The sequence below is a fragment of the Steroidobacter agaridevorans genome (assembly GCF_009932555.1).
Lineage (GTDB): Bacteria > Pseudomonadota > Gammaproteobacteria > Steroidobacterales > Steroidobacteraceae > Steroidobacter > Steroidobacter agaridevorans.
The window spans coordinates 178575-236245 of sequence record NZ_BLJO01000009.1 but is presented as its reverse complement, the minus strand read 5'-3'; the positions used below and the strand labels follow the sequence as shown (position 1 = coordinate 236245).

General features: G+C 62.3%; 46 protein-coding genes and 1 tRNA gene (1 of these 47 only partly in view). 27 read left to right on the top strand and 20 right to left on the bottom strand.

Translation table 11 applies throughout. The features are described from left to right. Window positions 1–2931, top strand: partial view of a bifunctional proline dehydrogenase/L-glutamate gamma-semialdehyde dehydrogenase PutA gene (putA, locus tag GYH35_RS28905; protein WP_202624822.1) — the 3' portion only. It extends 225 nt beyond the left edge of the window; the window shows 2931 of its 3156 coding nt (coding positions 226–3156); the start codon falls outside the window, past its left edge; it ends in the stop codon at window positions 2929–2931. Between the two features lie 169 nt (window positions 2932–3100). After that, window positions 3101–3457 (top strand): hypothetical protein, encoded by a 357-nt coding sequence (locus GYH35_RS28900; RefSeq protein WP_161816043.1) that lies wholly within the window; start codon window positions 3101–3103, stop codon window positions 3455–3457. Between the two features lie 5 nt (window positions 3458–3462). Here GYH35_RS28900 and GYH35_RS28895 read toward each other — a convergent pair whose 3' ends face one another. From GYH35_RS28895 to GYH35_RS28850, 10 genes are all read right to left on the bottom strand, one after another. After that, the gene (locus GYH35_RS28895) at window positions 3463–4176 is read right to left on the bottom strand and encodes a YkgJ family cysteine cluster protein (protein ID WP_161830245.1); all 714 of its coding nucleotides are present in this window, start codon (window positions 4174–4176) and stop codon (window positions 3463–3465) included. A 39-nt stretch (window positions 4177–4215) separates the two neighbouring features. Next, the gene (locus tag GYH35_RS28890) at window positions 4216–4716 is read right to left on the bottom strand and encodes a SixA phosphatase family protein (protein ID WP_161830244.1); all 501 of its coding nucleotides are present in this window, start codon (window positions 4714–4716) and stop codon (window positions 4216–4218) included. Between the two features lie 8 nt (window positions 4717–4724). Further along, complete coding sequence (locus tag GYH35_RS28885; RefSeq protein WP_161830243.1) at window positions 4725–5036, bottom strand: Rieske (2Fe-2S) protein; 312 nt, start codon at window positions 5034–5036, stop codon at window positions 4725–4727. Continuing rightward, window positions 5036–5587 (bottom strand): putative Fe-S cluster assembly protein SufT, encoded by a 552-nt coding sequence (gene sufT / locus GYH35_RS28880; RefSeq protein ID WP_161816039.1) that lies wholly within the window; start codon window positions 5585–5587, stop codon window positions 5036–5038. Before sufT ends, GYH35_RS28885 begins: the two co-directional genes overlap by 1 nt. A 12-nt stretch (window positions 5588–5599) precedes the next feature. Continuing rightward, window positions 5600–6046 (bottom strand): Fe-S cluster assembly sulfur transfer protein SufU, encoded by a 447-nt coding sequence (sufU, locus tag GYH35_RS28875; RefSeq protein WP_161816038.1) that lies wholly within the window; start codon window positions 6044–6046, stop codon window positions 5600–5602. 15 nt (window positions 6047–6061) lie between these two features. After that, entirely contained in the window at window positions 6062–7315 is a 1254-nt protein-coding gene (locus GYH35_RS28870) for a cysteine desulfurase (protein WP_161830242.1), read from the bottom strand. After that, window positions 7312–8634 (bottom strand): Fe-S cluster assembly protein SufD, encoded by a 1323-nt coding sequence (sufD, locus tag GYH35_RS28865; RefSeq protein WP_161830241.1) that lies wholly within the window; start codon window positions 8632–8634, stop codon window positions 7312–7314. Before sufD ends, GYH35_RS28870 begins: the two co-directional genes overlap by 4 nt. Further along, window positions 8631–9383, bottom strand: a complete 753-nt coding sequence (gene sufC, locus GYH35_RS28860) for a Fe-S cluster assembly ATPase SufC (protein WP_161830240.1) — start codon at window positions 9381–9383, stop codon at window positions 8631–8633. The genes sufD and sufC overlap by 4 nt, the downstream gene beginning before the upstream one ends. Before the next feature lie 125 nt (window positions 9384–9508). After that, window positions 9509–10966, bottom strand: a complete 1458-nt coding sequence (gene sufB, locus GYH35_RS28855) for a Fe-S cluster assembly protein SufB (protein ID WP_161816034.1) — start codon at window positions 10964–10966, stop codon at window positions 9509–9511. A gap of 20 nt (window positions 10967–10986) precedes the next feature. Then, complete coding sequence (locus tag GYH35_RS28850) at window positions 10987–11448, bottom strand: SUF system Fe-S cluster assembly regulator (protein WP_161816033.1); 462 nt, start codon at window positions 11446–11448, stop codon at window positions 10987–10989. A 291-nt stretch (window positions 11449–11739) separates the two neighbouring features. Here GYH35_RS28850 and GYH35_RS28845 point away from each other — a divergent pair, with 291 nt between their 5' ends. The 9 genes from GYH35_RS28845 (at window position 11740) to GYH35_RS28805 (ending at window position 17888) form a co-directional block, all read left to right on the top strand. Then, complete coding sequence (locus GYH35_RS28845) at window positions 11740–12759, top strand: class I fructose-bisphosphate aldolase (RefSeq protein WP_161816032.1); 1020 nt, start codon at window positions 11740–11742, stop codon at window positions 12757–12759. 56 nt (window positions 12760–12815) lie between these two features. After that, window positions 12816–13667: an ABC transporter ATP-binding protein gene (locus GYH35_RS28840; RefSeq protein ID WP_161816031.1), complete on the top strand. Its 852-nt coding sequence runs from the start codon at window positions 12816–12818 to the stop codon at window positions 13665–13667. Beyond that, entirely contained in the window at window positions 13664–14431 is a 768-nt protein-coding gene (gene mlaE, locus GYH35_RS28835; protein WP_161830239.1) for a lipid asymmetry maintenance ABC transporter permease subunit MlaE, read from the top strand. Before GYH35_RS28840 ends, mlaE begins: the two co-directional genes overlap by 4 nt. Before the next feature lie 15 nt (window positions 14432–14446). Beyond that, window positions 14447–14974 carry an outer membrane lipid asymmetry maintenance protein MlaD gene (gene mlaD, locus GYH35_RS28830; protein WP_161816029.1) on the top strand — a complete coding sequence of 176 codons (528 nt, stop codon included), beginning with the start codon at window positions 14447–14449 and terminating at the stop codon, window positions 14972–14974. Then, window positions 14971–15651: an MlaC/ttg2D family ABC transporter substrate-binding protein gene (locus GYH35_RS28825; RefSeq protein WP_161816028.1), complete on the top strand. Its 681-nt coding sequence runs from the start codon at window positions 14971–14973 to the stop codon at window positions 15649–15651. The genes mlaD and GYH35_RS28825 overlap by 4 nt, the downstream gene beginning before the upstream one ends. Beyond that, entirely contained in the window at window positions 15651–15992 is a 342-nt protein-coding gene (locus GYH35_RS28820; RefSeq protein ID WP_161830238.1) for an STAS domain-containing protein, read from the top strand. Before GYH35_RS28825 ends, GYH35_RS28820 begins: the two co-directional genes overlap by 1 nt. Before the next feature lie 54 nt (window positions 15993–16046). After that, a complete protein-coding gene (locus GYH35_RS28815) occupies window positions 16047–17183 on the top strand; it encodes a pyridoxal phosphate-dependent aminotransferase (protein WP_161830237.1) in 1137 nt (378 codons plus the stop codon). Window positions 17184–17277: 94 nt separating this feature from the next. Continuing rightward, on the top strand, window positions 17278–17604 hold the full coding sequence (locus GYH35_RS28810; protein ID WP_161816025.1) for a type II toxin-antitoxin system RelE/ParE family toxin: 327 nt from the start codon (window positions 17278–17280) through the stop codon (window positions 17602–17604). Beyond that, window positions 17601–17888, top strand: a complete 288-nt coding sequence (locus GYH35_RS28805; RefSeq protein ID WP_161816024.1) for a helix-turn-helix domain-containing protein — start codon at window positions 17601–17603, stop codon at window positions 17886–17888. Before GYH35_RS28810 ends, GYH35_RS28805 begins: the two co-directional genes overlap by 4 nt. Before the next feature lie 77 nt (window positions 17889–17965). On the opposite strand, the gene GYH35_RS28800 is transcribed toward GYH35_RS28805, so the two are convergent. Next, window positions 17966–18733, bottom strand: a complete 768-nt coding sequence (locus GYH35_RS28800) for an MlaA family lipoprotein (RefSeq protein ID WP_161830236.1) — start codon at window positions 18731–18733, stop codon at window positions 17966–17968. A 124-nt stretch (window positions 18734–18857) separates the two neighbouring features. Further along, window positions 18858–20369 (bottom strand): M48 family metalloprotease, encoded by a 1512-nt coding sequence (locus GYH35_RS28795; protein ID WP_161830235.1) that lies wholly within the window; start codon window positions 20367–20369, stop codon window positions 18858–18860. Between the two features lie 250 nt (window positions 20370–20619). On the opposite strand from GYH35_RS28795, the gene GYH35_RS28790 reads away from it, so the two are divergent. Together GYH35_RS28790 and GYH35_RS28785 are read left to right on the top strand one after the other, a co-directional pair. Continuing rightward, complete coding sequence (locus GYH35_RS28790; protein WP_161830234.1) at window positions 20620–24993, top strand: S8 family serine peptidase; 4374 nt, start codon at window positions 20620–20622, stop codon at window positions 24991–24993. Between the two features lie 17 nt (window positions 24994–25010). Next, window positions 25011–25103: transfer RNA gene (locus tag GYH35_RS28785), tRNA-Ser, on the top strand. A gap of 3 nt (window positions 25104–25106) precedes the next feature. On the opposite strand, the gene GYH35_RS34705 is transcribed toward GYH35_RS28785, so the two are convergent. The 4 genes from GYH35_RS34705 to GYH35_RS28765 all read right to left on the bottom strand — a co-directional run bounded on the left by GYH35_RS34705 (window position 25107) and on the right by GYH35_RS28765 (window position 28013). Continuing rightward, the gene (locus GYH35_RS34705) at window positions 25107–25775 is read right to left on the bottom strand and encodes a PEP-CTERM sorting domain-containing protein (protein ID WP_202624820.1); all 669 of its coding nucleotides are present in this window, start codon (window positions 25773–25775) and stop codon (window positions 25107–25109) included. A gap of 80 nt (window positions 25776–25855) precedes the next feature. Next, window positions 25856–26197 (bottom strand): FecR/PupR family sigma factor regulator, encoded by a 342-nt coding sequence (locus GYH35_RS28775; protein WP_161816604.1) that lies wholly within the window; start codon window positions 26195–26197, stop codon window positions 25856–25858. 197 nt (window positions 26198–26394) lie between these two features. Further along, window positions 26395–27486: a FecR family protein gene (locus GYH35_RS28770; protein WP_161830233.1), complete on the bottom strand. Its 1092-nt coding sequence runs from the start codon at window positions 27484–27486 to the stop codon at window positions 26395–26397. A gap of 2 nt (window positions 27487–27488) precedes the next feature. Next, entirely contained in the window at window positions 27489–28013 is a 525-nt protein-coding gene (locus GYH35_RS28765) for an RNA polymerase sigma factor (RefSeq protein WP_161811423.1), read from the bottom strand. 229 nt (window positions 28014–28242) lie between these two features. Between GYH35_RS28765 and GYH35_RS28760 the strand changes: the two genes are divergently transcribed. From GYH35_RS28760 to GYH35_RS28745, 4 genes are read left to right on the top strand one after another with little or no spacing between them, the layout of a single operon-like run. Then, window positions 28243–29253, top strand: a complete 1011-nt coding sequence (locus GYH35_RS28760; protein ID WP_161830232.1) for a thiamine pyrophosphate-dependent dehydrogenase E1 component subunit alpha — start codon at window positions 28243–28245, stop codon at window positions 29251–29253. A gap of 13 nt (window positions 29254–29266) precedes the next feature. Beyond that, window positions 29267–30262 (top strand): alpha-ketoacid dehydrogenase subunit beta, encoded by a 996-nt coding sequence (locus GYH35_RS28755; RefSeq protein ID WP_202624818.1) that lies wholly within the window; start codon window positions 29267–29269, stop codon window positions 30260–30262. Window positions 30263–30298: 36 nt separating this feature from the next. Further along, window positions 30299–30544 carry a biotin/lipoyl-containing protein gene (locus GYH35_RS28750; RefSeq protein WP_161811425.1) on the top strand — a complete coding sequence of 82 codons (246 nt, stop codon included), beginning with the start codon at window positions 30299–30301 and terminating at the stop codon, window positions 30542–30544. Next, entirely contained in the window at window positions 30528–31016 is a 489-nt protein-coding gene (locus GYH35_RS28745) for a VOC family protein (RefSeq protein ID WP_161830231.1), read from the top strand. Before GYH35_RS28750 ends, GYH35_RS28745 begins: the two co-directional genes overlap by 17 nt. A gap of 6 nt (window positions 31017–31022) precedes the next feature. Here GYH35_RS28745 and GYH35_RS28740 read toward each other — a convergent pair whose 3' ends face one another. Together GYH35_RS28740 and GYH35_RS28735 are read right to left on the bottom strand one after the other, a co-directional pair. Then, a complete protein-coding gene (locus tag GYH35_RS28740) occupies window positions 31023–31877 on the bottom strand; it encodes an SDR family NAD(P)-dependent oxidoreductase (protein ID WP_161830230.1) in 855 nt (284 codons plus the stop codon). Between the two features lies 1 nt (window position 31878). Continuing rightward, window positions 31879–32664: a glucose 1-dehydrogenase gene (locus GYH35_RS28735; protein WP_161830229.1), complete on the bottom strand. Its 786-nt coding sequence runs from the start codon at window positions 32662–32664 to the stop codon at window positions 31879–31881. A gap of 378 nt (window positions 32665–33042) precedes the next feature. Here GYH35_RS28735 and GYH35_RS28730 point away from each other — a divergent pair, with 378 nt between their 5' ends. From GYH35_RS28730 to GYH35_RS28690, 9 genes are all read left to right on the top strand, one after another. After that, window positions 33043–35577 (top strand): TonB-dependent receptor domain-containing protein, encoded by a 2535-nt coding sequence (locus GYH35_RS28730; RefSeq protein ID WP_161830228.1) that lies wholly within the window; start codon window positions 33043–33045, stop codon window positions 35575–35577. A gap of 13 nt (window positions 35578–35590) precedes the next feature. Beyond that, a complete protein-coding gene (locus tag GYH35_RS28725) occupies window positions 35591–37069 on the top strand; it encodes an aldehyde dehydrogenase family protein (RefSeq protein WP_161811430.1) in 1479 nt (492 codons plus the stop codon). A gap of 32 nt (window positions 37070–37101) precedes the next feature. Further along, window positions 37102–38448, top strand: coding sequence for a spinster family MFS transporter (locus GYH35_RS28720; RefSeq protein ID WP_161811431.1), 1347 nt, complete (start codon window positions 37102–37104; stop codon window positions 38446–38448). Beyond that, entirely contained in the window at window positions 38445–40256 is a 1812-nt protein-coding gene (locus GYH35_RS28715) for a M24 family metallopeptidase (RefSeq protein WP_161811432.1), read from the top strand. Before GYH35_RS28720 ends, GYH35_RS28715 begins: the two co-directional genes overlap by 4 nt. Before the next feature lie 418 nt (window positions 40257–40674). Beyond that, complete coding sequence (locus GYH35_RS28710; protein ID WP_161830227.1) at window positions 40675–43956, top strand: non-ribosomal peptide synthetase; 3282 nt, start codon at window positions 40675–40677, stop codon at window positions 43954–43956. Then, a complete protein-coding gene (locus GYH35_RS28705; protein ID WP_161830226.1) occupies window positions 43950–48485 on the top strand; it encodes a non-ribosomal peptide synthetase in 4536 nt (1511 codons plus the stop codon). Before GYH35_RS28710 ends, GYH35_RS28705 begins: the two co-directional genes overlap by 7 nt. Beyond that, on the top strand, window positions 48482–49471 hold the full coding sequence (locus tag GYH35_RS28700; RefSeq protein WP_161811435.1) for a thiamine pyrophosphate-dependent dehydrogenase E1 component subunit alpha: 990 nt from the start codon (window positions 48482–48484) through the stop codon (window positions 49469–49471). The genes GYH35_RS28705 and GYH35_RS28700 overlap by 4 nt, the downstream gene beginning before the upstream one ends. Window positions 49472–49494: 23 nt before the next feature. Next, window positions 49495–50487, top strand: a complete 993-nt coding sequence (locus GYH35_RS28695; protein ID WP_161811436.1) for an alpha-ketoacid dehydrogenase subunit beta — start codon at window positions 49495–49497, stop codon at window positions 50485–50487. A 25-nt stretch (window positions 50488–50512) separates the two neighbouring features. Beyond that, the gene (locus GYH35_RS28690; RefSeq protein WP_161811437.1) at window positions 50513–51790 is read left to right on the top strand and encodes a spinster family MFS transporter; all 1278 of its coding nucleotides are present in this window, start codon (window positions 50513–50515) and stop codon (window positions 51788–51790) included. On the opposite strand, the gene GYH35_RS28685 is transcribed toward GYH35_RS28690, so the two are convergent. Beyond that, window positions 51787–54324 (bottom strand): serine/threonine protein kinase, encoded by a 2538-nt coding sequence (locus GYH35_RS28685; protein ID WP_161811438.1) that lies wholly within the window; start codon window positions 54322–54324, stop codon window positions 51787–51789. The genes GYH35_RS28690 and GYH35_RS28685 overlap by 4 nt on opposite strands. Next, the gene (locus GYH35_RS28680) at window positions 54321–54956 is read right to left on the bottom strand and encodes an ECF-type sigma factor (protein ID WP_161830225.1); all 636 of its coding nucleotides are present in this window, start codon (window positions 54954–54956) and stop codon (window positions 54321–54323) included. Before GYH35_RS28680 ends, GYH35_RS28685 begins: the two co-directional genes overlap by 4 nt. 196 nt (window positions 54957–55152) lie before the next feature. On the opposite strand from GYH35_RS28680, the gene GYH35_RS28675 reads away from it, so the two are divergent. Then, window positions 55153–57671 (top strand): TonB-dependent receptor plug domain-containing protein (locus GYH35_RS28675; RefSeq protein ID WP_161830224.1); only part of this gene is annotated, 2519 nt, incomplete at its 3' end.

The window sequence follows — 57671 nt, the reverse complement described above, 5'->3', positions numbered from 1 at the left end:
GACTTGTCGTCGCAGGAGGGCGTTATCCTGATGTGCCTCGCCGAAGCACTGCTGCGCATCCCCGACGATGCGACCGCCGATCGTTTGATCGCGGACAAGATCGCGGCGGGCGATTGGGCTTCGCACTTGAGCGACGCCGAATCGCTGTTCGTCAACGCGTCCACCTGGGGCTTGATGCTCACCGGCCGCATCGTGCGGCCGAGCGATGCCGACATGCACGATCCTCGCGGCGTACTTGCGCGTATTGCAGGCCGCATCGGTGAGCCCGTGTTACGAGGCGCGTTCCGCCAGGCCATGCGCATCATGGGGCATCAATTCGTCATGGGACGCACCATCGAAGAGGCGCTGGACCGCTCCGTCAGTGCCGAAAGCAAGCTGTACCGCCATTCGTTCGACATGCTGGGTGAGTCGGCGCTGACCACCTGGGACGCCATGCGCTATCTGAAGGCGTATCACGAGGCGATTCAGCAGATCGGCGCACATTCGAGCAAGGTTGCCGCCATCGAAGCGTCGCCGAGCATTTCGGTGAAATTGTCGGCGCTGTTTCCGCGCTACGAGTTCTCGCAACGAGAGCGGGTGCTCAAGGAGCTCGCGCCCCGGTTGCATGAGCTGGCGGTTGCGGCGAAGGCAGTCAACATTCCGTTGACGGTGGATGCGGAGGAGGCGGAGCGGCTCGAGCTGTCGCTGGAGCTCATCGAGTACGTCGCTCGCTCGAAGGAGCTGCAGGGCTGGGATGGATTCGGGCTGGCCGTGCAGGCGTATCAAAAGCGTGCGATCGACGTGATTCGCTGGCTGAAGGAGTTCGCGCAGTCGAGCGGGCGGCGTTTGAACGTCCGTCTGGTGAAGGGCGCGTATTGGGATAGCGAAGTCAAACGCGCTCAGGAGCGAGGGTTGTCGGGTTACCCGGTGTTCACTCGGAAGATGAATACGGATGTTTCATACATCGCCTGCGCCCGGGAGTTGATTGCGTCGGGGGCGGAGATCTATCCGCAGTTCGCCACCCACAATGCGCAGACGGTCGCGACCATCATCGAGCTGGCGGGGGAGGCGGGGCGGAAGTTCGAGTTCCAGCGTCTGCATGGCATGGGCGAGGAGCTCTACGAGCAGATCGTCGGGGAGCACAAGCTTGGGATTCCCTGTCGAGTGTATGCGCCGGTCGGTTCGCACGAAGACCTGCTGCCGTACCTGGTGCGGCGGCTGCTCGAGAATGGCGCCAACACTTCGTTCGTCAATCGCATCGTCGATGAGGAGCATGAGGTTGCGGATATCGTTCGCGATCCCGTGGTCGACGTGGACGCTTTGAAGCAGATCTCGCATCCGCGGATTCCGCTGCCGCGGATGTTGTATGGCTCGTCGCGATTGAATTCCCTGGGCGTCAATCTGGCCGATCCGGCGGAGCGAGAGCCGCTGCTCGCGAAGATCAAACAAGCGGCTCAGCAGCGCTGGGTCGGTGGGCCGATCGTCAAAGGTGAGTTGCATGAGGCGCGCGGCACTGAGGTGCGGAATCCTTCGAATCGCACCGAAGTCATCGGTACCGTGCGGGAGGCGGACATAGCGCTAGTCGATAAAGCGCTCGCGGCCGCGGTCCCTGCGCAGGTGGAGTGGGATGGGGTATCCGCGAGCGAGCGCGCTGAAATCTTGGAGCATGCTGCGGATCTTTACGAAGAGCGCATGCCGGAGTTGATCGCATATTGCGTGCGAGAAGGCGGGCGCACGATTCCGGACAGTATTTCGGAAGTGCGCGAGGCGGTCGATTTCTTGCGCTACTACGCGGACCGGGCGAGGAATGAATTTGGCGCTGGCGTGCGCTTGCCGGGGCCGACGGGCGAGAGCAATGAGTTGAAGCTGCGCGGGCGCGGCGTGTTCTGTTGTATCAGCCCGTGGAATTTTCCACTCGCGATTTTCACGGGGCAGATCGCGGCTGCGCTCGCGGCCGGGAATTCCGTGCTCGCGAAGCCCGCAGAACAAACGCCGCTGATCGCGACCCGAGCGGTGCAGATATTGTTGGAGGCAGGCGTGCCGCCGGACGTCTTGCATCTGTTGCCGGGCGATGGCGCTACCGTCGGTTCACGCATCGTCGCGGATCCACGTGTGGCCGGCGTGGCCTTTACGGGCTCGACCGAGACGGCGAAGTTGATTGATCGCTCGCTGGCGAATCGAGAGGGCGTGATTCCGGTGCTGATCGCGGAGACCGGCGGTCAGAACGCCATGATCGTCGACAGCTCGGCGCTGCCCGAGCAGGTCGTGTTCGATGTCGTGCAATCCAGCTTCAACAGCGCGGGCCAGCGATGCTCGGCGCTGCGGGCGCTGTATGTGCAGGAGGAGATTGCCGATCGTGTTGCCGAGTTGCTCGCGGGGTACATGGAGGAGCTGACCCTCGGCGATCCGATGCTGCTGACGACGGACGTCGGCCCGGTGATCGATCCCCCATCGTGCGAGATGCTTCGGACTCACACAGAGAAGATCACGCGCAAGGCGCGCTGGAGTCATGCTTATAAGCTGAAGCCCGAGCATGAACAGGGAACGTTCTTTGCCCCGGCGGCGGTGGAGATCGAGGCGCTTTCGCAGCTGACGGGAGAGGTGTTCGGGCCGATCGTTCACTTGATTCGGTATCAGGCGCACAAGCTCGACAAAGTCATCGACGCGGTGAACGCAACGGGCTTCGGATTGACCCTCGGCGTGCATACCCGTGTCGACGCGACGGCTCGCTACATTGCCTCGCGCGTTCGCGCGGGGAATGTTTATGTGAATCGGAACATGATCGGGGCGGTCGTCGGCGTGCAGCCGTTCGGCGGTCGAGGCCTGTCTGGTACGGGCCCGAAGGCGGGCGGCCCGTACTATTTGCATCGGTTTGCGACCGAGCAGACGGTGACGATCAATACCGCCGCGGTCGGTGGGAATGCGAGCTTGTTGACGATGGCGGGCGAGTGAGAGCGTCGGCTATCGCTCGGCACCCGACGGGTTAGGAGAAACCCTGATTTGGCGCGCATCGCGGCATTTTTTATTCACAGTTTCTGTTCTGGAATGTAAGTTATCGCAAGCATTAATGTGCGCCAACGCGAAACGGAATTGGCGTGGTTCTGGGGATTCATAGGAACTTATGAAGAAAAACAAGTCAGGCCTCCTGGTGCTTAGTGCTCTCGCCGCCACCCTCGCGGGACCCGCTGCTCACGCTGCCTATCACGAATTTACAGCGTCGATCTACGCGGTCGGGACTTCGGACGAAACCTTGTGGGGCAAGTTTCGTTATGTCCTCCTGAACGGCGTAACTACCGCGGGCGCTTGTTACGTGGATCCCAACACCAATAAGGTGATAATAAAACTGCCGGACGCCGAGGCGTATGCCGCTGCGCTAGCGGCACACATGGCCGGCCGCCAGGTTCAAATCAGTCTCGATGACACGTTTGTGGACACCGGCGGGAATTGCAAGATGCGATGGATCAGGGTGCTGGACTAAGTGCGCTAGTCAGCCAGGTCTTCAAACTCGCCGGGCACATCGTCGCCGGCGAGTTTCTTGAACGGCGCGCGCTTCTGTTCGAATCGTTTGCGTGCATCCGGCTCAGATAACGCGGTATCGAGCGCGCAGTTCATTTCATACACATTGGTGTCGTAACCGGCTTCCCGCATCGCGCGGGTGAATGCGTCGACGTGCGCGCCGCCGGATTGGTACACCATCGGCGCGAATTCGGGGTCGATGTCCAGGTTGTCCGGGTCTTCATAAGACTGCTGACAGCCAGCCACGTCCGTCGCGTGATAGTTGCGGCACGTTTGGGGGCGGGCTTCGTAGATGGAGCAGCGGCCGGCGCTGAGGAAGGGACATTTGACGTTGCGTCGCATGCGCTCCATGTCGTCCATGCCCTGCAGCGCTACGCTGTTTGCGCGCACTTCGGCGTAAATGCGGGCCTGTTCTTCAGCGGGCAGAGAACGCTCAACGAAATCCAGAATGCTGAAGACCTCAACCGCGCGAACGTCGACGCTGAAGTGACAGCACCACGTACAACCAGCCCGACAAGCGAGCGTGCTCAGATCGGGCGCTGATGCGATCCGGGCGTCGTGGCGCTGGCGAGAGTTTTCATACGCGCGGACGACGCCGGCATCGCGAATTTCATCCTGCGCACGCGAGTGCTCCTCGGCGAGAACGCCAAGTACGAAAGGAACGTCGAGAGAAATCTCCATGAGAGTGATCGTCGAGAGAGGTGGAGGCGAGGCTGCGACCTAGCAGCTACTACAGTTCTTCGGATAGTCCAGCTCGGCATTCACGCCGCTATCCCACTCCAGCTCGCTCCAGTCCTCGATGTCGAACTCCAGCGTATAGATCGCGCACGTCGGCATATTGTCGATCTCCCGCTCGGCCGAAACTCGATCGGCAAACTCCGTCAGCCCCGGATTGTGACCGACGATCATCAGGTGCTGCGCCGTGCCGCCCAGCTCCCGAATGACTTCCTTCAGCACTTTCGGCGAGGCCAGATACAAGCGCTCGTCCTGCTGCATTTTCGAAGGCGCCAGATGCAGCTCGCGCATGAAGATCTGCGCCGTCGTCAGCGCCCGCACGGCGGGGCTGGTAATCACCAGATCGGGCTTGAGTTTGCGCTCACGCAGCCGACGCGCCATCTCCGGCGCATCTTTCTGCCCGCGAGGTTCGAGCATGCGATCCCAATCTTCCTGGCCGGAATGCTGAGCTTCGGTCTTGGCGTGGCGAAGCAGAGTGAGGCGCATGGGATTCCTTAGTCGGTTTCGATCTCGACCACACCGTCGTCATTGACGCGGGTTGGATAGGTCCGCACAGGTTCGTAAGCGGGCGGCGTCAACGCCGCGCCGGTGCGCAAGCAAAAGCGGGCGCCGTGACGCGGGCAGATGACGACGTCGCCGTCGACCGCACCGCCGGCCAGCTCGCCGCCGTCGTGGGTGCAAAGATCGTCGATCGCGTAGAACGTGCCGGCGATATTGAACACGGCGATCAGTTGAGCGTCGATCTCGGTCTGCGCGTAGTCGCCCGGCGCGATCGAGACCGCGGGAGCCACGGGATGCCAGGTCATTACATCATTCCCGTCTGCAGCCGCGCCGCTTCCGACATCATGCTCTGGTTCCAGGGCGGGTCGAACACCAGCTCGACATCGGCGCGCGTCACGGTGGGCACGAGCTCGACTTTGTCTTTGACGTCCTGCACCAGCACTTCGCCCATGCCGCAGCCCGGCGCGGTCAAAGTCATCTTGATGTCGGCCACGCGACCGCCTTCGGGCGTATGCGTGATGTCACAGGTGTACACCAGGCCCAGCTCGACGATGTTGATCGGAATCTCCGGGTCGTAGCAGGTGCGCATCTGATCCCACACCAGCTGCTTCACGTCCTCGTCGGTGGCGTTGGGCGGCAGCTCGGGCGCGAGGCTCGGCTCTTTGCCGAGCGCATCCGCATCCTTGCCGGCGATGCGAAACAGGTTGCCCTCCACGTAAACCGTGAAGCTGCCGCCGAGGGCCTGAGTGATGAAGCCTGTCTTGCCTTCGCGCAGGGTCACCGGGATGCCGGCGGGAACCATGATGGCTTCGACGTCGCGCTGTAGGGTGACAGGTTCGTTGTCGTGGCTGTGCATGAAAAGAAATAACTACTCTGTAGTCACCGGTTCGGCGGCGCGCTCGAGGGCGGCGTTCAACGTGTGCCAGCACAAGCTCGCGCATTTCACGCGAGCCGGAAATTCGCGCACGCCCGAGAGCGCCGCGAGCTTGCCGAGCCTGGCGGGATCGACGGCGGCGTCGTGCTGGGTCAGCAGCGCGTGCACGTCATCGAACAGCTCTTTGACTTCCGACTTGGTCTTGCCTTTGACGGCTTCGGTCAGCAACGAGGCGGATGCGACCGAAATCGCGCAGCCGCTGCCTTCGAACTTCACATCGGTGATGTGCTCGCCCTTGAGGTTGGCATACATCGTGAGGCGATCGCCGCACAGCGGATTGTGACCGTCGGCGTGCACGTCGGCAGGCTGCAGCTTGCCGAAGTTCCGCGGATGGCGGTTGTGATCGACGATGACGTCGCGATAAAGATCTTTCAGGTCCATGTCGTCGTCCGAGGCTCAGCCCAACACCTGACGAGTATGTTCGAGGGCGGTCACCAGCCGGTCGATTTCCTCGCGCGTATTGTAGAACGACATCGATGCGCGTGCCGTCGCCGGGATCTTGAAGAAGTCCATCACCGGCATGGCGCAGTGATGGCCGGTACGGATCGCGACCCCTTCGGTGTCGAGGATGGTGCCGATGTCGTGCGGATGAATGCCGTCGAGCGTGAACGACACGACCGCCGCCTTGTCCGGCGCGGTGCCGACGATGCGCAGGCCCGGCAGAGCACTCAGGCGCTCGGTCGCATATTCGAGCAACTCGTTCTCGTAGGCGGCGATACGGTCCATGCCGATCTTTTCCAGATAATCGATGGCGGTCGCGAGACCGATCGCGCCGGCGATGTGCGGCGTGCCGGCTTCGAACTTCCAGGGCAGCTGATTGAACGTCGTCTTCTCGAACGACACCGACAGAATCATGTCGCCGCCGCCTTGCCACGGCGGCATGGCTTCCAGCAGTTCGCGCTTGCCGTACAGCACGCCCATGCCGGTCGGGCCGAGCATCTTGTGGCTGGAGAAGCAGTAGAAGTCGCAACCCAGCGCCTGCACGTCGACCGCCGTGTGCGGAATGGCCTGCGCGCCATCGAGCAGCACCGGCACGCCATGCTGTTTGGCGACCTTGATGAATTTCTCGACCGGCACGATGGTGCCCAGCGCATTGGAAACGTGCGCCAGCGCGAGCAACTTGGTGCGCGGCCCGATGAGCTTCTGGAACTCATCGAAGTCGACGACGCCCTGTTCGTTGATCGGAATGACCTTCAGCACTGCGCCGACTTGCTCTCGCAGCAGCTGCCACGGAACGATGTTCGCGTGATGTTCGAGGGCGCTGATCAGGATCTCGTCGCCTGGCTCGAAGCCGGGCCGCAAGAAGCTTTGGGCGACAAGGTTCACCGCTTCGGTGGTGCCGCGAACGAACACGATCTCTTTCGTGTCGCGGGCATTGATGAAGCGACGAATCGTCTCACGCGCGCCTTCGTAAGCATCGGTCGCGCGTTGGCTCAGGGTGTGAACGCCACGATGCACGTTGGCATGATCGTGCTCGTAATAGCGAGAGATCGCTTCGATGACCGACTTCGGCCGCTGACTCGACGCCGCGTTGTCCAGGTACACCAGCGGTTTGCCGTTCACCGTCTGATGCAGGATCGGAAAGTCGCGCCGGATGGCGGCGACATCGAGCGCAGTCGCGCTCCGCGTAGCTGTAACAGCTGCGTTCATGCCTTGGTCTCGTTAGCTAGCTTGAACCGCTCATCGATCTGCTTCTCCAGCGCCGCGCGCACGGGTTCGAGACCGATGGTCGAAAGAATGGATTCGGCAAACGCCCGGATGAGCAACGCGCGAGCGTCGGACTCCGACAAGCCACGCGAGCGCAGGTAGAAGAGGGCAGTTGCATCGAGCTGGCCGGTTGTCGCGCCGTGACTGCATTTCACGTCGTTGGCGTAGATCTCCAGCTCAGGCTTGGTATCGATCTCGGCGGTCGGTGAGAGCAGCAGGTTGCGGCTCGACTGGCGCGAGTCGATCTTCTGTGCGTCCGGACGCACGATGATCTTGCCATTGAACACGCCACGGCCTTTGCCGCCGGCGATGCCGCGATAGTCTTCTTCGCTCGTCGTGTGGGGGGCGATGTGGTCGATGCGCGTGTGCGCGTCGAGGTGCTGAGTGCCCATGGGCGTAAGCAAACCAAACAGCGCCGCGTCAGCGCCACTGCCTTCGAGCACCGCGGTGATGCCGGTGCGGCCCAGGCTCGCGCCGAGCTGGATGTCATGGATGGAATAGCGCGCGTCCTTCGCGAGCTTCGTTTGAATGTGACCGATGTGGAAGGCGCGAGGCGCTTCCCGCTGCCCTCGATAGTGCGTGATGGCGCCACCGGCGGCGATTTCGAAACGAGTCACAGCGTTGGTGAAGTACTCCGCCTCGTTCGCACCGAGGTAGTGCTCGATGATGGTCGCGCGACTATTCCGGCCAGCGCGAACCATGACGCGCGGATGGCTCATGCAGCCTGCGGCTCCAGTGGTCGACTGGTGCACGATGTAGATCGGTGCGTCGAGAACTGCGTTATCCGCGAGGTTCACCACGACACCGTCTTCGAAGAACGCCAGATTCAACTGCTCCAGCGCATTGCCGGTGAGTTGATCGTGTTCCTTCAAATAGGCGGCGACGGCTGCAGGCTCACGCTGAAACCATTGTTTGAGCGTCAGCACGGTCACGCCCGGCGGCTGTGCCGTCTGCGAGGAGAGGGCGGGGAGCCAGTGGCCGTTGACCAACACGATGCGGGTGCCCGCCGTCGTCAGCCAGTCGGGCTGATGGGCATCGAGCGCCGACGCATCCGCAGGCGTGAACGAGCGTGTTTCGAGTCGACGCAGGTTCGTGTACTTCCAAGCCTCGTCTCGCTGCGTCGGAAAGCCGGTGGACAGGAACTGATCGAGCGCGGCACGACGCAGCGCTGTCAGCTCGTCATTGCCTTGCCATCGCGCATCGAACGCGGCTTTGTACCGCTCGATGGGCGATGCAGTGCTCTTGGCGCCTACAGCACTCACGCCGCGGCCTCCTGTTTCACCCAGTCATAACCGCGCTTCTCGAGTTCCAGCGCCAGCGACTTGTCGCCGCTCTTGATGATCTTGCCGTCGGAGAGCACGTGCACTTTGTCCGGCTCGATGTAATCGAGCAGACGCTGATAGTGAGTGACCATCACGATCGCACGATCCTGACGACGCAGGCTGTTCACGCCGTTCGCGACGACGCGCAGCGCGTCGATGTCCAGGCCCGAGTCGGTCTCGTCGAGCAGTGCGAGCGCCGGCTCGAGCACCGCCATCTGCAGGATCTCGTTGCGCTTCTTCTCGCCGCCGGAGAAGCCTTCGTTGACGCCGCGGTTCAGGAAGCTCTCGTCCATCTGCATGAGGTTCATCTTCTCGCGCACCAGCGTGAGGAACTCGAACGCGTCCATCTCGGACTCGCCGCGATGTTTGCGAATGGCGTTGAGGCCGGCCTTCAACAAATAAACGTTGTTCACGCCGGGGATTTCGACCGGGTACTGGAACGCGAGGAACACGCCTTCACGCGCGCGCTCTTCGGGAGGCAGGGCAAGCAGGTCCTTACCTTTATAGGTGACGCTGCCGTCGGTGACGGAGTAGCCCTCGCGCCCGGCGAGGACCTGAGCAAGCGTGCTCTTGCCCGAGCCGTTCGGGCCCATGATGGCGTGCACTTCGCCCGCGCCCACTTCGAGGTCGAGACCCTTGAGCACCTGCTTTTCGCCGGCGAGCGCGTGAAGATTCTTGATGGTCAGCATGCATTGATACCTTAGTAACTCATCTCAAGCAGCCGTCCCTGGAGCCTCAGCCAGCCAGTACATCCGTGTACTGTCGTTCGCGCGGTTCGAGGACACGTTAAGTGTCCTCGAAAAGGCATCCGCGCTCACCCAACCGATCCCTCGAGGCTGACGGCGAGCAGGTTCTGCGCTTCGACGGCGAATTCCATCGGCAGCTCCTTGAACACGGCCTTGCAGAAGCCGTTGACGATCATGTTCACCGCGTCCTCTTCGGAGATGCCGCGGCTCAGGCAATAGAACAATTGATCGTCGCCGATCTTCGACGTGGTGGCTTCGTGCTCGACGCTCGCGGTCGGCGTGCGCACTTCCATGTAAGGGAAGGTGTGCGCGCCGCACTTGTCGCCCATGAGCAGCGAGTCGCACTGAGTGAAGTTGCGCGCGTTGATGGCGCTCGGCAGAACCTTGACCAGACCGCGATACGCATTCTGGCCGTGGCCGGCCGAAATGCCTTTGCTCACGATCGTGCTGCGCGTGTTCTTGCCGATGTGAATCATCTTGGTGCCGGTGTCGGCCTGCTGATAATTGTTGGCGACGGCCACCGAGTAGAACTCGCCGACCGAGTTGTCGCCGGTCAGGATGCAGCTCGGATACTTCCAGGTGATCGCCGAGCCGGTCTCGACCTGAGTCCAGCTGATCTTCGAGTTCGCGCCACGGCACTCGCCACGCTTGGTGACGAAGTTATAAATGCCGCCAACGCCATTCTCATCGCCCGGATACCAGTTCTGCACGGTCGAGTATTTGATCTGCGCGCCTTCCAGCGCGATCAGCTCGACGACGGCCGCGTGCAGCTGATTCTCGTCGCGCATCGGCGCCGTGCAGCCTTCGAGATAGCTCACATGCGAGCCTTCCTCGGCGACGATGAGCGTGCGCTCGAACTGACCGGTCTTCGCCGCGTTGATGCGGAAGTAGGTCGAGAGCTCCATCGGGCAGCGCACGCCTTTCGGCACGAAGACGAACGAGCCGTCTGTGAAGACCGCCGAATTCAGTGTCGCGAAGTAGTTGTCCGTATAGGGCACGACGCTGCCCAGATACTTCTCGACCAGCTCCGGATATTTCTGCACGGCTTCGGAGAAGGAGCAGAAGATCACGCCGGCCTTGTGCAAACGTTCCTTGAACGTGGTCGCGACCGACACGCTGTCGAACACCGCGTCGACGGCCACGCCGGCGAGGCGGGCGCGCTCATGCAAAGGAATGCCGAGCTTGTCGTAGGTCTCGAGCAGCTTCGGATCGACTTCCTCCAGGCTCTTGGGCGCATCCGCCTTGGGCTTGGGCGCCGAATAGTAGGAAATCGATTGATAGTCGATGGGCTGGATGCGCAGGTGCGCCCAGTGCGGCTCTTTCATGGTCAGCCAGTGCCGGTACGAGCGCAGGCGCCAGTCGAGCATGAATTGCGGCTCGCCCTTTTTGCGCGAGATGAAAGTAATGACGTCCTCGTCCAAGCCGGGTGGGACGGTGTCGGATTCAATGTCCGTGACGAAGCCGTGCCGGTATTTCTGGGCGACCAGGGCTTCCAAAGTCGGATCGGTTTGCGGATTGCTTGCCATTGCTAACTTCAACCCAAAAATTAATCGTGCGAGGCGCGCAGCAGCCGGGTCAGCGGGACGGTGGTCGTCGTGACGCCGTGAGTCGTGCCGGCGAGCTCGGCCAGCGAAATGTCGGTGAGCGCGCGCCGGATGGCGGCATTGACCTTCTGCCAGGTATGGCCGACAGCGCATTTCGACTCGAGGCCGCAGGTGCTGTGCGAGCCGCTGCATTCGGTGATGGCGAAGGGCCCTTCGAGCGCATCCAGGATGCGGGCGGCGGTGATTTCACCCGGCGGCTGCGCCAGTTGATAACCGCCATGACTGCCGCGCGTCGAGATGACCAGACCGCTCCGTTGCAGCTTTTTCAGCAGCTTGCTCACGGTGGGCAGCCCGATATGGGTGGCCTCGGCGACTTCCGTCGCCGTCCACAAGCGGTCCGGCTGCCCGGCGAGCCGGGCAAGAATCACCGTGCCGTAATCGGTCAGCTTGCTAATGCGAAGCATGGGAATTCCATCGAGAGGTTCGGTGGAGGATATGGGACCATTCTAGTCCCAATGCAAGCCCGTGAGAACCCCGAGACAGGGTTGAGCTCGGATTGCGTCAATTTTACCGGCAGGAACCCCGCCAGCGGCCTCGCAGTCCAACGTTGTCGTTCCGCTACAACACTTGTACCGGCCGGAGCTGAAGGCGATTTGCTATCCTACGCCCCCCAAAACTTGAGGCTTGCCGTTTGGGCCGACGCTGTCGCGGGCGTCGAGTCGCGCGCAAGCTCACCCCTGAAGGCGGAGGACTGTATGAATCGCACTGAGCTCGAATCGATTGCGCGCGCAATGGTTGCAAAAGGCAAAGGCATCCTGGCGGCTGACGAATCCAGCGGCACGATCAAGAAGCGCTTTGACAGCATCCAGCTCGAATCGACCGAGGAAGCGCGCCGTACCTACCGCGAGATGTTGTTCACGACGCCCGATGCGGCGAAGTACATCAGCGGCGTCATTCTTTATGACGAAACGCTGCGCCAGAAGACCAAGGACGGCACGCCGTTCTCGCAGTACCTGACCAAGCTCGGCGTCGTGCCGGGCATCAAGGTCGACATGGGCGCGAAGCCGCTGGCCGGTTTCCCCAATGAAACGATCACCGAAGGCCTCGACGGTCTGCGCGAGCGTCTGGCCGAATATCACAAGCTGGGCGCCCGCTTCGCCAAGTGGCGCGCCGTGATCGACATCGCCAAGGACATTCCGACCCAGTTCGCCATCGACGCGAACGCGCATGCGCTGGCCCGTTACGGCGCGCTCTGTCAGGAAGCAAACATCGTTCCGATCATCGAGCCGGAAGTGCTGATGGACGGCGATCATTCCATCGAGCGTTGTGAGGAAGTGACGAGCGCCGTGCTCAAGTCGGTGTTCGAGCAGCTGGATTCACACCGCATTCATCTCGAAGGCATGATCCTGAAGCCCAACATGGTCATCTCGGGCAAGAAGAACACCGCGCGCGCCGGCCGCCAGCAGGTTGCGGAAGCCACGGTGCGCACGTTGAAGCGTTTCGTGCCGAGCGCGGTGCCGGGCATCGCGTTCCTGTCCGGCGGCCAGAGCGCCGCCGAAGCCACCGAGCACCTGAGCCTGATGAACAAGATCGGCAACCTGCCTTGGGAGCTCACCTTCTCGTACGGCCGTGCTCTGCAGGACGAAGCGCTGAAGGCCTGGGGTGGCAAGCCGGATCAGTTCGCTGCTGGCCAGAAGGCCTTCGCTCGCCGCGCCAAGTTGAATGGCGATGCGCGCAACGGCAGCTACACCGCCGCTTCGGAGCAGGCTGCTTAAGCCTGCCGTAAGTATGGGCGGAGACAATGCATCGCGTGTTCATATCGGGGTCGTGAATGGTCTCTGCTGTTAGCACCGATGTGTCTTCCGCCCAACCTGCCGCCGCTTCCGAATCGCTCATCGAGATTCGAGATGTGCACTATTCGGTCGGCGGCAGGAGCATCTTCTCCGGCCTGAATCTGTCGATTCCGCGCGGCCGAATTACCGCGCTCATGGGACCGAGCGGCACTGGCAAAACCACACTGCTGCGCCTGGTGACCGGCCAGATCAAGCCGACGCGCGGCGAGATTCTGTTCGACGGAATCAATGTTTCGACGCTCAAGACGCGAGAGCTGTACGCGCTGCGCCGGCGCATGGGCATGCTGTTTCAGAACGGCGCGCTGCTGACCGACATGAGCGTGTTCGAGAACGTCGCGTTCCCGTTGCGCGAGCACACCGATCTGCCGGAATGTTTGATTAGAAACATCGTGCTCACCAAGTTGCAGGCCGTCGGCCTGCGAGGCGCCGCGCAATTGATGCCGGCGGAGTTGTCGGGTGGCATGAATCGCCGCGTCGCGCTCGCGCGCACCATGGCGACCGATCCCGAAGTGTTGATCTATGACGAGCCGTTCACCGGTCTGGATCCGATTTCCATGGGCATGATCGTGCGCCTCGTGCGTCACATGAACGCCGCGCTCGGCATCACCAGCATCGTCGTGTCGCACGACGTGCATGAGCTTTCGGGCCTCTCCGACACCAGCTATATCATCGCCGGCGGCAAGGTTGCCGCGGCCGGCAAGTTGAACGAATTGAAAGGTCACCAGTCCGAAATCGTCAACCAATTCCTCAACGGACTGCCCGACGGGCCGGTGCCGTTTCATTATCCGGCGGCTGACTATCAGCAGCAGCTGCTGGCGGACTCCGAATGAAAATCGTGCGAGAGCTGGCGGACAGTGCGGGCGACTTTACCGCGGCGGTCGGCGGCGTAACCTTGTTTCTGGGCCGGCTGCTCGGGCAGATTCCGGCCGCGCTGCTGCGCCCGTCCCTGATCGTCGCGCAAGTCCATAACACCGGCGCTTTGTCGCTCGTCATCATCATGACCTGCGCCTTGTTCGTCGGCGCCGTGCTCGGCTTGCTGGGCTACGACACGCTGCTGCGGTTCGGGTCCGAGGATGCGCTTGGCACCGTGGGCGCGCTTGGCTTGGTGAAGGAGCTTGGCCCCGTCGTGACCGCCTTGTTGTATGCCGGTCGTGCGGGCACGGCGCTCGCTTCCGAACTGGGCCTGATGCGTGCGACCGATCAGCTCACCGCGATTGAAATGATGGCGGTCGACCCGATGCGCCGTGTGGTCGCGCCTCGCTTCATCGGCGGCGTCATCGCGATGCCGCTGCTGACCGTCGTCTTCATCGCCATCGGCATCTTCGGGGTGCAGCTGGTCGGTGTGCAGAACTTCGGCGTGGATTCGGCCTCGTTCTGGTCGCAAATGCGCGCCAGCGTGGAGTTGAACGACATCGCCGAGGGTGTGATCAAGGGTTGCGTATTCGGTCTCGCGTGCAACCTGATTGCGGTGTACGAAGGTTACAACGCGATTCCCACCGCCGAAGGCGTGGGCCGCGCCACTACCCGCACCGTGGTGATTTCGGCGGTGCTGACCCTGATGTTGGATTACATGATCACAGCTGTAATGCTGTGACCTTGCGGAGCGATTATGCGTTCGACACGCGCTGTAGAGATCTCGACCGGATTATTCGTGCTGCTGGGCTTTGCGGCACTGTTCTTCATGGTTACCCAGATTACCAACCGTGAACTCTCGGTCGATGGCGCGAGTTACGACGTAACCGCCCAGTTCGAGAACATCGGCAGCCTGAAGCCGGGCGCCGCGGTCTCGATGGCCGGCGTCACGGTGGGCCGGGTCGATTCCATCGGCTTCGACCAGAATGTTTACAAAGCCGTTGTGAAGATGCGGATTGCCTCCAACTACAACCGCATTCCGAATGACAGCGATGCGGCCATCATGACTTCGGGCCTGCTCGGCGGGCAGTACGTCGGCATCACGGCCGGCGGCTCCGAGGAGTACCTGAAGAGCGGCGACCGCATCACGCTGGTGCAGGACGCGCTGGTGCTGGAGAACCTGATCAATCAGCTGGTCGCGAGCTTCATGAAGCGCGACAACTCGGACGAGGCCCAGCAGGGCGCCGAGGGCGGACAGAACAAGACGGAGGAAGCGAAGCAATGAGTATCTTCGTGAAGCAGAGTCGTAGAAACATTCTCGCGGCAGGGTTGTCGCTGGTCGCCACGCTGGGTCTGTTCGCAGGCTCCGCGCAGGCACAGGACGCAGCCAAGCTCGGGCCGCAGGAGCTGGTCTCCAAGGTCGCGAACGACACGCTCAAGGATCTGGACGCCAACCGCGCCGAGTACGCCAAGAACAAGGGCAAGGTGCGGGAGCTGGTCGATAAGAACATGCTGCCGTACTTCGATACTGCGTATTCCGCGCAGCTGGTGCTGGCGAAACACTGGCGCACGGCGACGCCGGAACAGCGCAAGCGCTTCGTCGAGGCGTTCTATCAGTCGCTGCTGCAGAACTACGGTGAGGCGCTGCTGGAGTTCACGCCGGATCGTCTGAAGATCCTGCCGTTCCAGGGCAACCCGGCCGACAAGGTGGCGACGGTGCGTACCGAGATCCGTCGTGACAATGGCAGCCGCGTGCCGGTGAACTACTCGCTGCGTCAGACCGACAGCGGCTGGAAGGCGTACGACGTGCAGATCGAAGGCGTGTCGTATGTGAAATCGTTCCGCACCGACTTCGGCGCCGAGATCGACCAGAAGGGCCTGGAGGCCGTGATCCAGCGTCTGGAGCAGCAGGTCGCGAGCGGCACGGTCAAAAAGCCGACTGAAAAGGCCAATCCAGCGTAATGAACGCGAAGCCGGCTCAAACGCCTGGTCCCGCCAGACTTGAAGCGCTCGGCAACGGGCGCTTCAAGGTTTACGGCGCGCTCGACGCCGACACCGCGACCGACCTGCTCAAGCGCAGCGAGGCGGCCTTCAAAGAGGCGGGCGCATCGCTCGAGATCGATCTGGCGAATGTGCCCGAAGGCGACAGCGCCGGCCTGGCGTTGCTGATCGAATGGCTGCGGCTGGCGAAACAGCGTCAGCAAACCATTCACTTCAAGAATGTACCGCCCCAGATCGCGGCGCTGGCTCGTATCAGCGAAGTCGACAATCTGCTGAACGGCAACGGCGCTGCCCGCGCCTGATCGGTTCATCCCGATTGGTTCATAATGGGGCTCCGCCAGCAGGCCGGTGCCCGCATGCTCTCCCAAGTCGACACGTTCAACGCCCTCGTCATCAGCCGCCTCGCACACGAGCTGCAGGCTCAGGGCCGCTCGGTCATTCACATGGAGTTCGGGCAGCCGTCGACCGGCGCGCCTCGGGCCGCGATCGAGCGAGCTCATCAGGTGCTCGACAGCGATCCGGGCGGCTATTGGGAAAGCACCGCGCTCAAGGCGCGTCTGGCCAGGCATTATCTCGACAGCTACGGCGTCAAGATCGAGCCTGAGCAATTCATTCTGATGTGCGGCGCGTCCCCGGCGCTCACACTCGCGTTGAACGCGACATTTCATGTCGGCGACCGGATTGCACTGGCTCGGCCGGGCTATGTCGCCTATCGCAACACGCTGCGCGCGTTGCATCTCACGCCGGTGGAGATTCCTTGCGGGCCCGAGTCGCGCTTCCAGCTGACTGCGGCCGGTCTGGCCGCGCTCGATCCCGCGCCCCAAGGTGTGATCGTCGCGAGCCCCGCCAATCCCACCGGCACCATCATCGCGCCCGCCGAGCTGGAGGCGATCGCACGCGTGTGTCGTGAGCGCAATATCACGATCATTTCGGACGAGATCTATCACGGCCTGAGCTACGTCGGCCCGGCTCGCTCCATGCTGGAGTTCGAGCCGAACGCGCGCATCGTCAACAGCTTCTCGAAATATTTCAGCATGGTCGGCTGGCGGCTCGGGTGGCTGCTCGTCCCCATGGAACATCTGCCTCGCGCCCGCGCCTTCATGAGCAATTTGTTTCTAACGGCTCCGTCCCTGAGCCAGCACGCCGCACTCGTGGCAATGGATTGCCGTGACGAACTGGAAGGATATCTCGCGACCTATGCGCGCAATCGCCAGTTGCTGCTGGAGGCGCTACCCAAGCTCGGCTTGAATAACATCGCGCCGCCCGATGGCGCGTTCTATATCTACGCGAACATCGCCCACCTCACCGACGACAGCCTCGCTTTCTGCCAATCCCTGCTCCGCGACACCGGCGTCGCCACCGCCCCCGGCGTCGACTTCGATCCCGTCGAAGGCCACCACTACATGCGCTTCAGCTTCGCCGTCTCGACCGCGGAAGTCGAAGATGCCATCGCTCGAATCACGCCCTGGTTTGCTCGTCGCGCGCGCGTCTAGTAAGCGCCCCTTCATTTCCGTGTACCTGATCCGCTGGGGGCGATGCTGATCGCCTTGCCGGTCTATACAAGAATTTGTATAGTGAGGGCGTTGCATGAAGCCCATCGAGTTCTGCGGTGATTCGCTGGACTGTCTGCGAGAGTTTCCCAGGGACACGCGCCGCGCGGCTGGATTCCAGCTTGATCGAGTGCAGCGGGGCCTGGAGCCGTTCGATTGGAAGCCAATGTCGACAGTGGGTTCGGGCGTCCGCGAGATTCGAATTCGGGACGATTCGGGCGCGTTTCGAGTGCTGTATGTGGCGAAGTTCGAGGACGCGGTCTACGTCCTGCATTGTTTCCAAAAGAAGACGCAGGCCACGTCGCGGCGTGATCTCCATCTGGCGGAACAGCGCTACCGCGAGTTATTGAAGGAGCGGCAATGACCAAGAAGCGTTTTGCGTCTGTTTGGGACGCCATCGAGGACTCCGGGGCCGAAGCTGCGAGCATGAAGCTGCGGGCGGAGCTGGCGAACGAGATCATCGAAAGGATGCGCGCTCGCAAGTTGACCCAAGCCAAGGCGGCGGAGTTGATCGGGGTGACGCAGCCTCGCGTTTCCGACTTGATGCGCGGCCGCTTGAATCTTTTTTCGCTGGATTCGCTGGTGGATATCGCAGATCGGATCGGCTTGCGCACACGGGTTGTCGTCAGCCCAAAGCGCGCGGCGTGACCTGAGGTCGACGATCTCCCCCAAATGAAAATCCCGGCCAAGGCCGGGATTTTCGTCAGTACAGCAGCAATCGTTGCTTATTGCGGCGGAGCTTCAGGCGTCTCTTCCGCTTCGCCTTCTTCCGGCTCTTCGCCGAGCACATCTTCCAGCGTTTCCGGCGGTGGGTTGCCGTCGAAGATGTTGAATTCGCGTTGCTGGACCCAGGCGTCGCGGATGAAGGCGTACGGGTCGTAGGTGCGCTGGAGGGTTTCGTCCAGCGGCAGCAGCTCCGAACGGGTGTGAATGGGGTTGATGAGGCGCACGCTCCACTCGGCTTCCCAAGGAAGGTCGGTGTATTGCAGCGGGTTGCTGAACCAGTCGACGACGCGAGAGGGGGCGTCACGCATGGAGGAAGGTCCGAACAAGGGCAGATTCACGAATGGGCCGGAGGGCACGCCCCAGACGGCCATCGTCTGGCCGAAGTCTTCGTCGTTCTTTTCCAGGCCGAGCGGCGTGGCCACGTCGAAGATGCCGGCGACGCCGAGTGTGCTGTTGAGCAGGAAACGGCCCGTGTCCTTCAAGCCCAGCAGCACTTTGCCTTGCAGGAACTGATTGACGAAGGTGCTGGGGTACTCGAGGTTGCTCAGCACATTGCCGATGCCGGCGCGAACGAATCCCGGGGTGACCTTGCGGTAACCCTTGGCGACCGGCTTCAACGCCGCCTTGTCGACGGTGTCGTTGAACTTATACACCCCGCGATTGAATCCTTCGAAGCTCTCCTTGTTGGTAGTGCGGCCTGGAGCGCTGGCGCATCCGGCGACAGCGAGGGCGAGCAACAGGGGCGCAGCGCGCAGTAACGTGGACATGCGTCGTGAATCCTTCAAACAAACAAAATCAGGTGGACGCCGCGAGCCGGCGAAATCAATCGCGAGCGGGCTGCGCTCGGCCAGTGGCAATACCAGAACACACCCGGTGGGTGCGGGGATTGTATCAATTTGCGCGTCGACGGCCGTCGCCGTTGCTGGCTTCGATGGGCCGGCGGGCGGCCCGCTTGGGCAATGCTTGCTGAATTTCGTCGAGACGGGCTTCGAAGCGCGCGCGCTGCACTTCGGAGATCTTCGGCACGGCGAGAGCGAGCTGCAGCTGATTGACGGCCAGCAACAGATCGCCGCTCAGGATGTGGTACTCCGACATGTAGTAGTACGAATCGGCCACGTCGCCCGCGGCATTCGCCGCCTGCGCCGTGAGCTTCGCCTGCTCCGGTGTCGGCGGCACGGTGTTGAACAGATCGAGCAGGATCTCGTGGGCCTTCTTGGAATCGCCCGTTTGCATCAACGTTTCGGCGTAGCGAATCGTGACGGCGACATTGCGCGGGAACAGCTCCGTCGCGCGCTTCAATGTTTGCAGGGAGGCTTTGCCATCGCCGGCCTGCAACTGCGCCTGACCCAACGCCGTGTGGTACTGAAGAATGGTCGGATCGGCCGAACGCAGCCGCTCGAAGACCGGCACGGCCTTGGCAGGTTGCCCGGCCATCATCAATGCCAACCCTTGCCCATACACCTGCGCCGGCGTCGCATCGGGCTCGTTGTTGATGGTGGCGGCGTAATACGCACGCGGATCTTCGCCCGCCGGCGTCGAGAGCACGCGCAGACGTTCGCGCGTCAGCGCATAGCTCACGCTCTCCGGAGCCGGCGCCACGTCGAGCTGCGCGGCGCGTTCCTTCGTCTCGGCAATTCGAGTGTGGCTCACCGGATGCGTGCGTAGCATTTCGGGAATGTTCAACTCGCTGCTGCCACCGAGTCGGCTCATGGTCTCGAAAAACCTGGGCATGCCATTCGGGTCGAAGCCCGAGCGCGCCAGAAATCCCAGGCCGACACGGTCGGCTTCGGTCTCGTTCGAGCGCGTGAAACTGATCTGTTGTTGGATGGCCAGGCTCTGCGCCGCCGCCACGCCCGCCATCGCGGCATCCCCACCGCCTGCCGCTGCACCGACCAGAATCGCCGCCAGCATGGCCGCGGTGGACACGAGGCTCGATCGGCTCTGAGCGGCAATGCTGCGAGCAATGTGCCGCTGGGTGACGTGTGCAATTTCGTGCGCCAGCACGCCGGCCAGCTCGCTCTCGTCCTCGGTCTTCAGCATCAGGCCGGAATTCACACCGATGAACCCGCCCGGCAAGGCGAAGGCGTTGATGGTGTTGTCCCGGACCATGAAGAAGTTGAAGCGCTGCGAGCCATCGTGCGCCTGGCTGGACAGCTTGAGGCCCAGCGCGCGGATGTACTCGGTGACTTCCGGGTCTTCCAGGATCTGGTCCTGGTCCCGCAGACCCCGCACGATCATGCGGCCGATCTGGTACTCGTCCTCCAGGGTCAGCATGGTCGACGCCGGGTTGCCGATGTCGGGCAAATCCTCCGGATCGGCATGACTCACGCCCCCGACCATGACCAGGGACGCCACGGTGGCGCACAGCAGTGCCTTGAACGTCGAGAAGGAGGGGATTTTCACAGCAAGCAGTGTGGTGCGGGCCGGGGAGGCTGTAAAGCGTCAGGGGTTGGACCTTCCTGAACGCCTTGCGTTCACCGCCAGGAGCGCGGGTCGCGACGAGGGCTGCGGTTCGCACGGCGGGATATTCGCAGCCCCGCCGCCAAGCGGATTCCCTCGACCCGCCAGGTTATGCAAGCAGGAGGTTGAATTGCCTACGCCTGCTGGCATGCTTGCAGTGCGGCCATCAGGGAACAAAAAGGAACGGACCGTCATGCCTTGGTTAAGGTTTGCTCAGCCACTGTGCGCGCTCGCGGTGGTAGGGATGATGGCTGGGTGTTCGCCGGGCGGCTCTGAATCGTCATCGGGCGCCGGCGCCCAGGCAAGGTCGAGCGGCGCTCGAGGCCAGGTGCCCGTGCTGAACGCCGCCGCCGCAGACAACCCATTCGTCGTCCGCGGGCAAGACGGCAATCTCACGCTCGAAGTCGACGCGCCATCGGCGCAAGCCCATGAACCGGCGGTGGCCGCGGGCGAGTTGCTGGTCAAGTTCAAATCGAGTGCGGCCTACAGCAGCGCGCGCGCCAAGTTCGGTGCCGCCGTCCAATCGCAGCGATCATTCAAGTCGCTGCCCGGCCTGCAGCGGGTGAAAGTGGCGCCTGGCGTTTCCGCCGCCGCGACCATCGCTGCCCTGCGCGAAGATCCGGACGTTGAATTCGTCGAGCCCAACTACATCGTGCGTGCGCAGCGCTCGCCGAACGACCCAAGCTTCACGGCGCAGTGGCCGCTGCACAATATCGGGCAAAGCGGTGGCGTCGCCGATGCGGACATCGATGCGACCGAAGCGTGGGACATCACCACCAGCGACAGCAGCGTGGTGATCGCCGTGCTCGATTCGGGCGTCGACTACACGCACCAGGATCTGGCGGCGAACATCTTCAGCAACACCGCGGACTGCAATACGAATGGCATCGACGACGATGCCAACGGTTACGTCGATGACTGCCATGGCATCGACACCGTGAACGGCGATTCCAATCCCATGGACGACAATGGCCACGGCACGCATGTGGCCGGGCTGATCGCCGCCGTCGGCGACAACAACATCGGAGTCACCGGCGTCGCGTGGCATGCGCGAGTGCTTCCCTGCAAGTTCCTCGACGCCAATGGTTCGGGCAGCGTGGGCGACGCCATTGCCTGTCTGGACTACATCGCGTCGTTTCACGATCGCGGCGTGAACATCGTCGCGACCAACAATTCCTGGGGCGAGGGCATCTACTCGCGCGCGCTGTATGACGCGATCGCCCGTCAGCAGCAACGTGGCATCCTGTTCGTGGCCGCCGCGGGCAATTCGACCAGCACCGCTCCGCAGAGCATCGACGACTCCCATCTATTCGAAGCGGGCTCGATGTTTCCTTGCGCGTACCCTTTGCCGAACGTGATCTGCGTCGGCGCGAGCGACGATCGGGACATCATGGCGAGGGTGTCGTATGTCGGCGATCACACCATTCACATCGTAGCTCCCGGCGAGGATGTGCTGAGCACGTTGCCCGGCAATCTGTATGGCGTGCAGACCGGTACATCGATGGCGACGCCGCATGTTTCCGGAGTGATTGCGCTGGTGAAGTCCGCGATGCCGGCGCTCGATTGGCGCGGCGTGAAGAATCGCGTGCTGGCCGGCGGAGACTATTCCGATCATCAGGCTGGCTGGGCGGACTTCGGTTGGCCCGTCGCGAGCCGGCGGCGGGTGAATGCATATGGCGCGTTGACGTGTAACTCGTCGGTCGCGACCAGGCGTCTGCTGCCGCGCGCGCCGGTGATCATCGACCGTTATTGGCTCGGCGTGCCGTTGACCCTCGCGGTGCTCAACATCGATTGCGAAAACCCACGCGGCGCCGTGTCGGTGACCGTCAATCCGGGCAATGTTTCCATCGCGCTGGCGGATGACGGCGTCGGTGCGGATCTCGCGGCTGGCGACGGCATCTATTCGAGTGCCTGGACGCCCACCGCAGCCGGCGACTACATCTTGAGCTTTCCCGGCCAGATCTTCCGGCAAGGGAGCATCGTCGCCGATACGTTGGCGGTCACGGTCGATGCGCATTTGAAGCCGGGGTTTCCGGTCAAGACGCTGCACCAGGCGGGCACGTACAACGCCAACCTGACCACGCTGGTCGCCAATCTGGATGCGAGCCCCGATCTGGAAATCGTCACCACCAGCGTGGCGCACGGACCCACCTACGCCTGGAAAGCCACCGGTGAGCCCCTGAGCGGCTGGCCGCTGGCCCGCGCGGGCCGACCCTTCGTCATGAGCACCTTGTCGGCTGGCAACCTGGCGGCGGGCGCCGACCAGTTCGAAGTGGCCGGCGGGTTCACCGATGACGGCACCTCGTCCGTCTACGATCCGATCCTGCCGCATCTCGTCGAGGCTTACTTCGGCTCCGGACAGTTGATGCCGGGCTGGCCGCGCATGTCCGGCAACTTCATGACCAGCGCGCCGACGTTGGTGGACGTCGACGGAGACGGCCTGGACGAGCTCTTCCACGGCGAACAGGATTATGAGCTGAGCGCTTATCGCAGCGATGGCTCGCTGGTGCCGGGCTTCCCCCTGCGCCCGGACCCGGTCGGAGAAATAGGCCCGCAAGGGGTGATGTCGCCGCTCGCAGCCGATCTCGACTTCGATGGCCGCCCTGAACTGGTGCTGATGCGCAGCTCCAGCACCTGGCATGCGCTGATCGCCCTGCGCAGCGACGGCAGTATCGCCCCCGGGTTTCCAGTGTCGACGCCGCAGCCGTGCCAGCCGATCGGCTTGGGTGACGTCGACGCCGACGGCGTCATCGAACTGGCCTGCGCCACTGGCGACGTAACGAGTTCCGGCGGCGCGCGGAGCGTGATCCAAATCTACTCGCCACGTGGCGAATTGGAACGCACCATCGAAGTCGCGCAGGGCGCTTACGGCCTTCGTGGTGGCGCGCTCGCGGATCTGACTCAGGACGGCATCCCGGAAATAGTGTTGTCCTATTCGTACTTCGACTCGTACTGGGGGCGCTCTTATTACTACGTGGGCGCGTATGCGGGCGATGGCGCCACCTTGCCAGGATGGCCCGTCGAGTTGACGGGGGCTTCGGGTAACAGCACCGCCATCTCCGCACCCGTGGTGGGCGATGTCGATGGTGACGGCCTTCCGGAGATCGTCGCGACTGCCAAGGGCACGCTTCATGTGCTGAATCGTGGCGGCACGCCGGCCGCGGGCACGCCAAAGACGTTGGCGCAGGGCTTCGTGTACTACAACCAGCAGACCATCACGCCGGCGATCGCGGACCTCGACGCCGACGGTCGCAACGACATCGTGGTGACCGCCAATCTATGGGACGGTCGCAACGGTTACTTGCCGAAGGTCGCGGCGTACGACCTGGGCGGGGCTGCAAGCTCGGGACCTGTCGAGTGGGGCCAGGAGCTGGAAGGTCCGCAACATCGCGGCTATTACCAGTCGGGCAAGAATCTTCCGGGTCATTCTTTCGTGGCGGTCGCGATCGACGGCGAGGGGCGGGTGAGCTCCAATTCATCCGGCATCGATTGCGGCGACGACTGTCTTGGTCTGTTCGCGAATGGCAGCCACGTGCAGCTGACCGCTACGTCCACGGTCGACGCGGGATTCCAGGGCTGGATCGGTGCCTGCGAAGGGCAGGGCAACCCGTGCACGCTGACTGTCGCCGGGTACACCGCTACGCGTGCAGTGTTCGGTGGCTATGGTTTGGCGTTGAGCGTGACGGGCCCTGGCTCGGTCACTTCGAACGTCGCGGGAATCTCGTGTCCGGCCGATTGCAGTGAAGCTTTCGATGAGAACGATGTGGTGACACTGACCGCTCAACCCGGTCCCAACGCCGTGTTCAGCGGATGGTCGGGGGCGTGCAGCGGCGCCGCGCTGGTTTGCTCTGTCACCATGAGCAGCGCTCGATCGGTGTCCGCGTTGTTTGTTCTGAAGCCGTTGTTGCAGATCCAGATCCCGGGCGGCGGCGGCACGGTGTCCTCGACGCCGGCCGGCATCGACTGCGGCGCCACCTGTTCGCAGTATTTCGAGCCGAATGCCGTCGTGCAGTTGCAAGCCACGCCGGACGGCGATCGCACCGTCAGTTGGAGCGGCGCATGCAGTGGCACGGCCACGACCTGCACCGTCATCATGAGCGAAGCGAGGAACGTCGCTGTGACTTTCCCAACTCAGCCGCCCGTCACGCTCACAATCACCAAGGCGGGCGCGGGCCAGGGCACGGTCTCATCGAGTCCCGCTGGAATCAGCTGCGGCCCCACGTGTAGCGCGAGCTTCGATCCGGGCAGCCTGGTGACGTTATCCGCAGCCGCAGATGCGCAGTCGGTCTTCGAGGGCTGGTCTGGCGCCTGTACCGGGCTCGGCAATTCATGCAGTGTGACCATGGATCGCGCCCAAAGCGTGACCGCAGCGTTTCGCCTCGCCACACCCAGCGGCGGCGACAGCGGTGGCGCAGGCGGAGGCACTCAGGGCGGTGGCAAGAGCGGCGGCGGCGGCTCGGTCGACTGGATTCTGCTAGTTCTGCTGGCGGGACTGCTGGGATGTCGGCGGGCGCCGACCGGCCGGCCGGCCCACTTGCCTCTTCCTAGGCGGAGAAGACTCAATTAGAATGCGCGGCCCCGCACGGAGAGGTACCGAAGCGGTCACAACGGCACCGATTCGAAATCGGTTGAGGGCATTACGTCCCTACGAGGGTTCGAATCCCTCCCTCTCCGCCACCTTCAAAACGCCCTCGCCAGAGGGCTTTTGTGTTTTCGTCGCCGCGACAGCGCCAATCCAGCGAGCCCCACGCCGAAGAGCGCGAGCGTCGCGGGCTCGGGAATCGGCATGAAGGTGTAAGTCGCTCGGACCGGCGTGAAGTAACTGCGCCCGTCATCCAGGATCGCTTCGTTGAAGAAAAATTCGGCGATCCCCTGCCCGGTGAGACTTGGGAATATCACGTCACAAGGCGTGTTGTACCTGAAATTTGCGCACAGTCCCCCCTGGAAGTCGAAGGACGATTGATAAACCGTTTGACCTTGGGTCAGCAGCACGCCCGGGGAAATGATCGTCCAATTCGTGGCGTACGGGTTCTCGACGCCGAGGTGGGTATTCCAGAAGACTGCCTGGTCTCCGATGGCGCCGTAGAAGAACTCGATGGCGCCGACGGTCAGGCGATGACTGCCGTCGAACAGGCTGCCTTCGTAGCCCGGCAAGAACCGCGGGCCTTCATCGTGATGCCCATTGACCGCCAGGGCGCCAATCAAAAAGGAGAAATCTCCGCCGCCGGTGTTCGGCGTTGTGACAACGACCTCACCCGTGGTGATAAGAGTCGCGTTCGCTATCGGGATGAATCCGACGAGCGTGGCGAGGACGCCAATCACGGTCGCTGCAAGTATGTTCTTGCGCACTTCTCGATCTCCCTTGAGCCATGCACTGCCGGAGTGTACACGGGATCCGCAAGTGAAAAGAGCGGCGCGGCCTCAGGCCATCAATCTACCGCCGGCGCCGGTCGAGGCGACGCTGCCAGGATCTGCAATGCTTCCAGCAACGCGTTCCTCAGCACGTGGGGCGGTTCTTCTTCTTCACTCCCGGCCTCAGTCGACAGTTCGTCCGACAACATCAGCTTGCTCGGAGAGATCCGGCCGTTCTTGAGTAACTTGGTGAGTTCGACATGACATGCCTGGGCAGCGAGCATCTCTTGAACGTGCAACGGGGATTCAGTCAGCCATTGCCAGAATTCCGCGAGCTGCTGAGGTGTCGCGGTCTCGAGACGCACCAACCAATCCGCCGCGCGTTCGGCGGCTTGCAACGTTTCCATGTCCATGCCCATAGCGGTCCTCCTGTGAGCTGTTGACCAGTCACTCGCGCCACGGATCGTCCTCGATACCGCAGCTACATAAACGCTATGACGGCACTAACAAGAACAGTCAAGACTCGCTCGCGCAATTTTGCCGCCAGATTGTATTCAGCAGGCACAGTACGACGCACTCATTGCGAATGCGTTAAACAATGCATGCGGGGTTATATCTAACCGGTGGGCGCGGACTGCACGATCGTGGGACGCCGCCGGATGACGACTTCTTCGTCTTTGCGCTCGAGGAGCACCGAGCTGTCGGATTCCAGATACAGCAATAGCGCTTCCGGATAGTCCGCGTCGAAGACGCCGCTGATTCGTTGCATGCGCAGATCTTCATCGACGATGCGGATGCGCGGCGTGCGGTTGTAACGCCGGAATTCTTCGGCGATCTCTTCGAGCGTGCTGTCGGTGAATACCAGGCGGCGTTGCTGCCATGCGCTCACGTCGGAGGGATTGACTCGCTGCGGCGGCGTGATTTCGCCGCTGCCTTCGACACTCACGGCCTGCCCGGCGACCACGCTGGCGGAGCCGCTCTTTGCGGTGTGGTTCGCGTCGGACCTGACCTGCACGATGCCTTCGATCACGGCGACGTTGATGCGCTCGGAATGACGTCGCACATCGAACTTCGTGCCGATCGCTTTGACCGTCGTGTCCTTGCTGATTTTTTCCTCGGGACCGGCGCTGCCGACCATGTGCACGCGGAACGGCCGCGCCGGATCCTTCGCGACCGTGAACATCGCCTGGCCTCGATCCAAATAAACATCCCGGGAAGAATTCGAGAAGGCGACGCGCACCGTCGATTCCGCGTTGATGGCGATCGCCGAGCCGTCGGGCAATTCGATCGCGCGTTGTTCGCCGGTCGAGGTGCTGTACTCGTCGGGACGAAACAAGTTGCGCTCCACTATCGGCGCGAGCGCGACCACTGCCAGCGCCGCGGCCAGGCCCATCCCGATCCAGCGGCGCAGTCGCTTCGGCCGTGCAGGCTGCTCACGAGAGCGAAACTCATCGCCGATCGAGTGCACGTTCGTTGCGGCCGACAGGAATTGATTGACGTCGACGCGCTTGTCGCGCAACAGCTCACGGACGACGACATCGGTCGCCGTCGCGGCCAGCACCTCGCCGCCATTCTGCGGCGAACGGATGAGCCATTTACGGAACGCGGCTTTGTCGCTGGCGTTGGCGGTGTCGAGCCGGTGCAGCCATTCGACGGCGTGCTCCGCCGCGAGTGTTTCTTCGTCACGATTGTCCGGGCGACGGTCCATGTTCAGCTCCCCTCGTTCCATAAGAGAATGCGCATGCGTGCCTTGGCTCGCGTCAGGTACTTGTCGACGCTCTTCGGGCTCAGGCCAAGCTGTTTTGCGATTTCGTCACAGGACATCCCTTCCTGATAGTGCAATACCAAGGCAGCGGCCTGCAGGGGCGGCAGCTGTTTCAACGCGTCTTCGAGCTGCCGTTCGAGGCTGGTGCGCTCGGCGATGTCGTCCGGCAGGGACTGCGACGGATCGTCGGCCCAGTTCTCGACGGCGTCGCTGTCGGGGGTGACGCGATCGTGGCGGCGTCGTTCCGCCAGGGTGAAGTCGGAGACGACATTGGCGGCGATGCTATAGAGATAAGCGAGCGGTTCCCGGATGCCATCCATGCGGTCCATGCGCAACAGGCGCATGTAGACCTCCTGCTTCAAGTCATCGAGGTCCTGAGGCCGCCGCAGCCGGCGCAGCAGATACCTGTGCAGTTCGCGGCGGTAGTGGACCCCCAGCGTCCATGCGCGTTGCGGAAGTGTCGCCTTCATTGGACCTTGTGATTTTCGGGAACAGCAGATCCTGTATGGATGACCGGTTTTTGCGGCAAAGTCCGGACACCCCCAAGCCGATGACAGGGCATTCCCTGCACCGTCCGGTTCATGAAGACATAACTCCCTGATCCCGAACCGACCCGGGTGTCCGGAAAGTTCGCGCCACTGCTGTCAATGCATAGCAGGCAGAGCTGGCGATCACAAGCACCAGGCGAGGGAACAATAAATGTCTTTGACGAAGGGGCGCGACAGCGAGACCTACCGGCGCATGTTGCGGATTCGCAAGTTCGAGGAAGAGGGGACGCGGCTCTACAAGGCCGGCAAGATCCCGGGCGCCTTTCACGCCAGCATCGGTCAGGAAGGCACCATCGTCGGCGCCTGCATCGCGCTGTGTGACAGCGATGCGATGACGGGCACGCATCGTTCCCATGGCCACCCGATCGGCAAAGGCGCCGAGCTGAAGGCGCTGATGGCGGAGTTGATGGGCAAGGCCACCGGCATCTGCAAAGGCCGCGGCGGCTCCATGCACCTCGCGGACAACAGCGTTGGAATCATCGGCGAGTCGGCCATCGTCGGCGGCGGCATTCCGCTCGCCACCGGATGCGGCCTGAGCGCCAAGGTGCGCCAGACGGATCAAGTGTGCCTTTGTTTCTTCGGCGACGGCGCGGTCAATCAGGGGACCTTTCACGAGTCGCTGAACATGGCTTCGCTGTGGAAGCTCCCCGTGATCTACCTGTGCGAGAACAACGGCTACGCCATCACCACCTCGATTGCCCGCAGCCATGGACAGCCCAACATCGCAAAGCGCGCGGAGGCGTATGGCATGCCCGGGATCGCGGTCGACGGTCAGGACGTGCGCGAAGTTTATAAGGCGACTTCCGAAGCGGTGGCTCGTGCGCGGCGCGGCGATGGACCGACGTTGATCGAGGCCAAGACCTATCGATTCGACGAGCATCAAGTCGGGTTGTTCATCCCGGGCACACCCTATCGTCATGCCGAGGAAGTCGAGACGAACAAGAAGCTGCGTGATCCGCTGCTGCTGTTCAGGCGGGCTTTGCTCGATACGAGCTTCAGCGAGGCCGAGTTGCATGAGATCGAGTCGAGCGTGGTCGCGGAAGTGCGGGACGCAATTCAGTTCGCCGAAGCGAGCCCGTTCCCGCCGGCCTCCGCTCTGTACGACTACATGTACAGCAATCCCATTCTCTATCCGCCGCAAGGCGCCACTTCGGCCGTCTGAGGATCACCCGCGTATGTCCCTAGCGATCAACAAGCCGCGTCCAGACACGATGGTGCAAATGACCTTCCTCGATGCGCTGGTGCAGGCTCAGATAGAAGAGCTGGAGCGCGACGAGCGAGTCATCGTGATGGGCGAGGACATCGCCGTGTACGGCGGCGGCAAGCTCGTGTCCCGCTTCGACGAGCGACGGATCTGGAGCATGCCGATCTCGGAGACCAGTTTCACCGGCGTCGGCATCGGCGCCGCGATGACCGGGCTGCGACCGATCGTGGACCTGAGCATTGCCAGTTTCATGTACCTGGCGTCCGATCCCATCATCAATCAGGCGTCCAAGCTGCGATACATGACCGGCGGCCAGGTCAAAGTGCCGGTCGTGTTTCGTTGTTGTATGTATTACGGCTCCTCGCTCGCCGCCCAGCACTCGGATCGTCCATATCCGCAGTTCCTGAATGTGCCGGGCCTGAAGATCATCAGCCCGACCAGTCCGGCCGATATCAAAGGCCTGTTGAAATCCGCGGTCCGCGACGATGACCCGGTGCTGATCTTCGAAGACACCAAGCTGTGGCCCGTGAAAGGCGAGGTGCCGACCGATCCGGATCATCTGGTGCCGATCGGCAAGGCCGAGATCAAGCGAGCCGGCAGTGACGTGACCGTCGTGGCGATCGGCGGCGCGATGCGACTCGCGATGGACGCCGCCAAGGATCTGGCGGAAGAGGGCATATCGATCGAGCTGATCGATCCCAGGACGCTCAAGCCGCTCGACATGGACACGATCATGGCGTCGGTGGCGAAGACCGGCCGTCTGGTGCTGGTCGAAAACGCGCATCGGGTCGCCAATCTCAGCTCGGAGATTGCAGCGCTCATCGCCGAGGAAGGATTCGAGAGTTTGAAAAAGCCGATCCGCCGCCTGTGTGCGCCGGACGTGCATGTCCCGTTCAGTCCCGCATTGGAACAACACGTGTTTCCCGGCAAGGCGCAGATCGTCGCCGCCGTGAAAGGGTTGATGTGATCGTCTGTTGAGCAAGGAGCGGCGGAAGTTGCCAGCATGAGTACCAAATTGATTCTTCCCAAGTGGGGCATGGGCATCGAGGAAGGCACGGTGAGTCGCTGGCTGAAGGCCATCGGCGACCGTGTCGAGCAGGGCGAGCCCATCGTAGAAATAGAAACCGCCAAGGCGATTCAGGAAGTGGAATCGCCCGCCAGCGGTGTGCTCACCCGAATCCTGTTGGCCGAGGGCGAGACGGCGCCGGTGAATTCGGAAATCGCGGAAATAGATGACAGTCAGCGATGACTGCGGTCTCGCCATGGTGAAGGGCACCAGTCACGTAGGCATCTCGGTTTCGGATCTCGACGCGACGCTCGGGTTCTATCGCGATGCCTTCGAGATGCAGACGGTCGCGGAGATTGCCTTCGACGAGACCACCGAGAACGGCCGCTACGAGCAGATTCTGGGCATCAAGGGCGCAAGGGGGCGTGCTGTGTTGCTCCGGGTCGGGAGCATGCAGGTCGAGCTGTTCGAGTTCTCGCATCCGGCGCCGAAGCGCGCCGATCCGAGCCGTCCGGTCTCAGATCATGGCATCAGTCATTTCTGTATCGAGGTCTCGGACATAGAGATGCATTGCGCGCGCTTGCAGGCCGCCGGGGCAACGTTTCATTGCTCGCCGCTGGTGTTCTTCGGGCGCTCCAAAGCGACCTACCTGCGCGACCCCGAGGGAAATGTCATCGAGCTGTACGAGAAGATTGCGGCTGTCGAAGCTGACTAGGGCTGATCAAGGATCGTCGGCATCCTGTGCCGTATCGAAGATCTCTTCCTCGGGCGTCACTCGCGGGGCAAGGGTTCGTTCCAGCGGGCTGAGCCAGGTGTTGACGGTATGTCCGCCGTCGACGAGCAAGTCGTGACCGGTCACGAAATTCGATGCCTGCGATGCCAGGAAGATCACCGGCCCGAACATATCTTCCGGTCGCTGAATGTGCCCCATCGGCGTGACGGCGCGCATGCGACTACGGACCTCCTCCGATAAGTGCATCATTCGACGGGTCATGACCCAGCTGGGGCTGATGCAGTTCACATTGATATTGAAGCGCCCCCATTCGGCGGCCAGCGTCTTCGTCAGATGGATCACTCCTGCCTTCGCTGCGTTGTACGCGCAGTTTCCTCCAGCAACGGAGCCGTACATCGATGCGATGTTGATGATTTTGCCTTGCGTCGGCTCTTGATTGATCATCTGCTCCGCCTCGGCCTGCGCGCACAGGAAAACCCCGGTCAGATTGATTCCGATGACTCGATTCCACTCTTCCTGCGCGAGGTTTTCGCTGCCGCCGACAGGGATGCCGAATCCGGCGTTGTTGATTGCGATATCCAGGCGCCCGAACCGGGCGACAACGGCAGCGACAGCCGCCCGTACCTGAGCCTTATTCGAAACATCGCAGTGGACGAAGAACGAATCCACGCCTCGGGATCGTAGTTTCTCCACGGTCTTCACAGCCGAGGACTCCTCGATATCCAGAACGGCGACGTTCGCTCCGGCCATGGCTAGCGCAGTAGCGCATGCGCGGCCGAGTCCCATCGAGGCGCCGGTGACCAGCGCACTTTTTCCTCGAAGCTCGAACAGCGAGAGATCCATATCAGAGAGCCGCCGAGCAGCCACCATCGACCGTCATCGCGAGCCCCGTGATGTGCCGGGCTTCATCGGAGGTTAGAAACAGCACCGCAGCGGCAATGTCATCGAGGGTCTGGAACTCGCGCTGAGGGATCAGCGAGGTGAATTCTTTTGTGACATCCTCCGTGGACGTGCCTCGCGCTGCAGCCGTGTCGGCAATGATTCGCTCGACCATGGGTGTCAGCACGAGCGCGGGGTGCACCGAGTTACAGCGGATCTTCGAGCCGTTTCTCGCGCAATGTAGTGCAACCGATTTGGTCAGGTGCCAAACGGCCGCTTTGCTGGCGCCGTAGGCGATGTAGTCCGGCGTGCCGCACAGGCCGGCCGTGGAGGACATGTTGATGATTGCGCCGCCGCCGGCGCGACGAAGTGCAGGGAGGGTTGCACGGCATCCCAGGAATACGCCTTCGACGTTGACTCGGTGAACTGCCTGCCAATCCGATAAACGGGTGTTCTCGGGATTGGCGCGCTCGGGAGGAGGGCCTTCCACGCCGGCGTTGTTTATCAGGAAGTCGACGCGTCCGAACCGATCTTCAACGGCCCGCACGACGGTGTCCCAGCGATTCTCGTCCGTAACATCGTGCTCGATGAAGCAGCCGCCCAATTCACTGGCCAGCTGTTCTCCGGCTGCGACTTGGATGTCGGTGATTACAGTCCTGGCGCCTTCGGCGGCAAGACGTCTCACGATGGCGGACCCGAGCCCCATGGCTCCTCCCGTGACGATCGCGACTCTCTCCTGAAGCTGGTTCATGTCTCGCTACTGGAAATAGGCATTCAGGGCGCCTGCGAGTAATGACGGCCGCCCACGGGAAAGTGCAGACAACTTGAAGAGGACGCGTTTCTAGTTGGCGTTGGCGGCCTCGGAGCAGGCGGCGCGAGATGTAACGTAATGCGAGAAAGCCTGCTCGTAACGAAAGTAAGACCGGCTCATTCGCTGAATCCATCCCCGGGAATTCAGGTTGCGGCGCTCTCCCTCGAGCCGCCGGCGGCACGGGTTGAAACAACGGATATATTTGTCCTGATTTTCGCGTCCACATTAGTCAGTACGGACAGGTAGTGCGAGAGGGTGGATGGGCTTGGCTCATTCATGCACGCCGTCACTGGGCGAAGAATCAGTAGGGGACGCAACATGAGAACGATACGTCCAATGGTGATTGGGGCCAGCCTGGCTCTGGCCGTCGTCACCGCAGATGCGCAAGTCAGTTCGCAACAACCCGTCGCGCTGGCGATCAAGAGCCAGATCCTGCGAGATGCGTTGAACGACTGGGCTCGACAGACCGGATTTCAGCTGATCATCCCGAGCTCCGAAGCCGCGAACCGGCTCATTGCTCCCACGGTTACCGGCAACCTGACGCCCAGCGCGGCGCTTGCCAGGCTGCTCGAAGGCACCTCGCTCACCTATGAGCTGTTGAACGAGCGCATCGTCGTGATTCGCGACAACTCGAAGATGCAAAAGATCTCGACGGAGTATTCGGAAGCCAAGCCAGAGCCGACCCGGATTGCGCAGGCGACGACTCCGAGAAGGGCAGCGGCGTCGGCCGATCGGCAACGCGATGTGGAAGAAGTGGTCGTCACCGCGCAGAAGCGTTCGGAACGCCTGCAGGACGTGCCGATTTCGATTGCCGTGCTCGACGGCGACGTTGTCGAGAAGGCCTCGGTAACGCGCGTCAACGACATGAGCAAGCTGGTGCCCAACATGGCGTTCGAGTCCGCTTACGGCTCGTCGATGGACAATCGGCTGACCATTCGCGGCATCACCGGCAACGTACGTAATGCAGGCTTCGAATCGGGAGTGAGCGTCTACGTAGACGGTGTGTACGCCGGCCGCCCCTCGGCGCAAAACCTGAACCTGATGGACATCGAGCGAGTGGAGGTGCTGCGCGGACCTCAGGGCACGCTGTTCGGCAAGAACACCATCGCCGGCGTGATCAACGTCGTTACCAAGAAACCGGGCGACGAGGTGGAAGGCAAGGTCGTCGCCAACATCGGCAATTACAACAAGGTGAGCCTCAGCGGCAACCTGAGTGGGCCGCTGATCGACCAGAAGCTGTACATGGGCGGCTCCGTGTACAGCAACAATCGCGACGGCTACGTCGAGAACTTCTACGGCGGCGACGATCTGGGCGACGAAAACAATTACGGCGGCAATCTGAAACTGAGATATCTGGCGAGCGACTCCGTGGAGGTCAACTTCCGCGCCGACTATCTCAAGGACGACAACCTGTTCCTCTATCCCGAGCCGTTCGACGGCACCAGCACGATGGGCGACGGCATCGTCTATTCGCCCGGCATCCGCACCGTCAACATCGACGGTATTCCGAACGAACAGCGCGAAGTCTACGGCATGGCTCTGACGGTCGACTACGACATGGAGGCGCTCACGTTCACCAGCATCAGCGCTTACAACAGCAGCGAGTTCACCCACTCCGAGGACAATGACGACTCGCCGCTGGATTCGCTGCTGGTCGATGGCTGGCACGAGTTGTCGAAGTTCGCGAGCCAGGAATTCCGCCTGGCTTCGCCCACCACCGGCAAGTTCGATTATCTGGTCGGTGCGTACTTCTTCTGGCAAAGCGTCGTCAGCGATGTTCCTTTCCGGACCGGCCCGGCGTATCCCTTCGGTGGCGCCGGTCTCGCCGTGGTCTACTCGGATATCGAGTCGACGGGTGGCGCGCTGTTTGCGCATACCAACTATCACGTCACCGACCAGCTGACACTCACCGCGGGTCTGCGCTACACGCTCGATCGCAAGAAAGTGAATGACTATCACGCCACGGCGTTCGGTCCCTTCGACGGTCTGTTCGACTTCTCGAGTTTCCGTGACAAGCGCGAGGACTCCGACGTATCGCCGATGGTCAGTCTGAGCTATGCCTTCAGCGAGGACGCCACGGGCTACATCAAAGCGGCGCGCGGCTTCAAGAGCGGCGGCTGGAACACCGACTACGTCGTGGGCGGGCCGGATGGAACACCGCCGCCGGCGAGCGCCCTGGATTTCGACCCGGAGTATGCGACCACCTACGAAATCGGCTTCAAGAGCTCGCTGCTCGATCGCCGCGTGACGATGAACATCGCGGCGTTCTACACCGACTACGAGGATCTGCAGGTTCAGTCGCGAGTCTTCGACACCACGACCAATCTGTATCTGTACGAATTCAACAACGCGGCGACCTCGACGATTCAGGGCATCGAAGTCGAAGGCCTGGTGCAGTTCACCGACAGCTTCTCGTTGCGGGGCGGTGTCGGCTACACCGATGCGGTGTACGAGTCGTTCAAAGGCGCGTCCGAAGTGAACGGCGTGGCGATCGACTATGACGACAACCGGCTGCCGCATGCGCCGAAATGGAATTCGTCGCTGATGCTGACCTACGAGCGGCCGATCGGCGAGGACATGACGCTGACCGCATCCATCGATCATTCCTTCAAGGACTCGTTCTTCACGGACGCGGCCAACGATCCCGACCTGGAGGTGGACAGCCGCAGCACCATCGGCGCGAGGGTCGGCCTCGCGACCTCGAACAGCTGGGAAGTCTTCCTGTGGGGCGACAATCTGACGGACAAGGATTATTTCGTCACCAAACAGAAAGGCACGGGCAACGTGCTGCGCGTGACCTGGGGCATGCCCAGAACGTACGGCGTGCAGTTCGGCTACAGCTTCGGCAAGTAACGCAGCGCCGGCCATGAGTTTCGATATCAAGCGCGTCGATCAGGAAGTGGCGCCGTTCGTCGATGGGGTGCTCATCACCTCGGCGAGCGGCGACACGATCGAAGTAATGAATCCGTCCAATGGGAAGCGCGCTCTGAGCATTCCCGCCGGTTGCGACAAGGATGTCGCTACTGCCGTTGCATCGGCCCGCAGGGCCTATGCAGACGGGCGCTGGAGCGAGGCGCCGCCGTCGATTCGGAAGAAAACACTGCACCGCCTGGCCGACTTGATCGCTGCGAACTCCGGTGCGCTCGACGCGCTAGATGCGGGCGAGATGGGCAAGCCAATACGGGAACGCTGCGCCAACGCAGCGTCGGCAGCCGGATTGACGAGGTTCTACGCGGAAGCCGTCGACAAGGTCTGCGGCGATACATACAACAGCGACAAGACTACGTTCGTCGCTCAGCGCCGTGTGCCGCGTGGCATCGTGGCAGCGGTGACGCCGTGGAACTTTCCGACCGTCAACGCCATGAGCAAAGTGGCGCCCGCGCTGGCAGCCGGCAATTGCGTGGTTCTGAAACCATCGGAGCTCTCATCTCGCTCCGCCATGCGGCTGGCGATTCTGGCAGTAGAAGCCGGATTGCCTCCCGGAGTGTTGAATGTCGTGCCGGGTCGTGGCGAGACCGTGGGGCGCGCGCTCGGCATGCACATGGATGTGAACATGCTGACCTTCACCGGCTCGACCGAGATCGGCAAGCAAATGATGTGCTACGCCGGCCAGTCGAATCTGAAGGTGGTCATGACCGAGTGTGGCGGCAAGTCGCCGCAAATCGTGTTCGGCGACGGCGTGGATCTCGATGCCGCCGCGAAATCCGTCGCCCAGGCGATCCTGACGAATCAGGGCCAGGTCTGCAGTGCCGGTACACGCTTGCTGGTGCAGCGTTCGATCGAGCCGGTCCTGCTGGAAAAGATACTCGCGCAGCTCGAAAACATTTCGATCGGCAATGCATTGGATCCGCACACGACGTTCGGGCCGCTGGCTTCCTCCCAACAGTGTGCTCGCGTCATGAAATACATTCAGAGCGCGAAGGACGAAGGAGTGGAATTGGTCGCCGGCGGCAAGCGTGCGTTGCCGGAAACGGGCGGCTACTTCGTCGAGCCGACCTTGTTTCGCAATGTGCCGCCGACTGCGCGGATCGCGCAAGAAGAGATCTTCGGGCCCGTGCTCAGTGTCATCAAGTTCGAGAACGAGGCCGAAGCGATTCGAATCGCCAACGCCACGATCTACGGCCTCGCCGCTTACGTCTGGACGGCGGACCTGTCCCGGGCGATGCGAGTGACCAAGGCCATTCACTCCTCGATCTGGGTCAACGCGGCCGCGCCCAGCGGCGAAGGCGCGGGACACGCGGCCTCCTACGAGCCGGCGTTTCAGTCGGGCATCGGCACCGAGGGCGGGTTGGCAGGCATGGAGAGCTACCTGCGCCGCCAGCTCGTGTGGATCAATCATTCCTGAATCCCGCCGCCCCCTTTGTGAGTGGACATCCGATGCAACAGAGCGGCTACAAGAACTATTTGCTGACGTTGCTGCTGCTCATTCTCGCCTTCAATTTCATGGACCGGCTGGTGCTGGGCGTGGTGCTCCAGGACATCAAGGTCGACCTGGCGCTGAACGACACCCAGCTGGGTTTCTTCACAGGCATTGCATTTGCGATCTTCTATGCCGTGATGGGTGTGCCCATCGCCCGTTGGGCCGACCGTGGCAATCGCGTGACGATCATTTCCTTCACGGCCGCGCTATGGAGCGTCGCCGTTGCAATGTGCGGAGCGGCCAGCAGCTTCATTCAACTGATGTTGATCCGCATCGGCGTTGCAGTCGGCGAGGCCGGATGCCAGCCGCCTGCGCTTTCCTTGATCTCCGATTACTTTTCCCGGGCCGAGCGGCCGCGGGCCATCTCTTTATATAACCTCGGTTGGCCCGTCGCATTGGTGACCGGCTATTTCGCCGGCGGCTGGCTGAACGAGTGGTATGGGTGGCGCACCACGTTCGTCATCGTTGGTTTGCCCGGGCTGGCGCTCGCGCTGCTGGCCGTGCTGACGTTGCGAGAGCCGCGGCGAGACAAGCTGGCGGCGGCCGCGATCAACCCGGAGAGCCGACGATCTAAGAACACCCAGCCGAGCTTGCGGGAAGTATTTGTCACCATGCGTGGAAACGCTGCGTTCCGGCATGTCCTGCTGTGCTTGTCGCTGTCGCATTTCTTCACTTACGGCATCATGCAATGGCAACCGGCGTTCTTCGTCCGCAGTCATGGTCTGGGCACCGGTGAGCTGGGAACCTGGCTGGCCATCGTCTACGGCGGCGGCGGGCTGCTCGGCACCTTTCTGGGCGGGGAGCTCGCCTGGAGATATGCCGCGAACAATGAGCGCCTGCAGATGGTGGCCATCGCACTGTTGTATGCGCTGTTCGGTGTGCTGACTGCAGTGGTCTATCTTTCGCCGGATAAGTACCTGGCGTTTGCAGCCCTGGGCATTTCAGCCATCGGCGGCGCCGCGACCAACGGTCCGATCTTCGCGGCGACCCAGACGCTGATGCCGCCACGCATGCGAGCCGTGTCGATCGCGGTCGTGCTGTTCTTTTGCAATCTCATCGGCATGGGCTTGGGGCCGCTGGCCGCCGGCGCTCTGAGCGACGCGTTCCAGCCGATTTTCGGCGCGGATTCGCTGAGGTACGCGCTCGTGGTCTTCTGCCCGGGATATTTCTGGTGTGCCTGGCATTTGTGGATGGCGAGCAAGACTGTCGCGGATGATGTCGCGGCCGTGCAAGTCGAAGACGTCTCTCATAGCGCGCCGGCGATTGACATGCCCATGTCCAAGGGAATGAGGACGGTACCGTGAGCAACGTTCGCAAATTGCAAGCCTGGCTGCGCGACGCGTCCCTTACCGGATTGGTGGCGTCGACCGCAGACGAATTTCTCAGCGAGTTCTCGCCACCGGCCAACCGGCGTTTGCGGTGGCTCACGGGCTTTCGGGGATCGACCGGGACGGCCATCGTCTTGCAGGAGACAGCGGCGTTGTTTCTCGACGGTCGCTATCAATTGCAGGCGGTGTCGGATACCAAGGAGGAGGCGATCGCGATCGAATCCTCGAAGCCGGCGTCCATGCGGGCCTGGCTGGAGAAATCGTTGCCGGCGGGTGCGCGGCTCGGTCTGGACCCCTTTCTGCATTCATGGACGGAGCTGACGCAGTGGCAGAAGCTGGCTGCCGAGGTCGGCTTCGAGTTGCAGATGCTGAGCAGGAATCCCATCGATGAGCTGTGGACGCAGGGCCGTCCGGCGCCGCATGAACCGCGCGTCGTCGACTATCCCATCTCATTTGCCGGCGACAGCTGCCGGGCGAAGCGCCTCGAGCTCGCTGAATGCTTACGGCAGTCTGGCCTGAAGACATTGCTGGTGGCGGATCCGGAAGATGTTTCCTGGCTGCTCAATGTCCGAGCGTCGGATGAATCGGTGAAGACGGGCGTGGGCGAATGGCACATTGTGCCTGTGTGTCCCAGCAGGGCGCTGCTGAGCGACGACGGTACAGTGCGCTGGTTTGTGAACGAAGAGTTGCTCGATGGCGGCGTCATGGGCGAGGAAAGAAGCGGTGTCACAACCGTCGCTCCGCAGAAGTTGGCTGAAGAGCTGCAGGCCGCGGCGCGCGAGGGAACGATTGGAGCGGATCTGCGCCGTACGCCAGCGGCACTCGTCACCATCATCGAAGAGAGCAGAGCGCCAGTGGACGAAACGTCCGTCTCGCGTCGTCGTTGGGTGAAGCATGAGGTCGAGCTCGATGGCGCACGCCGGGCTCACCTCGTGGACTCCGCCGCCGTCGTACGGTTCATGGCGTGGATGGCGCGCACCGTTCCCGAGCGCGCTGTTACGGAATTCGAGGCGGCGGAGATGCTGGAGAAACTTCGCGAAGAGCATCCGAGCTACAAGGGTGCATCGATGCCGTTGATGTCGGCTTCCGGCCCGAGCGGCGCTCAACCCCACTACGTCCCCCGTCGGGAAGCGAGCCGCAGGCTGAACGATCATCCCGTCTACTGGATGGACTCGGGTGGTCACTATCCCGGCGGCACGACAGATAACACCATCACGCTGTCGTTCGGTCCGCCCGAGCCAAAACATGTGCTGGCCCATACGCTGGTGCTGAAAGGTTACATTGCACTGGCGACCACGCGCGCACCGCGGGGTACATTGGCTTATCGATTGGACACAATTACGCGCGAAGCGCTATGGCGGGAGGGGATGGATTACGGTCACAGCACAGGTCACGGCGTGGGTAATTGCCTGAACATCCATGAAGGCCCACTGCTCGGCAGCGAAGCCGGTCCAACGAGTGCGATCGCCCTCGAGCCCGGCATGATCGTCACCAACGAGCCCGCCTACTATGCGACCGGAGATTTCGGCATTCGCATCGAGAGTCATCTGATCGTCGTGCCTTCGCACCTCGAGAATTTCCTCGAGTTCGAAACGATTTCGCGGTTGCCCATCGATCCGCGGCTCGTCGATTTCGGGCGTCTGTCCAGCGCCGAGCGCCAGTGGCTGGCGGATTATCATCGCGTCGTACAAAATGATCTCGAGCCGTTGATCGATGTTTCTTCGCTCGCATGGCTGCGTACTTGGGTCGATACTTATATCAGTGCCGCCGAACGGCGACAGTGATCGATTGAGTCAGAAATATTTCAGTGCGTAATTCCGGCAGGGTCGGCCGGCCGTAAACGAAAACTCCAAATCTGTGCACGGGCCATATTCGTGCACGCTTGACCCTAAATCGATCTCGCGGCGCAGCGTCGAGTTGCCCGAATCCCTCATCACTTTCGGTCGTAGGTCTTTGATTGCCGGATGCTCCAGCACGGAGCGTCCACGGTCTGCCGTTGTTTCATTTTGGTATCCGTCGGCCTTTCCAGACGCGATGGGAACGCGGGATCGCGTGTTGCGCGATTGCTCCGTAATCGAAGTCTTCAATACTAAGAACAGACGCGCCGCGCTTTGACAACGGAATTGCTTTTGCGAGAGGTGAGCGATGGTCGATGAGATTCGAGCCGGGGATCCGCATGACTCGTTTCCAGAAGACGCAGCAATGTTTCCTGCAGAGAACGTACAGGGTGTTTATCCGCTCTCGTCCTTGCAGGTGGGAATGCTGTTTCACCGTCTGCTCGACGAGACTCGCGACACCTACGTGCTCTCGGTCCTGTTCGAGGTGCGTGCCCGCGAGCAGATCGAGCTGTTGATCGGCGCGCTGCAGAAGGTCATCGACCGGCACGACATTCTGCGCACGGCCATCCTCTGGGAGAACGTTCCGCAACCCGTCCAGGTCGTTCACCGCCATGCCAGCCTGCACGTCGAGCCGCTCTGGGTCGATCCTGCGCGCAGCGTCCTGGAGCAGGTGAAGGAGCAGATGAGGCCCGGTGCTCAGCGGCTGGATCTCCGCAGCGCGCCGCCGATGAGCTTGCAGACTGTCGCCGACCCGCGCAGCGAAAAGTGGTACGCGCTCCTGCACGTCCATCATGTGATCTGCGATCACGAATCATTGAACACCATACTGGAGGAAGTCAGGTTCTTCCTCGAAGGACGCGATCATGAGCTGCCCGCGGCAATGGCTCTCGACGATCCGGCAAAACAATCATTGCGGGATGTTTCAATACAGGACGTGGATGCCTTCTTCCGCCGTAAGCTGGCCGACATCGATGAGCCAACCGCGCCGTTCGGACTGCTGGATACTCATGGCGAGGCAGCAACGATCGAAGAAGCCTGCGAGGTGCTCGACGCCGGGCTGGCGAGTCGGATTCGCTCGTGGGCCAGGCGTCTGGGGCTGACTCCGGCTCGATTGTTTCATGCGGCATGGGGGCTGGTCGTCGCGCACACCAGCGGGCGCAGCGACGTGGTGTTCGGGACGGTGCTGCTGGCAAACCGAGCGCTGCGCGATCGATCCCAGCACAGCGTCGGGATGTCGGTCAATACGTTGCCACTGAGACTGCGATTGGAGGGTGAGACGCTCAAGGATTTCCTGGAGCAAACGCAACGAGAGCTTTCGGAGTTGCTACAGCATGCACAGGCATCGCTCGCGGATGTGCAGCGGTGCGCCGGGACGAACGGTCAGGGGCCGCTCTTCTCGGCCTTGTTGAACTATCGCCGCAATCCGCGCGGTCAAGTGACTCAAGCGTTCAATGCGCGCGGTGTCAGCATTCTCGCCAGGACCGACGCGTGGACCAACTACCCGATCACGATGACTGTGGACGATCTGGATCCGGCGTTCGTGCTCACTGCGTACACCGACCAGCGCACATCGGCTCAGCGCTTCATCGGGTATCTGCAGCAATCGCTGCGGGCGATGATGGATGCGCTGGATGATTCGCCGCATGTGCCGGCGCTGGCGCTGAACATCGTTCCAGACACTGAGCTCGATCAGGTCATCCACTCGCTCAACGCAACGGCGGCGCCGTATCCGCAGCAGAAGCTGATTCATGGCCTTTACGTAGAGCAGGCGGCGAGAACACCGACGCAGGTGGCCGTTGCGCATGGAGATCGGTCGCTGACGTATGCAGAGCTCGATCGAAAATCCGATCTGCTCGCGAAATATTTGCAAAGTCAGGGCGTCGGGCCCGACAGGCTGGTCGGCCTGTTCGTCGAGCGCAGCCTCGACATGATCGTGGGATTGATGGGAGTGCTCAAAGCCGGCGGAGCCTACCTGCCGGTCGACCCGAGCTATCCGCCGGACCGGGTGAGATACATGCTCGAGGACGCCAGGCCCGTCCTGGTGCTGACCCAGCAGGCACTCCGATCTCAGCTGCCCGAGACGTCGAGTCGCGTCATGGTGCTGGATGAGAAACCGCTGGAGGAGTTGGCAGCCTCGGAAACGAGTCTCTCGGACGTTGCGTCGTCGTCGGCCAATCTTTTGTATGTGATCTACACCTCCGGTTCGACCGGCCGGCCGAAGGGCACAGCAATGCCGCATCGGTCGATGGTCAACCTCATCGAATGGCATCGACACGAGTTGCCGCTGCGCGAGGGTGCGTGCGTGCTGCAGTTTGCGGCGCTGAGCTTCGACGTGGCGTTTCAGGAAGTGTTCTCCACACTCTGCTGCGGAGGCACGCTGGTGCTGGTCGACGAAGCGGTTCGCAAGGATCCACGTTCGATGATCGAACTGTTGCAAGCTCGGCGCATCGAGCGCCTGTTCGTGCCGCCGATGATGCTGCAGGCATTGGCCGATCACGCGATGACGACCGGCGTGGCGCCAGCAGAATTGCGGGATGTGATTGCCGCTGGCGAGCGCCTGCGGGTGAGTCCGGAGATCGTCGGTTTCTTCGAGCGCATCTCAGGCTGCCGCTTGCACAATCATTATGGGCCGACCGAGACGCACGTCGTCACCAGCGCCACTCTGTCGGGCTCGCCTCAGGCGTGGCCGGCATTGCCGTCCATCGGCAAGCCGATCGCCAATACCCGGATATACATTCTGGATGCCCGTCGGCGTCCGGTGCCGTTCGGCGCGATCGGCGAGATTTATATCGCTGGAGCGAATCTCGCGCGCGGCTATCTGAATCGCCAGAAGCTTTCTTGCGAGCGCTTCGTGGCCGATCCATTCGATGACGAACCGTGCGCACGGATGTACCGAACCGGCGACTTGGGACGATGGCTGGGCGATGGCCAGATCGAGTATCTGGGCCGCAACGATGAGCAAGTGAAGATTCGCGGCTATCGCATCGAGCTGCGGGAGATCGAAGCGCAGCTCACGTTGCATGAGAAGGTCAGGGAGGCGGCGGTTTGCGTGCGGGAAGACGTCACGGGTGCAAAGAAACTGGTCGCCTATGTCACGCCCCGCGATCGCGACGTTCCTACAGTCGACACCTTGCGGGCACATCTCGACGGCGTGCTGCCCACGTACATGGTGCCAAGTGCGTTCGTCGTTCTGGAACGCTTCCCGCTGACGCCCAGCGGCAAATTGGATCGACGCAATCTGCCGGCGCCGGAGATTTCGGCGGATGCGCATGAGCAGTACGAGCCTCCGAGCGGCGGATCGGAGCAGACCCTGGCGGAAATCTGGAAGGATCTGCTGCGTGTGAGCCGCGTCGGTCGCCACGACAATTTCTTCGATCTGGGCGGGCACTCGATTCTGGCGATGCAGGCCGTGACGCGCATTCGCTCGCGCCTGTCGATCGACATTCCTATCAAGCTGATTTTCGACTACCCAATCCTGCAGCAGCTGTCGGCCCGTCTGGAAGAGATGATCGAGCAGCAGTCTCTGGATCGGTTGGCTGTGGACGGCGCCGACATGGATCGGTTGGCGCAGACCGTCGCGTCGCTGCCCGAGAGTCGGGTCGCGGAGCTGTTGCAGGAACTGCGCATGGAGGGCACGTCGTGGTAGGAAGCGTTGATCTACGGAAGGATCGAACTGGATCGTTGTCGGCGAGCAAGGCGCAGCTTCTGCAGTTGCTGCTGGCGAAGCAGGCGCGAAGCGAACGGCCGATAGAACCGTCCCCGCGCGAGTCCGGAGAAGCCAGCCGCTTTCCGGCGTCGTCGGCGCAGCAGAGCCTTTGGTTCATCGATCAATTCGAAGGCGGCGGCTCGGCTTACAACATTGCGATAGCGATGGAGTTTCGAGGCGCTCTGGACCGCGCAGCACTGCAGTGGGCGCTGGATGAGCTGGTGCAGCGGCATGAGCCGCTGCGCACGGTGTTTCGCGACGTCGATGGGCAGCCGACGCAGGAAATCCACGCGCATGCGAAGTTCGCGCTCTCGGTTGTCGACCTGAGTGAGCGCCGCGAGCAGCAGCGGCTGGTCGAGATCGAGCGCCATAAGTCCGACGAAGCACAAGCTCGTTTCGACCTGCGTCATGGGCCTGTGATTCGCGGCCGACTGCTTCGTGTCCAGCCACAGGAGCATGTGCTGCTCATAACGATGCATCACATCGTGTCCGATGGATGGTCGATAGAGATCCTGATGCGCGAATTCGCGCAGCTGTATGGAGCATACCGGCACGGCAATCAGTTGCCGTCATTGCGCATCCAGTACGCCGACTATGCCCGGTGGCAGCGCAGATGGCATGCGAGCGAGGTGTCGGCCGGGCAATTGAAGTATTGGCGGGCACGGCTGGAGGGCGCCACATTCTCGCTCGATCTTCCCACCGACCGGCCGCGGCCCGCCGTTCGTCGCTTCCGTGGCCAGAGTGTCGACCTGGTGCTGGATGAAGCGCTGACGGCTCAGCTCAAAGCGCTCGCGCGCCGCCAAGGCGTGACGCTTTTCATGATCTTGTCTGCGGGATGGGCGATTCTGTTGTCCAGATTCAGCGGTCAGGACGATTTGTTGATCGGCACGCCGGCGGCAAATCGGCGGCGCGATGAGCTCGAAAGCCTGGTGGGGTTGTTCGTCAATACCCTGGTGCTGCGGTTCGGCGTGAGCGGCAATGCGCGACTCAGCGAGTTCCTCGGGCACGTCAAAGACGTAACCGTCGGCGCCTTCGATCATCAGGATATGCCGTTCGAACAACTCGTCGAAGCAATTCGACCCGAGCGCAGTGCGAACCGGCATCCGATCTTCCAGACGATGGTCGCTGTACGCAGCGTGCAGACCCGGGAGTGGACCTGGCCGGGTTTGGCCGCGACGCTGCACGAGATCGACAACGAAGCAGCCAAGTTCGATTTGCTGTTGTCGCTGGAGGAGCGTGGCAAGGATGTCGCCGGCAGCGTGCAATACGATGCGGATCTGTTCGACAAAGAAACATTGCTCCGGTGGCTCGGCTGCTTCAGGACGTTGCTGCGTGGAATGACGGAGGGCGAGAACAGCCGTGTTGGCGATCTTCCGATTCTCGATGAGCGGGAGCGACAGACGGTCCTGCGGCGCTTCAACGAGCCGCTACGGCCGCAGGCGCCTGGCAAGCTGATTCATGAGCTGTTCGAAGCGCAGGTGGAGCGTGGGCCCGACATACCCGCGGTCGTCTATGAGGGACGTGCGCTCACATATGAGGAATTGAACGGCAGGGCGAATCAGGTCGCGCGACTCTTACATCAGGCGGGTATCGATGCGGAGCAGGTGGTGGGTCTGTGCGTCGAGCGGAGCCTGGACATCATCGTAGGCTTGTTGGCCATTCTGAAGGCAGGGGGCGCGTATGTGCCGCTCGACCCTCATAGTCCGGCCGAGCGGCTCGCGTCCATGCTCGAGGATGCCGCGCCTCGCGTCGTTCTGACACAAAGGAGTCTGCAATCGATTCTGCCGCAGACCGGCGCGCGGCTGATTGCACTGGACGACGCTTCGAATGCGATCGAACGTCAGGCTGTTGAAAACCTCACGGGCACGATTGGCGGCCCTCGAGCCGACGGCCTTGCGTATGTGATTTATACCTCCGGGTCCACTGGCAAGCCCAAGGGCGTGGCGATCGAGCACAGCGGCGTAGTGAACCTGTGGCACGGTCTGGAACGTCTGTACGACTCGTGTCCTGGCATCCAGCGCGTGGGTCTGAATGCATCGCTGAACTTCGACGCGTCAGTCCAGCAGCTCGTGCAGTTGCTCTCGGGTCGGACGCTGCACGTCGTGCCGCAAGACGTCCGGATGGATGGCTCCATTCTGCTGAGCTATCTGCGGGAACACCGCATCGATGCGATCGACTGCACGCCCTCGCAGCTCAAATCGTGGATTGCCGCGGGGCTGCTCGATGGCAACGCGGGTCCGCTCAAGCTGGTGCTGGTGGGTGGTGAGGCGATCGATACCGAGTTGTGGGGCAAGTTGTCCCGCTGCGCCAACATCACGTTCTACAACATGTATGGGCCAACGGAGTGCACCGTCGATTGCATCGTCGCGCGGCTGAATGGCGATACCACCGCGCCCCATATAGGGCGTCCGATGGACAACCGCTGCGTGTACATCCTCGATGAACACCGGCACCCGGTGCCCATCGGCGTCAAAGGCGAGCTCTATGTCGGCGGCCTGGGGGTCGCTCGCGGGTATCTCAACAAACCCGAAATGACGCAGGCGCGCTTCATTCGCGATCCGTTCGCAAGCGATCCGCGCATGCGTCTGTACAAGTCGGGCGATGTCGGCCGGTGGCGAGCGGATGGAACCATCGAATATCTGGGCCGCAACGACGATCAGGTGAAGATTCGCGGTTATCGAATCGAGCTCGGGGAAATCGAAGCGCAGCTGCTGCTCCACCCGCAAGTGCAAGAGGGGGTGGTCGTGGTTCGCGAAGATGTGCCGGGTGACAAGCGGCTGGTTGCCTACTTCGCGACGAAGCTCTCGCCCGGTCCCAGCGTCGAGGAGCTGCGCACACACCTGAGGCAGAAGCTGCCCGATTACATGGTGCCGATGGCATTCGTTCGCATGGGTGCCTTTCAATTGACGCTCAGTGGCAAGGTGAACAGGAAGGTCTTGCCGGCACCGGATCTGACGGCATACACGAGGCGGCCCTACGAGGCGCCCGAGGGTGAGGCGGAGCAGCAGCTTGCAGCGATCTGGCGACAACTGTTACAGGTCGAGCAAGTCGGACGCGATGACAGCTTTTTCGATCTGGGCGGCCATTCGCTACAGGTGCTCAGAGCCTTGTTTGAAATGAACCAGGCGCTCGGCGCCACGCTGAAAGTGGCCGATGTTTATCAGAGCCCCACGATTCGCCAGCTCGCAGCGAGAATTGCGGGTGTTGCTAGCGCAGTCGAGTATGTGGATCTTGCGCGCGAAGCCGTGCTGCCGCCCCAGCTGCTCGCAGGGCCGGCTCCTGTTTCAGCCCGTACGAATGCGATCTTGCTGACCGGGGCGACGGGTTTCGTCGGCCGATTCCTGTTGTCTCAGCTGCTGAGAGACACGGATGCAACGTTGTACTGTCTGGTGAGGGCGGCGAGTCAACAGGACGCTGCAACACGGCTCAAAGCCACGCTGAGCCGATGGGATCTGTGGAGGGATGATTTCGAGCGGCGCGTCGTCGTCATTGCCGGGGATGCGCGGCTGTCGCGACTCGGCATGGATGAGCAGACATTCCTGATGCTGCAAGACGCAGTCGATGAGATCTATCACTGCGCGACGAGCATGAATCATCTCGAGACCTATGAGATGGCGAAATCCGCCAGCGTCGGCGCAGCAGTGGAGCTCGTCAGGCTGGCAACCGGCGCCAAGACCAAGCCTATTCACTACATCTCGTCGATCAGCATCTTCAGTCCCCGCGGCTACGAACCCGGTCGCAGTGTGAATGAGCAGAGCCCGATCGATCACGAGCACCATCTCGCTTCGGAAGGCTATGTGGCGAGCAAATGGGTCAGCGAGAAGATATTCATGACTGCGCGTGAGCGCGGCGTTCCGTGCAATATCTTTCGGCTCGGGCTCGTCTGGGGCGATGCGCAGCACGGTCGCTACGATGAGCTGCAGCGAGAGTACCGAATGCTCAAGAGCAGTCTGCTCGCGGGGTGCGGCATCGCGGACTACCGATATGAGATGTCGCCGACCCCGGTGGACTTCGTGTCTCGGGCGATCGTGTTCCTGGCAACTCGCCATCGCCATGACAGCGGCACATTTCACATCTGTCCGTCCGGCGAGATGGCCGATGGAGTCTATGAAGCCATCGGCGACCTGGCCGACAGGTCGTTGCAACTGCTGCCGCTCTACGACTGGATCTGCGAAGTCAAGCGGCTGCATCACCAGGGGAGGTCGCTGCCCGTCGTGCCGCTGGTGGAATTTGCGTTCTCCATGGACAGGACGGCCTTCGATCGATATCAGTTGGGCTTACAGCATGCGAGCGTGCAGATGGATTGCTCGAGCACGCTGCAAGAGCTGCGCACGGCAGGCATCGAACTGCCTCGACTCGACCGTGACCTGATTCGAACCTGTGTGCAGAGCATGCTCACGAGGGACGGCGACTTGAGCGAGATCGCGGAGTGCGGTGACGTGCTGCCGCCGAGCAGGAGACGGGCATGACAGGCAAAGTTGGATCCGCACAGCCACTGGACGAGGTGCAGCTCCGAGAGATGCTGCGTCGGATGCTTCGCATTCGTCACTTCGAAGAGTGCGCCGCTCTGCAGAGAAGCAATCTGGTCGGACCGTTGCACAATTGCATCGGCCAGGAAGGCGAGATCGTCGGCGCCTGCATGGCTCTGCGTAACGACGACTACATGACGGGCAACCACCGCTCGCATGGCCATCCGATAGGAAAAGGCGTGCAGCTCGCGCCACTGATGGCTGAGCTCTTCGGCAAGCGCACGGGTGTGTGTCGTGGCAAAGGCGGCTCGATGCACCTGGCCGACTTCTCCGCAGGCAGTCTCGGCGAGTCGGGAATCGTCGGCTCGCTGATGCCTGTTGCTGTCGGCGCCGGGTTGAGTGCGCGCTTGCGACGAACCGATCAGGTTTGCCTCTGTTTCTTCGGCGATGGCGCCGCCAACTGCGGGCCGTTCCACGAAGCATTGAACCTGGCGGCGATCTGGAAGCTGCCGGTGATTTTCCTTTGTGAGAACAATGCGTATGCGTTGTTCACGGCTCAGGATGAAACGACTCCCATCGTCGATATCGCGCAACGCGCTGTCGCCTACAACATCCCCGGCGTGACGGTCGACGGACAAGACGCGTGGCAGGTTCACGATTGCGTGGCGACTGCCGTGGCTCGCGCGCGGGCGGGCGAGGGTCCAACGCTCGTCGAAGCGAAAACCTATCGCTACTGCGAGCATCAAGAGTTCGGGAACGCTTTCAAGGCGCCAACTTATCGGAGCGAAGCGGAGATCGCTCAGTGGCGGGCGAGGGATCCGATCGACATCTTCGCTGCGCGCCTGCGCCGGGACGGAAAACTGACAGAGGCGGACTTCGAGCGCTTGCAGTCTGAAGTGCGCACAGAAGTGAGCGCAGCGTTGCAGTTCGCGCTGGAAAGTCCGCCGCCGCAGCCGGAAGCGCTGTACGAGGATGTCTTCGCTTGAAACGCTCAATGGAGTAACGACGCGTGCCCAGAATCACATACGCCGAAGCCGCCAGGCAGGCCATTCTCGAAGAGATCAGGAGCGACCCTCGGGTCTTCGTGATGGGCGAAGACGTGCAGCGCTATCCTTATGAAGATGTGGTCGAGGAGTTGGGTCGGGAGCGGATTCGCAGCACGCCGATCTCCGAAGCCGGTTTCTTCGGGGCCGGCATCGGCGCGGCTTTGACCGGGATGCGCCCGGTGATCGAAGGCGCGTTCTCGACATTTCTATATTCGGCGATGGATCAGATCGCGAACCAGGCGGCGAAGAGCCGCTACATGTTCGGCGGTCAGGCGAGCGTGCCGTTGGTGATGCGAGCGACCGTCTCTTATGGGATCGCGACGGCCGCACATCACTCGGACCGTCCATGGGCCATCTTTGCGCAGATTCCGGGACTGAAGATCATCATTCCCTCCACGCCGTTCGACGCCAAAGGCTTGTTGAAGTCGGCGATTCGAGATCGCAATCCCGTCTTGTGTTTCGATGACTGGTCGCTGCTTGGAACGGCAGGCGAGGTTCCCGAGGGCGACTACACGGTGCCGCTCGGCGTGGCTGAAGTGAAGCGCAGCGGCACGGACCTGACCATTGTCGCCCTGGCAGCGGCCGTGCATCGATCGTTGGAGGCCGCGGAGATGCTTGCCAAAGAGGGCATTTCCGCAGATGTGGTGGACCTGCGCACGGTCGTCCCGATGGATCGACAGACGGTCATTGCATCGGTGGCCAAAACCGGCCGCCTGCTGGTCGTCGATCCTGCTCCGGGAACTTGCAGTGTCGCTTCGGAAGTGGCGGCTACGGTTGCACAGAGCGCGTTTGAATTTCTGAAAGGACCCATCGTGCGCCTGACTGCGCCCGATGTGCCGGTGCCTTTCAGCCCGGATCTCGAGCGTCTGATGTATCCAACGGCGGAGGGCATCGCCGCTGCTGCCCGAACGCTGTGCCGGAGTCACAAGATCAAGACGGCGATGCCGCTGCTGTAGCTGCGGCGACCGGCGGGCAATCATCGTGCAACAGGCGGCCTACAAGCGTTATCTGCTGTTCGTGCTGATGGCCATCATGGCCTCGCACTATCTCGATCGGGTCGTGCTCGGCGTGGTGATGCAGGACGTCCAGTCGAGCCTCGATCTCAACGATACCCAGGTCGGTCTGCTCAGCGGCCTGGGGTTCGCACTGTTCTACTCGATCATGGGGATTCCCGTCGCTCGCTGGGCCGACCGAGGCAATCGGGTGCTGATCATTTCGGTGACGGCGGCCATCTGGAGCGCGGCGGTGGCCTTGAGCGGCATGGCGCGGAACTACACAGAGTTGCTCCTGATCCGCATCGCTGTCGCGGCGGCGGAGGGCGGCTGCATGCCGCCGGCGTATTCGCTGCTCGGTGACACCTTTTCGCGAGTCGAACGGCCACGCGCCTCCGCCATCTATATGCTCGGTCTGCCCATCGCGCTGTTGGTGGGCTACTTTGCGGCAGGATGGTTGAACGAGGCCTATGGCTGGCGCATGACGCTGGTTCTCATCGGTGTTCCCGGGCTTGCGCTCGCTTTGCTCGCCGCACTGACGTTGCAGGAGCCGCGCTCACGTCGCGATCAATCGGTGACGCCGATGTCACAAGCAGCCGCGCCCAGCCTTCGGACTGCGTTTGTAACATTGTTCGGCAACTCCACGTTCCGACAGCTGTGCCTGTTCATCTGTGTCTGGTATTTCTGTTCTTATGCGCTGTTCCATTGGCAGGCAATCTTCTTTATCCGCATTCACGGCCTCGACAGCGGAGCAGCGGGCGCCTGGCTGGCGCTGGTCTTCGGCGCTGGGGCGCTGCTGGGTACCTGGCTGGGCGGCGAGTGGGGCGCCCGCTATGCCGCCAACAACGAACAGTTGCAGCTGATCGGCGTCGTCGTCATGTTCTCGGCCTACACCGTTTTCGTGGGAGCGGCCTACCTCGTCGCCAGTCACTATGTCGCGTTCGCGTTGCTCGCGATCGGCACGATCGTCGGCAACATGTGCCAGGGGCCGATACTCGCGACCATTCAAACACTGGTTCCCTCGCACATGCGCGCAATGTCGCTTGCGCTTCTCTATTTCATCGGGAATCTGGTCGGGATGGGCTTGGGGCCGCTGGCTGCAGGCGCGTTGAGCGATGCATTACGGCCCTGGGCCGGCGAGGAATCGCTGCGCTATGCACTGATTATCTTCTGTCCTGGCCACCTGTGGGCTGCATGGCATCTGTGGCGCGCCAGTCAGACCATCGTGCTCGACGTGGCCGCACAGAGCGAGGCGGCACCCGGCTAGCTCGACGTGCTCGCGCATTTGGGCACCGCCGTTTGCACCGAGCGCAGGTGTTGAGCGGCCTCGGCGGCGAGTACTGCATCGCTGTTCGCAGCGATGAACACCTGCTCCGCTTTGTGCAATAACGTACACGCCTCCAGCAGCAATTTTTTCCGCGAAGCGCCGCTCGCGCCATCGGCTTGTGATATCAGCAGCTGGCCCAGTTTCATGTCGTTCATACCGATGAGGAACTGGGTGTTGTTGAGGCGATCGGCGCGCGCACCCGAAAGAGCGCCGAGCAACGACTGCGCTTCCTCCAGACTTCGGGTCGCATCGGCGGTGCGGCGGTGATCCTTCAACGAATCGGCGAGATCCCCCAGCGCCCACCCCAGCGTGAAGCGCAGTTCTTCACGCTCGGGATCCGCATCCGACAGCGCTCGCAGACGATCGACGGCCTCTTGCCGTCTGCGCAAACCTTCCGCCGCGCGCCCTGTATGCGCCGCCGCTTCGCCGGCATCCATCAGCACGTACGCTGCTTCCTTGCGTAACTCGGCGTCAAGTGGATGGTCGCGTACCAGCGATTCGTAAATGTCCAGCGAGCGCATGTGCAGTGCATAGGCGGGCTCATGCCGGCCGCCGATGTGCGTCAACAGGTCAGCGCTGCGGCTGTAGGCGCCCGCGAGATTGCGGCGAACTTTGATGCCGGTATCGCCGTCTCGAATAATCTGCTCGAGGATGCTCGCGCCACGATTGATCTGGCCGACGCCTTCATCGAGCTCACCGTTCATCGCGCGCAACGCGCCTTGCACGACATGTACGGTCCCTAGCAGGCGAGAATCATCTGCGGTTGCGTCGGCCCGCTGCGTGAGCGCACTGGCGAGCTCGAGCGCCTCGGACGCATAGCGTGCGGCCTCGTCCATCAACCGATTGGACTGACTGTACTGCGCGAGCTTGAGACTCACCACCAGCCGTTCGCGCAGCATCGTTTGGTCGCGCGCTCCCTGCTCCCACAGAGCAGCGCGCAGCTCCCATGCCTTGCGATAGCTCGCGATCGCAGTCTCGTTGTTCTGTAGATTCGAGGCGAGGAAATCGCTCTGCAAGTCGCCGACGCGCTCGTAGGCCCGCGCCAGATCTCGTTGCACTTGCGGATCGCTGGTGTTTTCCTGCGCGAGCGCGTCGAGATAGCGCAGCGAATGACCGATGATTCGTTCACGCGCGGGCAATGTTCCGGGAAGCGACGTGATTGAATCGTGCACGTCCACCATGAATGTCTGCGCCAGGCTGCGTACGTCATCGAAGTGACGCTCGGCGCGCTGACGCTCGCGCTCGGCGCGATGCGCCTGCCAGCCGGTCGCGACGATGCCTGCGATCAGGGAGAGAGCGAGCATGACCGCGGCGGCTACGAGCGTGCGATTGCGCCCGACGAATTTGCGCACTCGGTAGCGGACGCTATCGGGTGCGGCCAGGACCGGAAAGCCGCCCAGATGCCAGGCGATATCCTGCGACAGCTGTTCCACCGAGGCGTAACGACGCTCGGGATCCTTGTTCAGCGCCTTCAGAATGATGGTGTCGAGATCGCCGCGCAACTGTGCAGTCGTGGCGGGCGCATTTGCGACGTCCTGCACGACGATGCTCGGACGGCGCGGCTCCCGTTCGCAGATCAGGCGCGCCACATCGTAGTAGGCGTCGGAGAGCGGTCGATACACGGGCTGGCCGGTCAACAACCGATACAGCAGCACGCCGAGCGCATAAACGTCGCTTGCGGTGGTCAGCGGTTCACCGCGAATCTGCTCGGGACTCGCGGATTCCGGTGTGAGCGCCACCGTACGCGTGGTATGCGCGTGCGCGTAGCCGTCGGTGGGATCGAGTAAGCGCGCGATGCCGAAGTCGAGCAGCTTGACGACGCCGTCCTCGTTCACCAGTACATTACTGCACTTCAGATCGCCGTGAACCATCAGATGGCGATGCACGTAATGCACGGCGTCGCACAGCGTGTGAAACAGCCGCAGTCGCGCGGTGAGATCGAGTTGGCGGCGATTGCAATACACATCGACAGGCTCGCCTCGGATGTACTCCATGACGAGGTATGGCACGCCGTCTTCGGTTGTCCCACCGTCGAGAAGATGCGCGATGTTCGGGTGACTCAGGCGCGCGAGCATCTGGCGCTCCGCGCGAAAGCGACGCATGAGAATGTCGTTATCGTGGCTCGGATGGAGCAGCTTGATAGCGACTTCATGTTCGAACTGTTCTTCGCTACGCGCCGCGCGGAAGACCACGCTCATACCACCGCGGCCAATTTCTTCGAGGATGCGATAGCGCCCGACCGTTCGTCCGATCCACTGCGGTCGCACCAGCGGCGCCAGTGGGGCGTGTTCGATCGCGGGTGAGTCGATGAAGCTCGGCGGTCCGTCGTGCGCGGCGATCAGCGAGCGCACCTCACAACGTAACTCCTCATCATCGCCGCAGGCCTGTTCAAGCCATGCTTCGCGCGAATGGGGCTCCTGCTCGAGCGCATCGCACAGGAGTGCTTTCACTCGGCGCCAGTGATCGGGTGTCATTGTTCTGTCCGCGCCAGTTCGCGCCGCAGCCACGCGCGCGCCGCTACCCACTCGCGTTTGACTGTGGCTTCGGAGATGGCAAGCGCTTGCGCGGTCTGTTCTACCGTGAGCCCGCCGAAGTAACGCATTTCCACAACTTGTGCCTGCCGTTGATCGAGCGTCGCCAGCCGTGACAGCAGATTGTCCAGCGCACTGATTTCCTCGCTTGCACGCATGTCGATGAGCGGCACGTCATCGTCAACTGAGGAAGGCTGCGCATCCTCGTGCGGGCGGTGGGCGTTTGCGTCTTCGAGTGCATCGCTCGAAATCCGTTGCGCTTCGCCGCCGCGCTTTGCGCTCAGACGCGCGCGTGCGTAGTCCACCAGAATCCGGCGCATGACCGTGGATGCGACGGCGAAGAAGTGTGCGCGGTCTTTCACGCTCACCGATTCCAGGTTGATCAGTCGCACGAATGCTTCGTTCACGAGCGCAGTCCCCTGCAACGTGTGATCGCGTCGCTCACGGCGTACGTGGTCATGCGCCATGGAGCGAAGTTCCTGATAAAGCAGCGTCATCAACTGCGGGAGGGCGGCGGCGTCGCCGCCGCGCCAATGCGCGAGCAATTGGGTCACGCCAAGTGCGGAATTGGGCATCGGGGCATCCAGCCAGGAGCGAGCGATTGAAATTATGCCATGGACGCGCGCACGGGGCGCGGCGGCTCCTCGTCCAAGGGGCGTAAGCGTAAACCATCGGCAAATCGGCTCACGCGGCGGCAGAAAAATGTATGAGCCGATTCGCACCCCGTTTGCGCTGACCTAGATATCGGTCACGCAAAAAAAGGGGAGCAGCATGGATACAACATCACGTTCGCTGAAACTCGCTATTCAGTGCGCGTTGCTAGCCGGCGCAGGCTTTGCGACCACGACACCTGCACAGGCGCAGGACCCATCGATTCAGGAGATCGTCGTCACCGGCTCGCGCATCCGGCGCGTCAATGACGAAACGGCTTCGCCAGTCCAGGTCGTAGATCGCGCGGACATCGAGCGCACCGGCGCGACGAATATCGCCGATGTGATCCGCACCGTGATTCAGGCGGACAACCAGGGCTCGATTCCAACGGCGGCGACGGGCGGCTTCGCCGCGGGCTCCGCCGCAATCTCCCTGCGCGGGCTGGGCGTAAATTCAACGCTGGTGCTCGTCAATGGCCGGCGCATGGCGACCTATGGACTCGCCGATGACGGCGTCCGCACGTTCGTCGACCTGAACTCGATTCCGTTCGACGCCGTCGAACGCGTCGAAGTGCTGAAGGACGGCGGCTCGGCGATTTACGGGTCTGACGCCGTGGCGGGCGTCGTGAACATCATCCTGCGCGAGAAGTTCGACGGCGTCGCCGTCTCGGCCGAGAGCGGCATCACGCAACGAGGCGACGGCGAAAGCTATCGGCTATCCGTCATGGGCGGCTCCACCGGCGATCGTTACAGCACGTACGCGGCGGTCGAGGGACTGCGGGAAGGCGAGATCGCGCAAGGCGATCGTGGCGGCTTCCTCGGCACGCACGATCTGCGCAGCTTCGGCTTTTTCGACAATCGCCTCGGCGCTCCGGCGGCCGGCCGCGGCAACTTCTCGCCCGGCATCCCGTCGTTCGCCGCCAGCACGCCGTACGGCTCGGTCCGCGTTCCCGGCGGCACCCTCGAGCAACGTATCAATCTGCTGCCGTGCCCCGAGACCTCGAGCGCGACCGGCATGTGCGTGTTCGATACCATCGACTACGTCCAGATCGCACCGGAAGTCGAGCGCCTGAATGCGCTCGCGCGAGGCAGCCTGAGCTTCACCGATTCGCTCGAAGGCTACGCCGAGCTTGGATATTTCACCTCGCACGTGACGGCCATCGGCACCCCCGGCACCGTCAGCGACGGCGGCGTGTACAACCCCGCGGATCCGGCCAGCCCGGTCGTCCACACCACGGTGCTGCCGGCGGACCATCCCGACAATCCGACGGGCGTGAATCGCACGCTGAGTCTTCTGACGACGGCTCTCGGCGGACGCAATGGCGAGACCGAATCCGAAGTGTTCCGCGGCATCGCGGGACTCAGGGGCGAGTTGAACGAGGCGTGGGAGTGGGACGTCGGCGCCGGTTACATCGACAGCAAACTGACCGACACGCGCACCGGTTACGTGCGTCATTCGGTGCTGCAGGCGGCGATCGACTCCGGCGAATTCCGTATCGATCCATCGCTCAACTCGAAGGCGCTGCTCGGCGCGATATCACCCACGCTCGAGCGCGAGGCGACGAGCTCGGTAATGATGATGGACGCGCGCATTTCAGGCTCGCTGCTCGACTTGCCGGGTGGCGCGCTCGGCGTGGCGTTTGGCAGCGAGTGGCGCCGCGAGGAAGTCGATACGCCGCCGCTGCCCTTCACCGATCTCGGAGACATCATCGGACTCGGCTACTCGGCATATTCGAAGGAGCGCAAGGTCTACGCGGGTTATACCGAAGTCGATGCGCCGGTGACATCCTGGCTCGGGCTCAACGCGGCCCTGCGCTACGATCATTACGATGACTACGGTTCCTCGACCACGCCCAAGCTGGGCGTGACTTTGAAGCCGATCTCACAACTGCTCCTGCGCGGCACGTATCAAGAAGCCTTTCGCGCGCCAGGTCCGGCCGAGAGCGGCAACAGCGCATCGTTCGGCTTCACGAACATCGGCATCCTCACCATCGGCAATCCGGATCTGCAGCCCGAGGAAGCGAAGGCGTACACACTGGGCGTCGTGTACGAGCCGCTCGACGGGACGAGTGTGTCCGTCGACTACTATCGGATCGATCGCGAAAATGAAATCGTCTCGGCGGATCAGGCGCTGGTCGTGGGCGATCTGCCCACCAACGGCGAGCCGAACTCACAGCGGCCGGGTCTGTTGCCGAACTCGGCCCTCTATTACGACGAGTTCGGCGATCTCGCCACGATCTCGGCGCCGTACGTCAACGCCAACGAAACCGTCACCGACGGCCTCGACTTCGACTTGCGCCAGCGGTTCGAGCTTGGCGGCGCCGGCGCACTGACGGCAGCGCTCGTGTGGACGCATGTGCTGAACTACGAGCGCGATGCCGGCGGTCGCACACTCGAATACGTCGGCACGCACGGACCTTATGTGTTGAGCGCGGCCGGCGGCACCCCCGCGGATCGCGGTCGTCTGCAACTCACCTGGGATTACGGCGATCTGTCCATCACCGGCGCTGTGAGCTACGTCAGCAGCATGGAGATGATCGATCACAAGGGCGAGACGCTGGTCGATAACGAAGACGGAACGTATGTGACGACCACCGGCGAAGGCGCCTATGTCGTGGCCGATCCGAACGGCAAAGTCTG

What these genes read in the sequence shown, in the direction of transcription:
- GYH35_RS28900 (WP_161816043.1), top strand. Translation starts at nt 3,101, where the DNA reads ATGAAGAAAAACAAGTCAGGCCTCCTGGTGCTTAGTGCTCTCGCCGCC.
- GYH35_RS28895 (WP_161830245.1), bottom strand. Translation starts at nt 4,176, where the DNA reads ATGGAGATTTCTCTCGACGTTCCTTTCGTACTTGGCGTTCTCGCCGAG.
- GYH35_RS28890 (WP_161830244.1), bottom strand. Translation starts at nt 4,716, where the DNA reads ATGCGCCTCACTCTGCTTCGCCACGCCAAGACCGAAGCTCAGCATTCC.
- GYH35_RS28885 (WP_161830243.1), bottom strand. Translation starts at nt 5,036, where the DNA reads ATGACCTGGCATCCCGTGGCTCCCGCGGTCTCGATCGCGCCGGGCGAC.
- sufT (WP_161816039.1), bottom strand. Translation starts at nt 5,587, where the DNA reads ATGCACAGCCACGACAACGAACCTGTCACCCTACAGCGCGACGTCGAA.
- sufU (WP_161816038.1), bottom strand. Translation starts at nt 6,046, where the DNA reads ATGGACCTGAAAGATCTTTATCGCGACGTCATCGTCGATCACAACCGC.
- GYH35_RS28870 (WP_161830242.1), bottom strand. Translation starts at nt 7,315, where the DNA reads ATGAACGCAGCTGTTACAGCTACGCGGAGCGCGACTGCGCTCGATGTC.
- sufC (WP_161830240.1), bottom strand. Translation starts at nt 9,383, where the DNA reads ATGCTGACCATCAAGAATCTTCACGCGCTCGCCGGCGAAAAGCAGGTG.
- sufB (WP_161816034.1), bottom strand. Translation starts at nt 10,966, where the DNA reads ATGGCAAGCAATCCGCAAACCGATCCGACTTTGGAAGCCCTGGTCGCC.
- GYH35_RS28850 (WP_161816033.1), bottom strand. Translation starts at nt 11,448, where the DNA reads ATGCTTCGCATTAGCAAGCTGACCGATTACGGCACGGTGATTCTTGCC.
- GYH35_RS28845 (WP_161816032.1), top strand. Translation starts at nt 11,740, where the DNA reads ATGAATCGCACTGAGCTCGAATCGATTGCGCGCGCAATGGTTGCAAAA.
- GYH35_RS28840 (WP_161816031.1), top strand. Translation starts at nt 12,816, where the DNA reads ATGGTCTCTGCTGTTAGCACCGATGTGTCTTCCGCCCAACCTGCCGCC.
- mlaE (WP_161830239.1), top strand. Translation starts at nt 13,664, where the DNA reads ATGAAAATCGTGCGAGAGCTGGCGGACAGTGCGGGCGACTTTACCGCG.
- mlaD (WP_161816029.1), top strand. Translation starts at nt 14,447, where the DNA reads ATGCGTTCGACACGCGCTGTAGAGATCTCGACCGGATTATTCGTGCTG.
- GYH35_RS28825 (WP_161816028.1), top strand. Translation starts at nt 14,971, where the DNA reads ATGAGTATCTTCGTGAAGCAGAGTCGTAGAAACATTCTCGCGGCAGGG.
- GYH35_RS28820 (WP_161830238.1), top strand. Translation starts at nt 15,651, where the DNA reads ATGAACGCGAAGCCGGCTCAAACGCCTGGTCCCGCCAGACTTGAAGCG.
- GYH35_RS28815 (WP_161830237.1), top strand. Translation starts at nt 16,047, where the DNA reads ATGCTCTCCCAAGTCGACACGTTCAACGCCCTCGTCATCAGCCGCCTC.
- GYH35_RS28810 (WP_161816025.1), top strand. Translation starts at nt 17,278, where the DNA reads ATGAAGCCCATCGAGTTCTGCGGTGATTCGCTGGACTGTCTGCGAGAG.
- GYH35_RS28805 (WP_161816024.1), top strand. Translation starts at nt 17,601, where the DNA reads ATGACCAAGAAGCGTTTTGCGTCTGTTTGGGACGCCATCGAGGACTCC.
- GYH35_RS28800 (WP_161830236.1), bottom strand. Translation starts at nt 18,733, where the DNA reads ATGTCCACGTTACTGCGCGCTGCGCCCCTGTTGCTCGCCCTCGCTGTC.
- GYH35_RS28790 (WP_161830234.1), top strand. Translation starts at nt 20,620, where the DNA reads ATGCCTTGGTTAAGGTTTGCTCAGCCACTGTGCGCGCTCGCGGTGGTA.
- GYH35_RS28775 (WP_161816604.1), bottom strand. Translation starts at nt 26,197, where the DNA reads ATGGGCATGGACATGGAAACGTTGCAAGCCGCCGAACGCGCGGCGGAT.
- GYH35_RS28770 (WP_161830233.1), bottom strand. Translation starts at nt 27,486, where the DNA reads ATGGACCGTCGCCCGGACAATCGTGACGAAGAAACACTCGCGGCGGAG.
- GYH35_RS28765 (WP_161811423.1), bottom strand. Translation starts at nt 28,013, where the DNA reads ATGAAGGCGACACTTCCGCAACGCGCATGGACGCTGGGGGTCCACTAC.
- GYH35_RS28760 (WP_161830232.1), top strand. Translation starts at nt 28,243, where the DNA reads ATGTCTTTGACGAAGGGGCGCGACAGCGAGACCTACCGGCGCATGTTG.
- GYH35_RS28755 (WP_202624818.1), top strand. Translation starts at nt 29,267, where the DNA reads ATGTCCCTAGCGATCAACAAGCCGCGTCCAGACACGATGGTGCAAATG.
- GYH35_RS28750 (WP_161811425.1), top strand. Translation starts at nt 30,299, where the DNA reads ATGAGTACCAAATTGATTCTTCCCAAGTGGGGCATGGGCATCGAGGAA.
- GYH35_RS28745 (WP_161830231.1), top strand. Translation starts at nt 30,528, where the DNA reads ATGACAGTCAGCGATGACTGCGGTCTCGCCATGGTGAAGGGCACCAGT.
- GYH35_RS28740 (WP_161830230.1), bottom strand. Translation starts at nt 31,877, where the DNA reads ATGGATCTCTCGCTGTTCGAGCTTCGAGGAAAAAGTGCGCTGGTCACC.
- GYH35_RS28735 (WP_161830229.1), bottom strand. Translation starts at nt 32,664, where the DNA reads ATGAACCAGCTTCAGGAGAGAGTCGCGATCGTCACGGGAGGAGCCATG.
- GYH35_RS28730 (WP_161830228.1), top strand. Translation starts at nt 33,043, where the DNA reads ATGAGAACGATACGTCCAATGGTGATTGGGGCCAGCCTGGCTCTGGCC.
- GYH35_RS28725 (WP_161811430.1), top strand. Translation starts at nt 35,591, where the DNA reads ATGAGTTTCGATATCAAGCGCGTCGATCAGGAAGTGGCGCCGTTCGTC.
- GYH35_RS28720 (WP_161811431.1), top strand. Translation starts at nt 37,102, where the DNA reads ATGCAACAGAGCGGCTACAAGAACTATTTGCTGACGTTGCTGCTGCTC.
- GYH35_RS28710 (WP_161830227.1), top strand. Translation starts at nt 40,675, where the DNA reads ATGTTTCCTGCAGAGAACGTACAGGGTGTTTATCCGCTCTCGTCCTTG.
- GYH35_RS28700 (WP_161811435.1), top strand. Translation starts at nt 48,482, where the DNA reads ATGACAGGCAAAGTTGGATCCGCACAGCCACTGGACGAGGTGCAGCTC.
- GYH35_RS28685 (WP_161811438.1), bottom strand. Translation starts at nt 54,324, where the DNA reads ATGACACCCGATCACTGGCGCCGAGTGAAAGCACTCCTGTGCGATGCG.
- GYH35_RS28680 (WP_161830225.1), bottom strand. Translation starts at nt 54,956, where the DNA reads ATGCCCAATTCCGCACTTGGCGTGACCCAATTGCTCGCGCATTGGCGC.